Consider the following 56876-nt stretch of genomic DNA (forward strand, 5'->3'; position numbering starts at 1 on the left):
TACCGCGCCGACGCGGCGCCGGTGCGCAAGGGCGAGCTGGTGCTGATCGACGCGGGCTGCGAACTCGACGGCTACGCCAGCGACATCACGCGCACCTTTCCGGGCGACGGCAAGTTCAGCGGCCCGCAGCGCGCGCTGTACGACCTGGTGCTGGCCAGCCAGGACGCCGCGGCCGCCGCCACCAAGGCCGGCAACCGCTTCACCGACCCCCATGACGCCGCGGTGAAGGTGCTGGCGCAGGGCATGCTCGACTTCGGTCTGCTCGACGCCAACAAGGTCGGCAGCGTGCAGGACGTGATCGACTCGCGCGCCTACTTCCAGTTCTACATGCACCGCACCGGCCACTGGCTCGGCATGGACGTGCACGACTGCGGCAGCTACGTCGAGCCCACCCAGGTCGGCGAGGTGAGCGAGCGGAAAGATCCTCTATCCAACGAGGTCATCAAGAACCGGCCGAGCCGCATCCTGCATCCCGGCATGGTGCTGACGCTGGAACCCGGCATCTACGTGCGGCCCGCCGACGGCGTGCCGGAGCAGTTCCACAACATCGGCATCCGCATCGAGGACGACGCGATCGTCACGGCCACCGGCTGCGAGCTCATTTCGCGCGGCGTGCCCGTGAAGGCGGACGAGATCGAGGCGCTGATGCGGGCCTGACGCCCGGACGCCATGAACGTCCAGCCGCTGGCCGCCCGCTACGCCATCGAAACGACGCCTAGCGGCGGGCTTCGGGCCGTGGTGCCCGCGCGCAAGCACTGGCTGCTTCTGCTCTTCATGTGCGTGTGGCTGACTGGCTGGTGCTTCGGCGAGTTCACGGCCGTGAACCAGCTGCTGCACCCGACCCGCCACGACACCGACCGGTGGTTCCTCACACTCTGGCTCACGGGTTGGACCCTCGGTGGTGCGTGGGCATTCTTCTGCGTGCTGTGGCAGGTCTTCGGCCGCGAACTGATTTCGGTCGAAGAAGGGTCGCTGGTTCATCGCGTCGAAATCTGGGGCCTGGGGCGCACGCGCGCCTATGCGGTCCATGCGATTTCACGCCTGCGGGTCGTCGAGTTCTCGTTCGATGTCTTTCGCAATCAACGCGCCGCGATGCCGCCGCTGTTCGGCGCGGGCATGGGACCGATCGCGTTCGACTACGGACAGCGCACCTTCAGGATCGCGCCTTCGCTCGACGAGGCCGAAGCCCGTTCGCTGGTCACGATTTTGGCCGAGCGGTTGCCGCGCGCTGTGCGCGAGCTGTAGCGGGCCGGCGCGATCGCGGTGCCGACGCATTCTTGACGGCCCGCTGCGACACCGGCGGCGACGCATGCCGCGCCTGCAGGAAGTCGATGAACACCCGCAGCTTGCGCGGCATCTGCGCACGGCTGGGGTAGTACAGGTAGAAGCCCGGGAAGGTCGGCCACCAGGGCTCCAGCAGCGGCACCAGCTTGCCGCTTGCAAAGTCTTCGCGCACCGCGCCCTCGAAAGACGTTGCAATGCCCGCGCCCGAGCGTGCGGCGGCCAGCAGCAGGTCGCTGTCGTTGCTGACCAGCGGGCCGGCGAGTTCGACGTCCAGCACGCGCCCGTCCTGCGCGTATTCCCAGCGATAGATGCCGCCCGTGGTCAGGCGGTAGTTCAGGCACTGGTGCTCGCGCAGGTCTTCGGGTGTGCGTGGCAGCTTGCGTCCCTTCAGGTAGCTGGGCGCCGCGTAGGTCACCATGCGCACCGGGCCGCCCACCGGCACGGCGATCACGTCCTGCGCCAGGCTTTCGCCGAGGCGGATGCCGGCATCGAAGCCACCTTCCACGAGATCGACCATGCGGTTGTCGCAGACGAACTCGAGCGTGATGTCCGGGTAGGCGGCGGCGAACGCGCCGAAGTGCGGAAAGAAGAGCAGCTCGGCCGCCACGCGCGAGACATTCAGGCGCAGCAGGCCGGCCGGCTTGTCGCGCGCCTCGTCGATGCCTTCGACCGCCTGCGCGAGCGCGGCCAGCGCGGGCTGTGCACCTTCGAGAAACTGCTGGCCCAGCTCGGTCACGCCGACGCGGCGCGTGGTGCGGTCGAGCAGGCGCACGCCGAGCTTCTGTTCGAGCGTGCGCATGGTCTGCGAGAGGGCCGAGGGCGACACGCCCAGCTCCTGCGCGGCGCGCGTGAAGCTGGCGTGGTGCGCCACGCGGGCGAAGGCGGCAATGGCGGGCAGGAGCTCGGGGGACATGGCGGCCATTATGAAGACGGGCTTCACAAAGAAGCCATGGCCGCCGCGCTGCTAGCTCATGCGTCGAAGCGCACGACGAGCTGCGTTCCCGTATAGGTCGGCGTGACCTTGAAGCCCGGCGCGTTGATGGCTGAAAAGCGGCCGGTCAGCGCGCCGCTGCTGATGACCGTGAGCGTGTCGCCTGCGCTGGGCGCAAAGCCGGGCTTGAAGCTCAGGGTCAGCGTTCCGTCCAGCGCGGCCACGCCGGCCACGCTCAGGCGGCCGGCACCATTGCCGCCGAGATTCAGCTGCAGCGTCGTGCCTGCCAGCTGCGTGTAGGCGCCCGCCATCGTGACCGCCGAAGGCGCATTGCAGACCAGCGTGCCGCCACCGACGTAGACATTGCCCTTGCCGAAGGCCGCTGCGGCATCCGCCTGCAGCGTGCCTTCTGCGAGTTGCGTGCCGCCCGTGTAGCTGTTGCTGCCGCCGAGCGCGAGCGTGCCGCTGCCCTTCTTGGTGAGCTTGCCGGCGCCGGAGATGTTGTTGCGCCAGCTGTCCAGCGCATTGAAGCCGCCGAGGCTGGCGTCCATGGTCACGACCACGTCGCCGTTGAAGACGCCATAGCCGTCGGCTGCGTCGAACAGGTTGAGGCGGCCCCAGCCTTCGGGGTCGTCCATCACCGGGTAGCCCGAAGCCACCGCCGTGGTCTTGAGCACCACGCGGCGCTGGGTGGCGTCGAGGTAGGGCAGGCGCGTTTCGAGCAGCACTTCGGCGCCCTTGGGCACCACGGCCGGCTTGGTCGCATCGGCCACCTGCTTGAAACCGAAGGTCAGGCGGCGCAGGTAATCGGCCTTGCTCGCGGCATGGTCGGCAAAGCGATCGGCCGCGGTGCCTTGCGAATGGGCAAAGCTGTTGAAGGCGGTTGCATCGCTCGCGCCCACGGCGGCCATCAGCACGGACTGCGCCTGCGTGTAGGCCGCGCTCTTGCGCGCGGCGTTGGCGCCGGTGGAAAGACTCGCTGTCGCCACGGCCTGCCCGTGCAGTCGCCCACCGACCACGTCCAGCGGCGAATGCATGCCCGCAAGAATCCGGTTCTCTCCGAGTTCGAGGCCGCGCGCCACCATTTCCTGGAAGCGCTGCGGCACGACGTAGGCGGAGGCGACGGCATCGCGCACCGCCTCGGCCGTGTGGCCGCTCACGAAGCCGCCGTCGGTGGCGGGCGTGCCGCTCTTGGCGGGCTCCAGCGCGGGCACCACCTTCACGCTGCTGCTCCAGCGCCAGGGACGCGCGTATTTGTAGAAGCGCTTGGCAGGCTCGGTGGAGCCGTTCTCGCCGATGTTCTTGAGCAGGTCGACCACCGTGCCGAAGGCCGGGTTCGCGGCACCGGCCACGCCCACATCGTTGCCGCCGTCGTTATAGAGCACCGTGGTGGCGTCCGGTGCGATGCCGGTGATGGTGGTGACCTGCTGCGTGGCCGCGCGCCAGGCGTTCGTGAGCGGGCCCATGCCGTCACTGATGCTGTAGCCCTTGCCGCGGCGGTCGTCCAGGTAGGCGGCCAGCTCCTGCGCGCTGGTGCGCGCATTGGTGACGTCGACGACGTACTGGATATTGCTGTTCAGCACCCCGCTGTTGAGGATCTTGCCGTCGGTGGCGTCGCCCGGAATGCCGCTCCACGTGGATGCAACGACTGCCGGAAAGCTGCCCTGCGCAGGGGCCGACACGCCTGCATCGACCAGCAGTGTGCTGGGCTGCCAGAAGTCGAGGAAGCCGGCCACCACGCGCACGCCGGCATTGGTTTCCTTGGTCGCGTAGCGCGCATCGCCGCGCTGGTTGGTCGCGACGTTGTCGACGAAGGGCGGTATGGCGACCGCATCGGGCACGGGCGCGGTGTCGGTGAAGCCCAGGTCCTTTGGCGGGCCAGCCACCACGACGGCGGGCGGATTCGTGGTTGCCGGCGGTGTGCCGGTGATGGGGAACGAGGCGCCGCCGTCGCTGCCTCCTCCGCATGCCGAGAGGCACAGGGCCGCGACGAGGGTGATGGCGAAGGGCCGGCTGAAAGACGAAAGGGGCGACATGGCGAAATGGATGGAAAGATTGAAAACGCAAGCGAACCGGACCGGTCGTCCGATGCAGCCCGCGCAATCTATCCACGCAACAAGTCGTTTTTATTAATAATCATCTGGCCGAGGGCACAGGTAGGGTCCTGAGCCAGTTAACAAGAGCCCGCCCGGGTCATTTCCCAGCCCATGCCCACCATCCTGCTGATCGACGATCACGCCATGTTCCGCGAGGGCCTGCGCAACGCCGACATCGCGCAGCGGCTGAGCACCACCGAGCGAACCGCGAAGGCGCATATCTCGGCCATCTTCGCCGGGCTCGAGGTGAACAGCCGCACCCAGGCCGTGATCGTGGCCCGCCGTGCCGGGCTCCTGGGCCGCCCTCGCTAGTTTGTGTTATGGCGCTTGCCATTGGCCTTTGGTCCAATGCGCCGCACAAGAGCCCGGCCTAGCATCGAGGCCGATCGTTCCACCACCACAACACACACCCAGATTTCTACATGCTTGATATTCCGCAAACCAGATTCGATGAGCTCGGAAAGAGCCTCTCCGAGTACTACGAGAAAGAAATGTCGGCAGGTGTGCGCATGCTCCTTGACCGGATGCGCACCAAGGACTGGGGCGTGGTGAGCGCGGCCGTCGTCCAGAAGACCGACCTGGTCGAGCGGACCTGGGATGCCTTCCGCGCCAAGTCGAACGACAGCTTCAGCGTGCCGTTCAAGAAGAAGCTCACCATGCTGCTGGGCGAGTACTGCGGCAACACCGCCGACATGCAGAAGCTGGTGCTCAAGGGCGTTGCCGCCGTGGCCAAGGCGGGGCTGGGCGCCATTCCGGTGCCCGGCGCCAAGTACCTCAAGCAGGTGGTGACTGGCACCGTCAAGCTCGGTGGCCTGATCGTCGGCGAGGCCGAAGGCGGCCTCGACCGCTACCTGCACGGCAAGAGCATCCGTGAGGCCGACGGCGTGATCGCAAAGCGCGGCAATGAGGACGCCGCAGCGCTCTTTCGCGACGACCGTGATGCGATGGCCGCCGCGGAAGCGGCCATGTCGCAGTACAAGCACATCGCCAATCTGATCAATTCCATGCCGGACCAGATCACCGGCCTGAACGACGCCGTGCTCTATCCGGGCGTGGCGGCCAAGGTGCGCATGGCCGCGTCCGACCTGCGCCAGCAGCTCATCAAGATCAACGCCTACGTGGAAGGCATGCAGGTGCGTGCCGAGCGCGTTGCCGAGCTGATGCACAAGGACACCGACCAGATCTCGGAACGCATGGTCGATATCGCCAAGGACGTGGTGTTCAATGCGTATCACACGGCCCGCGCGGATGCGCGACAGGTGCTGACAGGCATGAACCCCAAGGGCAAGCCGTACCAGCCCGTCAGCAAGCCGGTGCTCAAGCCGCCGTCGGCGAACGAGGGCGGCGCCACGCAGCTGGCCAACCTGGTCGCCTATGCGCTGGCGCTGGGCAACTACGACGCCTTCGAAATCTCGACGCCCACGCTGGTGTCTTCTTCCAATCCCGCCGTGCCTGTCGGCCGTTCACTCGGCAATGCCGTGGCGCCCATCGGCGGGCAGCCGCCGCGCATCCCGCCACCTGTGCCACCGCGGCCCTGGGTCCGCTGATCAGGCCTCGGGAGGAATGCCGGGGCCGGTGTCCCACACCTCGACGCGAAGGGCATTGCCCGCGCGCCGGCAGCCGACCAGCACGCCACCGTGCTTCGTGTGACGGATGGCGTTGTCGACCAGGTTGCGCAGGATGCGGTCGAGCAGCGCCGTGCCTGCCAGCGTGCAGCGGCGCCAGCGATGCAGGGCCGCGCCGTCTTCTGCAACGCGGTAGCGCCACGCACCCCAGCCACGAGCGGCCGTCAGCACTGCGTTGGCTGCGGCCCAAGTGGCCAGCTGCGCATGCGGCACAACGCGGTACAGCGCTGCGATGACCAGCGCCACTGTGAGCATGACGCCGAGCAGGGCAAAGGGCAGATTGCGCCGCAGTGCGGCCATTCTTGAAGCGGCGCTTCATAAAGCTTGAAGGTGGCACGCCTTTGTTCCACGACGCCCGGCAGGTAACTTTGTCGCAGGCCAACGCTGCCATCTCACCTCGAAAGGACATTCGCCATGAAGCTCGACAACTACCTCACCCTCGGCCGCTCCGGCCTGCGCGTCAGCCCCGTGTCGCTGGGCACGATGACCTTCGGCCAGGAATGGGGCTGGGGGGCGGACGCGGGCGAATCGCGCCGCATGTTCGATGCGTACGTGGACCGCGGCGGCAACTTCATCGACACCGCCAACTTCTATACCAACGGCAGTTCTGAACGGCTGCTGGGCCAGTTCATCGCCGACAGGCGCGAGTCGGTGGTCGTGGCCACCAAATACTCGCTCAACATGCAGCCGGGCAACCCGAACGCGGGTGGCAACCATCGCCGCAACATGGTCCGCTCGGTGGAGGCCAGCCTGAAGCGCCTGGGCACCGACTACATCGACCTGCTGTACCTGCACATCTGGGACAACCTGACGCCCTTCGACGAAGTGATGCGCGCCTTCGACGACCTCGTGCGCTCGGGCAAGGTGCTGTACGCGGGCATCTCCGACACGCCGGCCTGGCAGGTCGCGCGCATGCAGACGCTGGCCGAGCTGCGCGGCTGGGCGCCGCTGGTGGCGCTGCAGATCGAGTACAGCCTGATCGAACGCACCGTGGAGCGCGAACTGCTGCCGATGGCACACGAACTCGGGCTGGGCGTGATGGCGTGGTCGCCGCTGGGCAGCGGTGTGCTGTCGGGCAAGTACACGCGCGCCGACCTGGACTATCGCAAGGACCCCGATTCGGGCGTGACGGGTTCGCGCAAGGACGTGGCCGCAGGCAACGGCGCGCTGACCGCCCGCTCGCTCGACATAGCCGGCGTGGTCGCGCAGGTTGCGAAGGAGCTGGGCCGCTCGCCCGCGCAGATCGCGCTGGCGTGGCTGCTGCACCGTAGTGCGCCGACGGTGATGCCGATCATCGGCGCGCGCACCTTCGCGCAGTTCGAGGACAACCTCGGCGCCCTCGATGTGGAGCTCGACGGCTCCGTGCTGCAGCGCCTCGATGCAGCCAGCGCCGTGGCGATGGGCTTCCCGCACGACTTCATGGCGTTGCCGATGACGCAGGGCGTGCTCTCGGGCGGCAGCTCGGTGCGGCGCGCAGCATGAAGCAGCGGCTGAAGGTCGCGGTGGTGGCGACGCTGGGAGATCGGCATGAGGTGATCCCGGCCTCGCGCCACGGCGCGCTGCGCATCATGTGACCGACGCCGCCAGCAGCAAGCTGCACAGCGTGACCGACACAGCGGCAAATGCGATCCAGTGAAAGCGCCGCGGCGCATAGCTGAGCAGCCCCACCGTGGCCAGCGCGGCTGCCGTGAGCGCGCCCAGCCAGAGCACCCAGCCGATCGTGCTGCCCGCCGCCCGCAGGCTTGCGACCAGCGACAGGCACAGCAGCGCGGCGCCACCCAGTTGCAGCCAGCGCCGCCACGGGCCCGGCGTGCTGCCGCGGCCGAAGACGTCTTCGCTGTGGCGGTCCATCGCGAGGCTCAGCGCGCAGAAGCCCGCGAGCGATGCGGCGAACACGAGGCCGAGGAGCAGCGAGTCCGTCGTCATGAACCCTGGCCCGAAGTGGCGAGCGTCGATGGTGGTGGTTGCGTCTTCGCTGCCGCCTGCTTCGCAATCGACTTGCGCCGCTTGCGCTCCACGATCCATGCCGCGCCCGCGAGCCCCAGGCCCAGCGCGATCACGACCAGGTCGAAGCCCGCCACCGAGGTCGGGCCGGTGCGCAGGCTCACGGTCAGCGGCGCGGGGCCGGTGAACGCATTGAGCACCGGCAGCCCCACGAACAGCAGCGCGCCCAGCGCAAGCTGCGCCTGCCACATGCGCAAGGTGGGACGCAACAGGCCCAGCACGGCAGTCGCGCCCCAGACGATGAAGAACCAACGGATCTCCGCCTCGCCACGCTCGGCCACGTCGACCGGCAGCAGGCGGTTGGCCCAGAAGAAGGCGGCCATCGCGACGGGCAGGCCGGCGATGGCGCCGAGATTCAGTCCGTCGACCAGCCGCAGCCCGAAGCTGACGCGCCCGCCCTGCTTGAGCGTCTTCGCGAACTTCTGCCGCTCCTTCACGGCCCACATCAGAAGCCCCGTCGCAACCATCAGGCAGCCCGCAAGCCCCGAGAGGAAGAACAGCGCGCGCAGCAGCGGATCGCCAAAGCGGCCGATGTGCAGGCCGTAGAGCACGCCGCGCGTCTCGGCCGCCGGCTTGGGCACGTCGCCGAACGCGCCGATCAGCGCGCCGGTCGCGCCGTTGAACTGCATCGACGGCTGGTCGTACGACAGCTGCGGCCCCTCGGCGCGCGTGAGCGAGACCACCGCGTTGGCGTCGTTGGGCTGATGCACCGTGACGCGGCCCACCGCCGCGCCGCCCCAGTGCGCGGAGGCCTGCGCCATCATCGGCGCGATGGGCGCGAGCGGCACCCTGTTGCCCGAGGCCTTGATCTGGTCGCGGCCACCGCCCGGGAAGGCCTCGGAGAAAAAGGCCTGCTCGCCGCCGCGGTCCTTGTAGGCCACCTGCGGGCCCCAAGGCATGTACATGAACATCAGTGTGACGAGGCCCGTGTACGTGATCATCAGGTGATAGGGCAGCGCGAGCACGGCCGTCACGTTGTGCGCATCGAGCCACGAGCGCTGGCCCTTCTTCGGGCGGAAGGTGAAGAAATCCTTGAAGATGCGCTTGTGCGTGACGATGCCGCTGAAGATCGCCACCAGCATGAACATCGCGCAGAAGCCGACGATCCAGCGTGCCCACAGCGCGGGCATGTAGTGCAGGTCGAAGTGCAGCCGGTAGAAGAATTCGCCGCCGCGCGTGACGCGCGGTGCGCTGACGGCTTCGCCGGTGGCGGGGTCGAGCGAGGCGCGGTCGAAGCGGCGGCGGGGTTTCTCGCCTGGCTTGGCACCAGTAGCTGCTGCTGCGCCGGCCGGTGCGGGCGGCGCGAGGTACAGCACGTCCGTCGACGGCTGGCGCTCATTCGGCAGGTTGATGAACCAGCGCGGGCTGTCCGCGGCGCGTTGCTGAAGATAGGCCATGGCACTCTCGACGGCCTTGACCGGCGGCACGGCGTTCTGCGCGACTGCATGCAGCTCCGGCTTCATCCAGAACGTGATCTCGTCCTTGAAATACGAAGCCGTGCCGGCCGCGAACACCATGAACAGCACCCAGCCGACCAGCAGGCCCGACCAGGTATGCAGCCATGCCATCGACTGGCGGAAGCCCTCCTTCATGCGGCGCCTCCGGTGGTGCGCATGAGCAGCAGCAACAGCGCGGCCAGCGGCGCCGCGACGATGACGAGGCCGGACCAGGCCCGCAGCGCGGTGCGCGCGGCAAAAACCCACATCACTGCGAACGCGAAGATGGCGAAGGAAGCGAGCGTGCCGGTCATCGCGGCTTCGCTGCGGGCCATGCCGAAGGCGGCGGGCAGGCAGAGCGCGAGCACGGCGGCGGACAGGGCGGCGATGCCATAGCCGCCGAAGATGGCTGCTACTGCGCGAGAGGCCACGCCTAGGCGATAACGAACGCCGATGGTCACGGCGCGCGCCGGACGGCGGGCGGGGTCGTTCGGAGATTCATGAAGAGGGAAAAGGACTGGCGAAGATGAGAATGATACTCATCTGAAGAAAACTTTCCCCTGCCACCCAACCTGCGAGCCGGGGCTTTCGCTCCGGCTATGGCAACTTACTTCGCCTGCAGCAATGCCCCAACTTCCAGCAGCACCAGCTCGTTGTCATCCGCCTTGTTCGGCTCGCGGCTGCTCGAGAAGGGCAGGTTGTTGTCGTTGCCGACCACGATGTGCGTGGCATCGACCACGTCGACGTTCTCGATCGTGAAGAACGGGAACTTGAGCACGCCGTCGTTCAGCGGCTTGCGCGCGAGCTTGTCGGGGTCGGCGATGTTCAGCAGGTCGATGTAGCCGATCTTGCGCACCGGGCCGCCCACGTTCGCGTCGTTCAGCTCGACCTTGTAGACGCGCTTGAACTTGGCGATGTCGTGGAAGCAGTCGGTGCGCTTCTGGCCTTCGGGGCAGGCCTTGTCGCTCGTGCCTTCGCCGTTGTCGCGCTCGATGATGAGGCCCGTGGTGCCGTCGATCATGTTGAAGTCGCCGATGGCGTTGCCATTGGCTTCGAGCACGTACTTCCAGTGACGGCCGGTCCACTTCTCGGTGGCCACGTCGAACTCCAGCACGCGCAGCGCTTCCTTGCCTTCGACCTTTTCGTAGTCCTTGGCCTCGGCGTTCCACACCGGGCCTTCGAGCAGCGCGTAGAGCTTGCTGCCGTCCTTCGACGAGGCCATGCCTTCGAAACCCTTGGAGCGCTTGATCTGGAAGTCGACCGCGCCACCCGGTGCGCCCGGCGTGGTCACGGCCGGATGGTCGGGCGAGCGCACGACCTTGCCGTCGACCTGCGTGTCGAACACCGCGAGCACCTTGCCCTTCAGGTCGGCCTTGATGAGGAAGGGGCCGAATTCTTCGCCGATCCACAGCGCGCCGCCGGCAAACTGAAAGCTCTCGGGGTCGAAGTCGGAACCGGTCAGGTAGCGCTGCTTGGTGCCTTCGTGGACGATTCGGAAGGGCACCTTCTTGTCGGGGTCGTGCAGGAAGATGGTGTTGATGCGATTGAGCTTGCCGCCCTTGAAGTCCACCTTGTAGTGGTTCAGGTAGAGCATGAAGTCGGGCGAGTTGGCCTTGGCGCCCGCACCGTTGTCAGTGAGGATCCAGAAGCTGCCGTCGTCCATCTTCTTGATGCCCGAGTGGCCCTGCAGGGGCTGGCCCTTGAAGGGCACCGACACACCCGTGCCGCGGCCACCCGACAGGCCTTCGACCGTGCCGACCGCCTCGACGCGCTTGCCGGTCGTGAACTTGCCGCTGACCTGCAGGTCGGCCGGCGCGTCCTTGGGCGCCGCCACAAAGCTTTGCGCAGGCAGCACGGCGTGGCCGGAGAGCGTGGCGGGGAAGGCGGTCTGTGCACCCGCGGCGCCGCATGCGAGTGCAGCGGCAAGGGCAACGAAGGAAAGGGAGGCAAGACGTGTCATGAGCAGGAAAGTGTTCAAGTCGAAAACGCGTGACCATGCCGAGGAGGCGTGACGCCGCCATGACATCCCTTCAAGGTGCGATGTCGACCGTCACTTCGCGCGACTCGGCGCGCCCCTGGTCGTCGACCGCGCGCAGTACATAACGCCGACCCGACGCCGCGAGGTCAGGCATCCACGTGATGCCTTCGCCGGGCGCGGCGCGGCCGATGAGCGCATCGTCGGCAAACCAGTAGATCGCCTGCGTGCCCGCAGCGGCTTCGGCGCGCAGCACCAGAGGTTCGGGCTTCTTCACGCGCAGTGTGTGGCGCACGCCGCGCAGGGGCGAGGTGATGAGTGGCGCGCTTTCAGGTGCGTCGCCGTCTTTCTCGCAGCCATCGGCCGGTGCGCTCGCGCGCGGCAGGCCGGCCTGGCGGAACAGGCGGCGCATGTCGCTGCCCCATTGCTCCACCACCTGCTGGCGCGCATTCGGTTGCGGGCCGCAGACCACCTTGCCGGTCGTCTCGTCGACCCACACCGCGCGGTGCAGGTTGCTGACCTGGATCGGCGACTTGCCGGCGATGAACCACGTCATGGTGCGCACCGGACACAGCGCATCGGGCAGGCCGCCCGTCGCAGCGCAGACTTCGACCTGCCGCAAGTCGGGCGGCTGGCGCGACGCGACCTCGCCGGGGTCGAGCCGCTCGGCGCGCAGCGCATCGACCATGCGCAGGAACAGCGGCGCGGCCGCATCGACGCCCACCAGCGCTGGGTTGCTGGTGCCGTCGAAGTTGCCCACCCACACCACCAGCACGTGCCGGCCGAACACGCCGGCCGTCCACGCATCGCGAAAGCCCCAGGACGTGCCCGTCTTCCATGCGATAGCGGGGCGCGCGGGCAGCGTGGTGTCGGGGCGCGGCGTGTGGCGCAGCATGTCGAGCGTGATGAAAGACGCCTCCTCGCTCAGCAGGCGCAGCGGCTGCACGGGTCGCTCGTCGGGCGCGGGCTGCGTGTAGCGAATGGGCTGCGAGATGCCGCCATTGGCCAGCGTCGCGTACATGCCCGCCAGCTCCTCGGGCGTGACCTCGCCACCACCCAGCACCAGCGCAAGGCCGTAGTGCGATTCGCTCTGCAGCTTCTGCACGCCCGCAAGCCGCATGAAGTCGTAGAGCCCCGGCTTCGAGAGCTTGGCTGCCACGGCGACCGCGGGCACATTGCGGCTGCGGATCAGCGCCTCCTGCGCGGGCAGCGGACCAGCAAATCGATGGTCGAAGTTCTCGGGCGTGTAGGGGCCGAAGGAGGTCGGCGCATCCTTCAGCATCGTCTTCGGATGCAGCAGCCCCTGGTCGAGCGCCAGCGCGTAGATGAAGGGCTTGAGCGTGGAGCCCGGCGAGCGCTTGGCCAGCACGCCGTTGACCTGTCCCGAGATGGCGTCGTTGCGAAAGTCGGCCGAGCCGATCATCGCGCGCACCTGCATGGTCGAAGCGTCGAGCAGCAGCGCGCTCGCGTTGGTCATGCCCACGTCGGCATGCGTGCGCAGGTACTGGCCCATCACGCGTTCGAGCGTGGCCTGCATGCGCAGGTCGATGGTGGTGCGCACCTCCTGCACGCCGCGCTCCTGCGCGAGCAGCATGTCGGTGGCGTGCGGAGCAAGAAAGGGCAGGCTGCCACGCGACTGCGCCGACAACGCGAGCTGCGCATCGGGCGCGTGCTGCTTCGCGGTCGGATCGCGTTCGGCCCACAGCGCCCACAGTCGTTCGCGCGCCGATTGCAGCTCGGCATTGCGGCCGCGCTCGGCGATGCGCTTGACGGGGTTCTGCGGAATCACTGCAAGCGTCAGCGCTTCGGGCAGGCTGAGCTTCGCGGCGTCCTTGCGGAAGTAGATGAGGCTCGCGGCCTGCACGCCTTCGATGTTGCCGCCGTAGGGCGCGGTGTTGAGATACGCCTCCAGGATGTCGTGCTTGCTGAAACGCGCCTCCAGCCACAGCGCCGCGAAGATCTGCGCGACCTTGCCGGTGGGCGTGCGGCTGTCGATGCCGTAGACACGGCGCGCGAGCTGCATCGTGAGCGTGGAGCCGCCCTGCCTGCGTTCGCCGCTGGCAATGCGCCAGGCGCTGCGCGCCAGCGCGGCAGGGTTGACGCCGGGGTGCGCGTAGAAGCGGCGGTCTTCGTACAGCAGCACCGCATCGACCAGCGTGGGCGAGATGCGATCGAGCGGCACCCAGAGCCGGTACTGCTCGTCACCCGCGAGCGTGAGGCGCAGCAGCTCGCCGCCCTGCGCATACACGGCGCGGGAGCTGCCGACGGTTTCGCTCAGCGCCGCATGCGGCCACAGACGCAGCAGCGCGAGCACGAAGACAGCCGCCAGCGCCCATAGCGCGGGCTTGCGCAGCCTTCTTCCTGCAGACGCGATGCCGATGCGCATGGCGAGCCTGCCTTGCCTCAGTTGCCGACGACCTGGAAGCGCGCACCCGCCGAGCGCGAGAACACGCGGCGGTCGTACATCGCCTCGCCGTACGCTGCCGGCACCACGTAGTCGCCCACGTTGGTGGCGCGTGCCTTGTAGGTCACTTCGAGCAGGTCTTTGTTGACGCTGCCGTAGAACACGACGCGGTCTTCGCGGATGTCGGCGTACTGCACCTTCCACGAGCCGCCGCCGCCCAGGCGCTTCTTCCAGATGGGCGCGTCGGCGTTGACATCGTCGTCATCGCCCACGGCCTGCAGCACCGGCTCGAGGCCACCGGGCAGCACGTCGACCAGTGCCACGTCGTTGAGCTGCGCGCGCTCCAGGCTGCGCACGCGCACCCGCACCGTGACCTCTTCGCCGAGTTTGGCCTTGGTGATCGGGTTGCCCTTGGCATCGAGCACTTCATGGAAGATTTCGAGGCCCTTGTTCACCGCCGTGGCGGGCACGTTGCGCTCGAAGCCCTGTTCGGCCCAGCTGTAGTACAGGTTGAAGTCGCTGTCGTTCGACAGCTTCAGCTTGGCCGTGCCGGTCGGCACCGCGGCTCGCGTGATCGGGTTCACCGCACCCAGCGCGAGCGCTGCGGCCTGGCCTTGCGCGTTGACGGCGCTCGCCGTGAGCTTGCCCTCGACGTTCTGTCCCACGGCCTCGAAGTACGAATCGACCGCGAGCAGCATCGAGGCCGACGACAGGCTGTTGTACCAGCCGTCGCGCACCATCGCCGCCATGCCTTCCCACACCGCGGGCTTCAGCGTCTTCAGGCGCGACGGGAAGTGGCGGCCCACCAGGTGCAGCGTCATGCTGTCGTGCACCAGCGGGTCGTAGTAGGCGCCCCAGACGTTGCGGCGCTGTTTCTTCTCGGTGCGCGCGAGCAGGTCGGACCACACCGGGTTCAGCAGCTCGTTGGCCACCTGCTCCTGCTTCACGAGCTGGTAGCTCGCGGCAAGGTAGACGGCACCGAGGTCGTCGCTCCAGCCCTGCGTCTGCTTGCTGCGCCATGCTTCGCGCAGGTTGGCCAGCGCGGCCGGCGCGATGATGCCCTGGCGGGTCAGCAGGTAGGCCGCCTGCGTGCGCTGGCGCCAGCCGTCGAGCGAAGCGTCGCCGCTGCCGAGCCAGCCCTGCAGGTAGGCGTTGGCCTTCTGCAGCAGGTCTTGAGGCACGGGCAGCTTGTGGTCCTTGGCTTCGACCAGCAGGTGCACTGCGTACAGCGTGGCAAAGGCGTCGGTGCCGGAACCGGGCCACAGCGAGAAGCCGCCGTCGGCCGTCTGCCGTGCGCGCAGCTGCACAAGATAGCGCTCGAAGGTCTTGCGTGCCTCGGGCATCGGGCCTTGCTCGGCCGTGCGACCGCGCGCCATTTCCTTTACCAGCTCGGGGCGGCCCGCGAGCAGCACGGCCGGAAAGGTCTGGCTCGTGATCTGCTCGGTGCAGCCGTGCGGATACACCTCCAGGTACTGCATGAGCCCGGTCGCGAAGGCCCACGGCGCGGCCGACACCGCCACATCGCTCTGGCGGAAGTTCGGGTACAGGTCGGCCTGGCTCGACAGCTCGCCCGCGCGCTGGAAGCTGCCGGCCTGCACCAGCGTGACGAAGGGCGATGCGGGCCGCACGCTCACTTCGGTGGACAGGCGCGCGCTGAAGGTCTTGTGCGTCGATGTGAACACCAGCGCGGAAGAACCCAGCACCGCCTGTTCGCCCGGCTTGGCGCGCACATTGAACCTGGTGCTGGCTTCGCCGCGCTCGTTGACCTTGAGCGTCTGCGTGGCGTCGCCCACCACTTCGAGCCCCCCGGAGGCGGTGAGCGTGAGCGCAATAGGCGCTTCCTTGCCCGAGCCCACGATGTTGTTCGCGAGGCCCACGCCTACCTCGACCGTATCGCCGGGCGCCATCGCGAGCGGTGCGTTCGGCAATATCACCATATCGCCGCGCACCACGGTGCGGGTGGTCTTGGCGGCTGTGGTCTCGTCGTTCACAGCCACGGCCATCACGCGCAGGCTGCCGTTGAAGCTCTCGGGCACGGTGTAGCTGAACTCGCGGCTGCCGTTCACGTCGACCAGGCCCGACCAGTACGCCACCGGCTTGTCGCGCTTGCGCTTGAACGGGTTCAGGTGCTTGCCGAGTTCGCCTTCGCCGTCGCCCCCGGGTGCGGCGCCCTGCATGAGCTTCTTGAACTCCGGCAGGATCAGGTCGAGCGTCTGCAGCGTGCCGACTTCGAGCGCGCGCTTCTGGAAGAAGTGCTTCAGCGGGTCGGGCGTCTTGTAGCGCGCCACCTGCAGAATGCCTTCGTCCACCGCGAACACCACGGCGCGCGTGGGCTTTTCGCTGGTGAGCTTCATCTTCACGGTCTGCCCCGGCTTCACCAGTTCGCTGCTGGTGAGCTGCAGGTTGGCGGTGCGCTTGGTCAGCGCGGTGGCGAAGGGCACGACGCCGTACGACAGCGGGCTCATGTAGACCTCGTCCGAGGCCGGGTCGCGCACGAAGTGCACGTTGATGTAGCCGGTGCCCTCGAAGTCCTTGGGCAGGGTGATCTTCTGCACCGAAGCGGTCTTGTCGGTCTTGAACCAAGCGTGCGCGTAAACCTTGTCGCGCTCGATGGTGATGAGGCCCGCGCCCACGTACGGCGCGCGGATGCTCACCGCAATCTCTTGCCCCGGCTCGTAGTCCTTGCGGTCGAGCGTGAGCTGCAGCTCCGCATTGCGGTCGAGCGAGCGCGACACGTTGGCATTGCCCGCCACGCTGTACTCCACGCGGTTGAGCTCCAACCCCTGCGCGTTGCGCACCACATAGGCGAAGTTGCCGGGCGCGCCTGTGTCCAGCGCCACGTTGTTGCCGGCCGCGGCGATGGCGAAGGGCTTCTCGTCGAGCACAACTTCCTTGCGGCGCGACTCGTAGCGGTACAGGCCGTTGTCCTGCTTGATGAGCACCGACAGCACCTTGCGCTCCACGCGCTCGATCTTCAGGTCGGCCACGGCCGTCTTCTTCGCCTGCGGGTCGATGGCGATCACGGTGGCGTTACGCGCGGCGCCCTTGCTCACATAGCCGACGTCGCCGTCGACCTTCACGCCGACGAGATAGGGCATGTCGCTCACCAGCGTCTGCGCTTCGGCCGACACGCTGCGCCCGCCCTCGGGCTCGAAGGCCTTGGCGAGCACGTGCACCTGGTAGGTGGCGGCGTCGAAGCGCGACAGGCGCAGGTCGAATTCGGCCTTGCCGTCGGCGCTGGTCTGCACGCTGCCCAGGTCGTCGACCTGTTTGTCGGCGGCGCGCTGCGGATCGAAGAAGGCGTAGTCGGTGAAGGCGCGGAACACCGGGAAGCCGGGGCTCAGCGTGAGCGTGCCTTCGACCTTGCGATCGGGCGCGGGCGTGCCGAAGAGGTTCTGCACGTCGATGAGCGCCTTCAGGTCCTTGGGCTTGACCCAGCCCTCCGCGATTTCGCTGCTGAGCTTGGCCGTGACCTTGGTGCGGTCGGGCAGGAACTCCTGCACCTTCACGGTGGTGCTGCCGATCAGCAGGCCTTCGACCTCGGGCGTGCCGGGCGACGATTCGCGCGGCAGGTAGAGATTGACGGTGTAGTTGCCGGTGGGCGATGTGTCTTGCGTGGTGTGGGCGATTTCCGCCGCGCCGCCGAGGCCGAGCTTGAGCTTTTCGCGGCGCACGCTGAGGCCGCGCGCATCGATGATCTCGGCTTCGAGCGGCAGGTCGCGCAGCGAGGTGCCCCAGTTGCCGGCCTTGACCATCATCGCGATGTGCATGGTGTCGCCGGGGCGGTAGATGCCGCGGTCGCTGAAGACGTAGGCCGTCATCTGGTTCGGCACGCCGGCCGCGCGCAGGCCGCCGACGTCGAAGCGAGAGATGTCCAGCGTGCGGTCGTTGCGGTTGAAGGGCAGGAAGCTCAGATCGCCGTCCTTGCGCACGACCAGCACCACGGGCGCTTTCTCACGCTGGTAGCCGGCGAGGTTGGGCAGCTTGGCAGCGCCCGTCGCATCCGTGGCCTGCGACGCGACGATCATGCCGTTGCGGCCCCACACCTCGACCAGCGCACCGGCCACGGGCTGGCCGTTGGCGATGCTCTGCACGAACACGTCGCGCGTGCCGTCGAGCGACTTCTTGGCGACGATGCCCAGGTCGGTGACGAGCACGAGGCGCTGGTCGAGCTGCTGCTCGGGGCTGCCGCCTTCCCCGTTGCCTTCTTCGTCGGACGACTGTTCTTCCTGCTGCTGTTCGTCTTCGGGCTGGGCTTGCTGCTCATCGCCCTCGGGCTTCTTCTTCGCCTTGGGGTCGTAGCCCTGCACCTTGAGCAGGAACACGCCGCGGCGGTCGGCCACGTCGTTGCGCAGGTACTCGGCGAAGTCGACGGTTTCGTAATGCGCCTTGCCGGCGGGAATGCTGAGCGGAATCTCCTTCTGGAAGCGGTCGACGAGGTTGTCCGACTGCAGGCCACCGTAGAACTGCGGATGCGAGAAGTCGCCGTTGGTCTGCGTCACCAGGTGCTGCAACTGCTGCGGCAACAGGCGGCCGATTTCGAGGCGGATGCCGGGCAGGTCGCGCACGAGAATCGGCAGCTTGCGCTCGCCCGAGAGTGCGAGCAGCGAGCCCTGGCTCATGATGGTGAGCTCGGGCGCGAAGGTCTTGAGCAGGCGCACGTCTTGCCGCGCGGCGCCGAGCTGGTAGCCGCCGGGCGTCTTCAGGCCCTTGGCCACGCGCACCAGCAGGTAGCGACCGCCCTCGGCCTGTGGCATGCGGAAGCTGACCATCTCGGTCACTTCGCGCTCGCTGGCGATGGGTTGGAGGTTTATCTTTTTGGCGCGGCGCAGCACGGCATCAGTGACCTTCGACGGATCGGCGGACCAGTCGAACTTCTCGTCGGGGTCGCCCTTGGCTTCTTCAGTCGCGGGCAGCAGCCAGGCTTGCACCACGCGCGCCATTTCGCGCTCGTGCACGGGCATGGAGGCGGTGACGTGCATCACGTGCTCGGGTTCGCCGTTCTCGCCGGTGACGATGGTGGGTTCGATGCTGGCGATGCTCAGGCTGAAGAGGCCGGGGATGTCGACCGCGCGGGACATGTCGGCACGCAGCGCCGGGCCGCCCTTCTGCGCGACCGTGCCGGAGGTGAGGCTGAGAATCGCCGGGCGAGTCTTCTCGGGAATCGGCAGCGGCTCTGATTGCAGGGTGGCGTTGAGGCGCAGCTTGTCGTAGCTGACCGTGAACTTCTCGCTCGCGCACTTGCCCACGCTGAAGAACGAGGAGCTGCAGGGCTGGTCGTAGGTCAGCACCAGGCGCTTTTCGAACTCAGCCGTGTTCACGGGGTGCGAGAAGTGCACCTGAAAGAGCGCGCGGCGCACGTTGGCCTGCACCGGGTCTTGATAGAACTCGGCGGCGTTGATCTGCGCGGTGAATTCGGGCGAGATGAACTCGTACTTGCGCAGGGCCATCTCGATGTGCGGTGCGAGTGCGCTGTCGGCGATCTGCACCTTGTACGGCTGGCCGATGGGCCAGTCTTGCGCGGGCAGGAATTCGAGCCGGTTCTGCTTGGTCCACGTCCAGCGGCCGGCGATGGCGGGCTCGATGGTGACGCCGGTGGCCTCCTGGCCGATGCGTGCAATGGGCGCCACCGAGGCCGAGAAATTGATGACGAAGGGGTTCGGGCCCCTGTCGAGCTCGATCTGCGTGCGCTGCGGCGGCTCGGTCTTCGCGGTGGCGACGACGGGTTCGACGCGATCGGGCGTGAGGCCGTGCCACCACTTGATCACATGGGGGCTGGCCATCCAGCCGGCCAGCACGAGCAGCAGGAGCAACACCAGCCAGGCCAGCCGCTGCTGCAGCCACTGCAGTCCGAAGAGCAGGAATGCGCCCGCGATGCGCAGCCAGCCCGGTGGTCGCCAGGAACCGATGAGCCCACGGGCCACCGGACGCAGAAAGCCGAGCGCACGGCCCAGTCCGGTGAAGAGCACGTCGCTGAACGACGCGAGTTTTCGATTGGCGACTTGAAGCATGGACGCTCCCACTGTGTTTTTGTTGGCGTCCGCGAGTTTGCGGACCATCTGTGAAGCAATGGCGCTGTGTGTGAAGTCTTGGTGAAAACTGCACAGGGCCGCGCGAGGCCTTTTTCAGTGATTCATGGTGCGGCGTTAGGGGCGCTCTTGTTCGGCGTGCGTGCGCTGCCACGCGACAACTTCATGCGCATGTGTGACCAGGAATGCGCGCATGCGCGCGAAGCGCCGCTGCGTCTGCCGTGCGAAAACCCACGCGACCACCGGCTCCAGCAGCCAGCGCAACGCCTTCGGCCCGGCCTCGATGGTGTAGACATAGATCAGTACCGAATGGCCGGGCTGCGTGTCGCGGTGCCGCATGGACGCAGCCCAGCGGTTGAAGGGGAAGGAGCGGCCGATCATCGAGGCGGCCGCCACGTGTGGTCGGTCGAAGCTCACGAAGCGCGTTCGCATCGACAAGCCGCGCAGCCAGCCGCCGCCCACGTTCTCGGTCTCGGCGCCGACGAACGGGCAGGGCGCACCGCCCACCGCGCGGGCGTTGCCGACCAGCGAGTCCCAGCGTGCGCGCCACACGTGGTAGTGGAAAGCGTCGAAGACAACGTCGGCCGGCGCCGGCATGTCGAACTCAAAGCGCTGGTGCGCCATGGCCTGCCACTGCGATTGCCGCTTCTTCGACCACGTCGGTCACCATGCCCCAGCGCGCGAACTCGGGCTCGAACCCGGACAGGGCGAGCAGGCCGGCACAGGCATGCGCGCCGATGGGCAGCGCATCGCCCCGCGCGAGACGCCGGGCCAGCAGGATGGCGGCCATGCAGGGGATCTCAGGGCCGTGGTTGTCGTCGGCTGCTACGTGCCACGCGCGGCGTGCTGGCGCGCCCTGCGCATCCGTGCCTTCCACGCGCACGACCATGCCACCCAGCGCGGTACCGAGCGCGTCGAACACGCCGCCGGCCGAATGCAGCAGCGGCGCCAGCTTCTGCGGCGTGGGCAGCAGGCCCATGCGATGCATGAACGCCATGAAGGCGAAGGCGTGCTGCGCCAGTCCGACTTCGAGCGCGGCGCGGAACATCACCGACTGCACGCCGGCATAGCGTGCGGGAAAGAGCTCGAGATCGGGAATGTCGCAGAGCGCACCGCGGCGCGGCTTCATGCGCGCGAACTCGACCTTCACGGGATCGGCCCAGCCAGGCTGCTCGACCCACTTGCCCCCTTGCCATACGCGGATGGGCTCGCCGCAGTAGGCGAGCACGCCGGCCAGCGTGGCCTCGCCGCGCGGCGCGCCTTGCGCGGGCGCGATGCAGATGTCGATGCTGCGGATGCCTTGCCAGCCTGCCGTGAGATGGTCGACCACCGCCGAGGAAAGCGCCGGCACTGTGCTGGCCCCGCTGACGGCTGTACGGCCCGCATCGCGAAAGGCAGCGTCTTGCGCCGACGGGAAGTCGCACACGAAGCGCCGGCCATCGGCCAGGTCGATGTAGTGCGCGCCTGCCGCGGCGACGGCCTGCGGCACGCGGTAGTCCTGGTTCTGGAAGGGGCCGGCCGTGTGGATCACCAACGCGATGCCAAGGTTGCGCAGCGCGTCCGCAAGATCGGGCGCCTGCACGTCGATGCGCACACCGCGCGCGCCACCGCCCAGCGACTCTGCGAACGCCGTGGCGCGCTGCGCATCGCGCCCCGCCACCAGCAGTTCAATGCCCGGGTCGCCGGCCAGCGCGCGGGAGACGCGCGCACCGAAGTTGCCGTAGCCACCGAGCACCAGCGTCTTCATGCCGCCGCCGCGTCGCTGCCCGCGACGTGCCCGCGCGTGAACGCCTCTTCGAAGATCGAGTAGCCCGACCAGTCGGCATGCGCGAACGACAGCCGGCCTGCAACGACGCTGCCGCGATGCGCGGTATCCGGCGCGGTGCGCTGCGGGCCGATCTGCGCCAGCAGGCCGGGCCGGGGGATCGACATGGCGTGCCCATAGCGGGTGATGTCGATGCGCGTGGCGAGCGATGGCAGGTCGGGATGCGGCGCCGACAGCTCGGCGAGCAGGTCGTCGCGCCAGCCGGTCCACGGGCGCTCCAGCAGCAGCTTGCGGCCGTCGGCGGTGTCGTAACTGCTCGGGCCCAGCGGCCGGTACCAGCTGAGCACCGTGCCGCGCGGCGTCGGGTCGAGCGACTGGTGGCGCGCGTCGACGTAGCCCAGGCCCTTGGTGCCGTAGATCACGTTGTCCCAGCTCGGCGCGGCGCCGGGCCTGTCGGCCAGCGGGCCACGCAGGTGCACGTTGGCCACGAGCCAGGGCGCGTAGCGCACGTGCGCGGCGGCGGTCTTCAGCACCTCGGGCGGGTTCTCGACCACGCGCGCGGCGATGAACACGGGCAGCGCGACGATGCAGCGCTCGGCCTGCCATCGCACGAGGGACTTGGTGGCCGCATCCCACGCATCGACCTCGACGCCACCGCGCACTTCGGCGATGCGCGTGACGACCTGGCCAGTGCGCAGGCGCTCACCAAGCGACCTGACCAGCTGCTTCGTGAGCCAGCCGTTGCCTTCGGGCCAGGTGAGGATGCCGTCGCGCTCGGGGCTCGAGTCGTTGACGCTGCCAGTCGGATCGCCGGGCGCATGAAAGCCGTGCCGGCTCGCGAAGTAGTGGATGCCGGCCCAGGCCGACACCTGCCCGATGCCTGCGCCGTAGTCGTCGCGGCAGCAGTAGTCGAGGTACCAGCGCAGTTGCGCATCGCTGAAGCCTTCGCCGTCGAGCCAAGTGGCGAAGGTGATGGCGTCGAGCGCCAGCAACTCGGGCGTGACGGCGACCTTCAGCGTGGGAATGGCGAAGTGCGCGGCGTGCTGCAGCGCGTCGATGCGCTGCGCGAACTTGCGGTACTGCGCGAGCGTGCCTTCGCCCACGCCATGCATGGGCAGCAAGCCGTCCTGCCACTCGCCGTGGATGAACAGGCGCTCCTGCGGGCTGTGGCAGAGGGTGACCTCGTCGTATTCCCATCGGCCCGCCACGCGGCGGCGCAGACCGAGTTCTTCGAGCAGGTCCTGCACCTCGCGTGCGTCGTCGCCGGGCACGGGCAGGTAATGCGCGCCGAGCGGGCAGGCGATGCCGTTGACGATGCCGCCGCGTGCGTTGCCGCCGGCGGTGTCTTCGAGTTCGAGCAGCGCGAAGTCGTCGATGCCTGAAAGCCGCAGGGCGCGTGCGGCAGCGAGGCCCGCGACGCCGCCGCCGGCTATCACTACGCGCGTGCGCTTCACGACGGCGGGTGCGGCGCTCTTGAGCGCGCCGTCGCGCATCGCGTGGCCGCGCGTGACATCGATGCCGGTGAAGCCGCCTTCGATGGGCGGTGGCGGCGCCTCGCAGCCGGCGAGCGCCAGGACGCCCGCCGCACCTGCCGCCACGCCGAGGAATTCGCGCCGCTGCATGGCGTGGCTAGTGCGCCATGACCTTGCCCCACTCCTGCTCATAGGTGGTGACGAGGATCTGGTTCGACAGCCGGTTCACTTCGGTCGGCACGCGCGCCATGTCGAGCGGAAAGTCGAACATCAGCGGCAGCGTGGAAGGCGACAGGAAGCGCAGGCCGGCAGGCAAGGCATCGGGCATGCGGTACGGCCGGCGGCTCGCGATGATGTAGCCCCATTCGCCGAAGCTCGGCACGTGCGCGTGGTACGGCGTGGCGCGAAGGCCTACCGATTCGATGGTGGTCGCCACTGTCCAGTAGCTCTTGCGCGCGACCAGCGGCGAAGTCGTCTGGATCACCGCGTAACCACTGGCCGACAGGCGCTTTTCGAGCAGCGCATAGAAGCTGTTGGTGTAGAGCTTGCCGATGGCGAAGTTGGTCGGATCCGGAAAGTCGACCACGATCACGTCGAACATGTCGCCCGGCTGCTGCAGCCACTGGAAGGCGTCGGTGTTGACGATCTTCACCTTGGGCGACGAAAGCGAATGGCCGTTGAGCGCAGCCAGCGTCTCGTGATCGGTGAAGAGTTTCGTCATGTTCGGATCGAGTTCCACGAGCGTGACCGACTCGACCGAGGGGTACTTCAGGATCTCGCGCACCGCCATGCCGTCGCCGCCGCCGAGCACGGCGACCTTCTTCGGCGCGCCTTGCGCGGCCATCACCGGGTGCACCAGCGCTTCGTGATAGCGATACTCGTCGCGCTCTGCAAACTGCAGGTTGCCGTTGAGGAACAGGCGGTGCCCCAGCAACCCGCGCGTGACCACGATGCGCTGGTAGGGCGAGGTGGCGCTGAAGACGATACGGTCCTGGTAGAACTTGTCTTCTGCCAGCGTGGTGATGTGGTCGGCCCAGACGAAAGCCGCCACCAGCGCGGCCAGTGCGAGAAAGCAGGCCAGCGCATGCGCGCCGACGCGGCGCAACTCATGACGGAACAACCACAGCGCCCACACCGCCACGGCCGCGTTCATGAAGCCGAACAGCAGGCCGGTGCGGATCATTCCGAGCTGCGGCACGAGGATGAGCGGAAACGCCACCGACACGGCCAGCGCGCCAAGGTAGTCGAAGGTGAGAACCTGCGACACCAGGTTCTTGAGCACGATGTTGCGCTTCAGGATGCGCATCACCAGCGGAATCTCGAGCCCCACCAGCGTGCCGACAACCATCACCAGGCCGTACAGCAGCAGCCGGAAGGCGCTCGGCACGTAGGCGTTGGCAAGAAACAGGATCGCCGGCAGCGCGCCGCCGATCAGCGCCACCATCAACTCGATGCGAAGGAAATGCGCCGGCAGTTGCCGGTCGAAATAGCGCGAGAGCCAGGAGCCCACGCCCATGGCAAACAGATAGGTGCCGATGATGGTGCTGAACTGCAGCACCGAGTCGCCGAGCAGGTAGGAGCTGAGCGCGGCCGCGCTCAGTTCGTAGACCAGGCCGCAGGCAGCGACCACGAACACGCTGGCGAGCAGCGCGATCTCTATGGGTTGCGGCCCCCGCGCATCCGGGGTGCGCGCGGGCAGGGCCGCGTCGTTCAATGGATTGCTGCGGCGACGATGATGCTGATGCCCAGGCTCATCGCGGCAACCACCAGCCCCAGCGCCACGTTCTGCTTCTCGACGATCTCGCCCCACAGGTCATAGGGCGTGATCTTGTCGATGATCAAAAAGCAGAGCCAGAAGATCACGACGCCGATCAGCGCGTACACGAGCGATCCGAGGACCACGCCCGGTTTCAACCATTCAAATCCCATGGGGACCTCCAGTCGTAGTAGTGAGGTGAGAGTCAGACATCGCGTGCATCTTCGCCGTCATTTGTGGCCGCCGCCACTCGAATAGCCGCCATACGAGCCGCCCGAGCTGCGCGACGAACAATTCTCGACGCGGGGATCGCAGCGGGACGAGCAGGTGCTCAGGATGATCAGCATGATGATGATCACGACGATGATGAGGATGATGGTGCCGCAGCCCAGCCCGGAGGCCGCGCTCACGGGCAGCGCGTCGGCGCGCTTGAACATGTCCTTCTTGGTGTCGAGCTTGAAGGCGGTGGCCACCGCGCCGCTGTCGATCTTGCTGCCCGACGACCACGTCAGCTCGTTGGCCGAGCGCTCCATCGACAGCAGTGCGCCGCCGTTGGCGAAGTCTCGGTTGAAGGTTTTCTGCCCGCGCTCGACCTGCCAGTAGAACTCGCCCGCCACGTAGGTCGTTTCGGCGTTGTAGGCGTACTGCTGCTGGTAGCGCTTGCTGAGGTAGGTGGCCGTGCTGCCGTTCTCGGCCATCACCGGCGCGCCGGTCGTCGGCTTGACCATGCTCCAGCCGTCTTCCGCATCGACCAGGAAGCTGAAGCCGCGCTTCTTGTTGTAGAGCAGGTATTCGTCCCAGCCGAACTGCTCGTCGTCGCCGGGCTCGCTGCCCATGCGGTGCTGGAAGCCGACCACCTGCCATTGCGCACCCTGCAGCTGGCCCATGCTGCCGAGCGCGATGAGCGGGCGCACGGGCTCATCCTGCGTGGCGTGCCTGAGCTCGCCGCCGATGCCCTGCGACAGGTCGATGATGCTGCTGCACGAACGGCAGGTGATGCTCTTGCTGTCGGCCAGGTTGACGGTGACGGGCGAGCCGCAGTTGGGGCAGTTGAAGCTGCGACCCTTCTCGTCCTTGGCGGATTCCTCGCGCAGGCCGGTGAGCTGCAGGTCTTCGAGCTGCACCGAGCGGCCGAGGTAGGCGCTGGGCGTCGCGGTGCCGTAATCGATGCTGAGCACCAGCCCCTTGTCGCTGCGCAACTCGACCATCGCGAAGGGGCGGCCGAGCTCGGGCAGGTGCGGCAGTTCGCCTTGTGCGGAAGTCAGCGCCACCTGCTCGTTCGAGGTGACGGTGTAGCTCTGGCCGGCGAAGGCGGTGGTCGCGCTCACGCGCAGTTCGTTCCATGGCGGCGCGGCGCGCTGCAGGTCGAAGGGCAACGCAAAGACGTAGGCGCCGTTGTCCTCGCTGAGGATCGCGGTGCGGTCGCCGTCGAGCGCGGCGATCCATTCGGTCCAGCGGCCGCCGGGGTAGGTGTACTGCAGCCGGCCGATCAGCGTGAAGGGCTTGTCCTGGATGCGGCCGGCGGCAAACAGCTGCAGCGGGCTGAAGTCGTCGAACAGCTCGGCCATCTTGCCGGTGCGCGCGAGCGTGTCGCCCTGGCGCACGACAGTGCTCTGGCAGTAGGGGCAGACCGCGTGCGTCGATTGCGCCGAGCGGAATTCGACCGGCGCGCCGCAGCCGGGGCAGGGCGCGCGGTAGTAGCGTTGGTTGCCGGTTTCCTCAGCCATGGCGCATCAGCCATGGCGTGGACGGCCACGAGTTTTTCAAGCCAATGAGGCTTCCGACGCCCGTCGAACGGGCGTCAGGCGCTATCGGGAACATAGCGCCGGGTCAGACGAGCTTCTTGAGTAGTTCGACCTTCTTGGCGTCGAACTCTTCCTGGGTGAGGATGCCCTTGGTCTTGAGTTCGCCGAGCTTCTCGAGCGTGGTCATCACGTCGGTGGGGCTCACCACGGCCACGGCGGGTTGCTGCTGCGTTGCCGCGGCCTGCGCGGCCGCATTGGGGCTCAGGCCCTGCGCGAGGTTCTGCGCGAGCACCTGGCCGAGCGCCACGCCAGCGCCCAGGCCCATCGCGTCGCCGGCAATGCCGCCGCCGTTGGCAGCGCCCTCGGCGAATTTGGGGATGGCCTGCGCCGTCTGGTACTGCATGAACTTGCCCATGTCGTTGCCGACCATGCCCATGCCGATCTTCTGGTCGAGGATCTTCTGCAGCTCTTCGGGCAGCGAGACGTTCTGGACCGTGATGTTCTCGAGCTTGATGCCGATCTTCTCGAACTCGGGCACGAGCTGCGCGGCAAGCGCCTGCGCGAACTGGATCTGGTTGGCCGCAAGGTCGAGGAAGGGCACGCCGCTGGAGGCGATGGCGTTGCTGATGTTCTGCAGCACCAAGCCGCGCAGCTGGCCGTCGAGGTCGGCCACGGAATAGATGTCGCGCGTGCCGGAGATTTCGGTGTGGAAGGCCTTGGCGTCACCGATGCGGAAGGAGTAGTTGCCGAAGGCGCGCAGGCGCACGGCACCGAAGTCCTTGTCGCGGATGGTGATCGGCTGGGGCGTGCCCCACTTCTGGTCGACCTGCTGGCGGGTGCTGAAGAAATAGACGTCGCTCTTGAAGGGGGACTCGAAGAGCTTGTCCCAGTTCTTCAGGTACGTGAGCACGGGCAGCGTCTGCGTCGTGAGCTTGTACATGCCGGGGCCGAACACGTCGGCCACCTTGCCTTCATTGACGAAGACGGCAACCTGCGACTCGCGAACGGTGAGCGAGGCGCCGTTCTGGATTTCCATCTCCGCCATCGGGAAGCGCCAGGCCAGCGTGCCATCGCCGGTCTCGGTCCACTGGATGATGTCGATGAACTGTTTCTTGATGAAATCCATCAGGGCCATGGTTGCTCCTCTTCAGGTTTTTTCAGGTTTTATCCGAACTGTGCATATTGCCACAGCGACTTGACAGCGCACCCGTGCTTTTGGTCATGGTTGGCACCGGCCATGCGGTGTATGGCTTTACGAACCGAGGTCTACAATCGGCGCCCCCAGAAGAAGCGCCACCAGGAGCTACGGCACATGTCAGATTCGACCCCCTCGACCTCATCGACTCCCACGCCCGAAGACAAACGCGCCGAGTTGCGACGTGCCGCCCTCGAGTACCACGAGTTTCCCGTTCCCGGCAAGATCGCCATCGCGGCGACCAAGCAGATGGTCAACCAGCGCGACCTGTCGCTGGCCTACTCGCCCGGCGTGGCCGCGCCCTGCGAGGAAATCGTCAAGGATCCGGCCAACGCCTTCAAGTACACCTCGCGCGGCAACCTCGTGGCCGTCATCAGCAACGGCACCGCGGTGCTGGGACTGGGCGACATCGGCCCGCTGGCGTCCAAGCCGGTGATGGAAGGCAAGGGCGTTCTCTTCAAGAAATTTGCCGGCGTCGACGTGTTCGACATCGAAATCGACGAGAAAGACCCGGCCAAGCTGGTCGACATCATCGCGTCGCTGGAGCCGACCTTCGGCGCCATCAATCTGGAAGACATCAAGGCCCCCGACTGCTTCTATGTCGAGCGCGAGCTGCGCAAGCGCATGAAGATCCCGGTGTTCCACGACGACCAGCACGGCACTGCCATCACTGTGGCGGCGGCCATGGTCAACGGCCTGAAGGTGGCGGGCAAGGACATCACCGAAGTCAAGCTGGTGGCCTCGGGCGCCGGTGCCGCGGCGCTGGCCTGCCTGAACCTGCTGCTCAAGGTCGGCCTGAAGCGCGAGAACGTGTTCGTGACCGATCTGGCCGGCGTGGTCTACGAAGGCCGCACCGAACTGATGGACGACGACAAGCGCCAATACATGCAGAAGACCGACGCGCGCACGCTCGCCGAGGTCATCGAGGGCGCCGACGTGTTCCTGGGCCTGTCGGCCGGCGGCGTGCTGAAGCCGGCAATGGTGGCCAAGATGGCCAAGCGCCCGGTGATCTTCGCGCTGGCCAACCCGAACCCCGAGATCTCGCCCGAAGACGCCCATGCGGTGCGCGACGACGTGATCATGGCTACCGGCCGCACCGACTACCCGAACCAGGTCAACAACGTCCTGTGTTTCCCGTACATCTTCCGCGGCGCGCTCGATTCGGGCGCGACCACGATCACCGACGAGATGGAAATCGCCGCGGTGCACGCAATTGCCGATCTGGCGCAGGCCGAGCAGAGCGAGCGCGTTGCTGCTGCCTACGTCGGTGAAAAGCTGTCATTCGGCCCCGAATACCTGATTCCGAAGCCCTTCGACCCGCGCCTGATGATGAAGATCGCGCCGGCCGTGGCCAAGGCGGCAGAGGAAAGCGGCGTTGCGACCCGTCCGATCAAGGACATGGACGCCTACCGCGACAAGCTGCAAAGCTTCGTCTATGCCTCGGGCACCACGATGAAGCCGATCTTCGAAACCGCCCGTCGCGCGGCGAAGAAGCGCGTGGCGTACTGCGAAGGCGAGGAAGAACGCGTGCTGCGCGCCGCCCAGATCGTGGTCGACGAAGGCCTTGCCCGCCCGACGCTGATCGGCCGCCCGGCCATCATCGCCCAGCGCATCGAGAAGTTCGGCCTGCGGCTGAAGGAAGAGCTCGACTACGACATCGTCAACGTCGAGCAGGACCGCCGCTACCGCGACTTCTGGCAGACCTACCACCGCATGACCGAGCGCAAGGGCATCACCGCCCAGGTCGCCAAGATCGAGATGCGCCGCCGCCTCACGCTGATCGGCGCGATGCTGCTGCACAAGGACGAGGTGGACGGCATGATCTGCGGCACCTGGGGCACCACGCTGATCCACCTGCACTACATCGACCAGGTGATCGGCAAGCGCCCCGGCGGCTGCGAGAGCACGCCGCAGGACGTGCCGGTGTACGCCTGCATGAACGGCCTGCTGCTGCCCGACCGCCAGGTGTTCCTGGTCGACACGCACGTCAACTACGACCCCTCGCCCGAGGAACTGGCCGAAATCACGACCATGGCGGCCGAGGAAATGATGCGCTTCGGCCTGAAGCCGAAGGCGGCGCTGCTGTCGCATTCCAACTTCGGCACCAGCAACGAGCCCAGCGCCATCAAGATGCGCAAGACGCTCGACCTGCTGCGCGTGCAGGCGCCCTGGCTGGAAGTGGACGGCGAAATGCACGGCGACGTGGCACTGGACAGTAAGCAGCGCGCGGTGGTCATGCCGCACAGCGCGCTGGCGGGTGACGCCAACCTGTTGGTTTTCCCGAACATCGACGCGGCCAATATTTCCTACAACCTGCTCAAGACAGCGGCAGGCGGCAATATCGCGATCGGCCCGGTTCTGCTTGGCGCGGCCAAACCTGTGCACATTCTCACGGCAAGTGCGACTGTTCGGCGCATCGTGAACATGACAGCCTTGACAGTGGCTGACGCAAACGCCGAGAGATAAGCCATTTGGCGAGAGTGGCCGCCAACTTAAAGCGCCACTCGATCCCCTCGCGACTGCTCAAACTTTGAGCAGTCGCTTGCTATTTTCGCCAGCGTGGTGCACACTCGCGGGCTTGAATTTGCGGGTTAACCCGACGTTGATCGCCGATTCGAACCCCCCGCTCTTTTCTTGTGGTGCCCCATGGCGGCTTACGCCTCGATCACGTCCTCTGTCACAAAGTTTGCGCTCACCAGTCTGATGCTGGTGGCGTTGACGACGGGGGCCGAGGCCCGCGGATGGTTCGGCGCCGGAAAAACGTCCACCGAGGAAACGATCGCTCTGTCCGAATTGCCGGCACAGGGCCAACGAACCTACCAGGCCATCCTGAGTGGCGGTCCCTTCCGGTATGACAAGGACGGCACGGTGTTCGGCAATCGCGAGCGTCTTTTGCCACCCGCACGCCGCGGCCACTACCGCGAGTACACGGTTACGACGCCCGGTTCGCGCAACCGTGGTGCACAACGAATCGTCTGCGGCGGTGAACAACGCACGACGCCCGAGGCCTGTTGGTACACCGCAGACCACTATGCGAGTTTCAGACGGATTGCGCCATGAGCGATGAAAACGACCTGAGCGGCGCCCCGAAGCGCCCCGAAGAAATGATGATGACTATGGAAAGACCAGCGGAGATGACCTTATCCCTTCGTGCCGTACGCCCGAACATCGTGCAATCGATCCGCGCGTTCCGCGTGAACGACCTGCAGGACGCGGCCAACGCGGCCGGCCAGCACTTCCTGTACGCCAACCTGGGCAACGCCCAGACCAAGCAGGACGTGCTCGACCTGATCGCGCAGCAGTTCACGTTCCCGGCCCACTTCGGGAAGAACTTCGACGCGCTGTACGACTGCATGACCGACCCGTTGCATAAATCGGGCCCGCAGCCAGGTTTCGTCATCGTGCTGGAGCAGATCCCGGCCAACGCCAAGTTCGACAAGGAAGCGCGCGAGCAGCTGCTCGACATCTTCCGCGACGCCTCGGACTACTGGGGCGACCGCAAGGTCCCGTTCCGGTGCTTCTATTCTTTTCTGTAGCCCGTTCTGCATCTACCAGCCAAGCAGAACGGGCGAACGAGGCTCAGCCGAACGCTGAAACCCTCGATGGCATCGAAGTGAACACCACCGCAACCGCAGCGGCCGCCTCCACCGAACCGGCCGGCGAAAAAATGCCGACCGACAAACTGGTCGACGTGTCGCCCCTGGCGCTGCGCATGAGCAGCCCCTTCAATGCGGGTTATTGGCTCGCCGCCGCATAAGCAAGCAGGCTTAGGCGTTTGCAGCCTCCGTTAAAAAGCCCGTCGCAGACGGGCTTTTTTTCATGGGTTTCGCGGGATGATGGCCTGGGCCAGAGCGACGTATTCGTCGACGGGCACTTCTTCGGCCCGCCGCTGGACATCGAATTCACCGGCAAAGCCGTGCTCCTGCAGCCATTTGCCCAGCGTGTGCCGCAGCAGCTTGCGGCGCTGGCTGAAGGCGACCTGCACGATCTCCCCCAGACGGGCCGCATCGACCGCCGGCGGCGTCGCCAGCGGCACCATCCGCACCACGGCACTGTCCACGCGCGGCGGCGGGTCGAAGCTCTCGGGCGGCACGAACAGCACGTTCTGCATCTCGTAGCGCCACTGCAGCATCACGCTCAGGCGGCTGTAGTCCGAGGTGGCGGGCCTGGCCACCATGCGGTCGATCACTTCTTTCTGCAGCATGAAGTGCTGGTCGGCGACCAGATGGGCACTACCCAGCAGGTGAAACAGGATAGGCGTGGAGATGTTGTAGGGCAGGTTGCCCACCACGCGCAGCGGCTTGGCCGGGAACCTGGCGGCCAGTTCCGCGAAGTCGACCTTCAGCACATCGGACTCGATCACGTCGAGCTGCGCATGCTCGCGCAGGCGCTTGGCGAGGTCGCGGTCGAGCTCGATCACGGTGAGGCGGCCCAGCCGCTCGACCAGCGGCTGCGTCAGCGCCGCGAGCCCCGGCCCGATTTCGACCATGGCGTCGCCAGGCTGCGGCGCGATCTCGCGCACGATCGCATCGATGATCCCCCCGTCGGACAGAAAGTGCTGCCCGAACCGCTTCCTGGCGATGTGTGCCATCGAATCAGGATTGCGGTGGGTCGCGGTATTCGACGTAGGCGCGTGCACGCACTTCCTGCACCCAGGTGGTGAAAGCCTCCTCTACGCGCTGTTCGCGCAGCGCGGTGCGCGCAGCTTCGCGCTGCTCCGACTGGCTGAGCTTGGAATCGCGGCGGCCGACCACCTGGATCAGGTGCACGCCGAAGCGCGACACCACGGGGTCGCTGATCTGGCCCGGCGCAAGCCGGTCCATGGCTTCCTCGAATTCGGGCACGAACTGGCCCGGGCGCGACCAGCCGAGGTCGCCGCCGTCCTTGGCGCTGCCGTCCTGCGAGTTGTCGCGGGCAAGGCCGGCGAAGTCGGCAGTGCCGGCCTGCACGCGGCGCTTGAATTCGGCCAATTGCGCAACCGCCTGCGCCGTGGTGCGCTTGGGGTCGTTGAGCAGCAGGATGTGGCGCACTTGGGTCTGCGTGACCGTGGCGTCGCCCGACCCGATCTGGGCCTTGGCGATGACCTTGAGCACGTGGAAGCCGGCGCTGGAACGCACGGGCCCGGCGATGCCGTTCACCGCGGTCGATTGCGTGGCCTCGACGAACAGCGACGGATAACGGTCGGCGCTGCGCATGCCGATGGCGCCGCCGTTGGCGCGGTCCGGCGAATCGGAGTTCTCGCGCACCAGCTTGGCGAAATCTTCGCCGGCGCGGGCGCGCTGGGCGAGGTCCTGTGCCTTCTTCTGTGCCGCGGCCACCTGGGCGTCGGTGGCGTTCTCGGGAACGGCCACCAGCACCTGCGCGAGGTTGAGGTTTTCCAGCGCCGCGTTCTTGACGGATTGATTGCGCTGGTCGCGCAGGTATTCGTCGGCCTCGGCGTCGCTGATCTTGACCTTCGACTCGACCTCGCGGTCACGCAGGCGCGTGAGCAGCAGTTGGTCGCGCAGGTCGTTGCGGAAGTCCTGCTGCGCGATGCCTTCGGCGGCCACGCGGCGGCGCAGCTCGATCAGGCTGATCTCGTTCTGACGCGCCACGGTCTGCTCGGCCTGGTCGATGGCTACGTCGTCGACCTTGATGCCGTTTTCCTTCGCGAGCTGAAGCTGGGCACGCTCCGTGATCAGCCGCTCCAGCACGAGCCGGGTGAGCTCGCCGCGGGGAACGCGCTCTGCGTCCGGGTTCTCCTTGATCAGCCGCGACACGCGCGTCTGCACGTCGGTGTTGGTGATGGGTTCCGAGTTGACCAGCGCGACGATGAATTCAGCCGAGCGCTGCACGGGCGCCGCGGCAGGCGCCGTCGACGGCCGCGCGGCCGGCGGGCCCAGGCGCGGCCCGGCGCGCATGATGTCCGTGATGCCGGTGCCGGAGCGGAAGCCCTGCGCACCCGACGTTGCAGCCACTGCCGCGAGGCAGCCCAGGGTGATGATGGAACGGATGTATTTCATGGCGTCGCTCAGTCAGTCGTCTCAGTCGTAATTGGTGAAGCGGCTCGGCGCTTCGCCCGGTTGGCGCAGGGGTTCGTAGCGCTGGATGTTCTGCCGCAGGGCCTGCATGGGGCTGGAGCCGATGCTGGAGAAGCCGACGAATTCGAGCTGGAACATGATGCGGGTGTTCGCCGTCACCTGGCCCGTGGTGATGCGCTGCAGCACCACGCGCCCGATCCAGCAGCAGCCGTCGTACTCGAAGCCGAGCACGCCGTCCGTGAGTTTCTTGTCCTGCAAGCTGTAGTTGAGCCGGCCGACCGCATACCAGCGTCCGCCGCCCTGGCCCTTGCCGGGGCCGAGGTTCTTGCCCTTGTCGCCCCACAGGTCGTTGATGGGCCATTGCCAGCCCACGTCGATCGACTTGCTGCCGTCGGTCGCGGTCGGGGTGCTGGGCGCCTGGTAGCGGAAGGCCGCGCTCAGGTTGTGATACGGCTCGGGGTTGTAGCGCGCGCTGATGGCCGAGCGCTCCGACTTGCGCGTGTCGGGGTTGTACTGCACGAGGGTGTCCAGGCTCCACTTGGGCGTCCAGTTGATCTGGGCGCCCACGAGCAGGTCGCTCGCGCGGTCGGTCACCGGCGTGCCGCCGGGCAGCGTGACCTTCTGGTCGCTGAAGCGCAGCCGCTGCGCGATGCCGAAGCGCGCGGCCTCGACGCCGGTGGCCGGATCGATCAGGCGCGAGGTCACGCCGAGCGTGAGGGCATTGGTGTCCGAGACGCGGTCGCCGCCCGAGAACGCGTTCTCGGTGTAGATGGTCGCGAAGCTGAAGTCGTTGGCCGCCGAATCGTAGTTCGGCAGCATGCTCTGGTTGCGATACGGCGTGTAGACGTAGTAGGCACGCGGCTCCAGCGTCTGGCGGAAGGCGCGTCCGAAGTAGTTGGCGTCGCGCTCGAAAGTCAGGCCGCTGTCGAGGCTGAAGGTCGGCACCGCCCGGTTGCTGGAGGTCGGGAAGAAATACAGCGAACTCGGGTTGTAGACCTGGCCGTTGACGTACTGGGTACCGTTGACCGTGACCGTCGGAATGGACGACTGCGGCAGGTAGTAGTTGTACGAGGCCGCGTTCAGCATCAGCTTGGGGATGACGAACGAGCTCGGCGTGATGAACGGGCGGCTGATCGAGGCGACGGCCATGGCACGGTCGCCGTCGGGCTGCGATTGCTGGGTGGCGTCGTAGCCGAGCTGCGACGGCAGGATCGTGTTCACGCGGAAGTGCGTGTAGTCCAGGTTCAGCGAAACGTCGAAGCCGTGCCAGTCGTACTTGTTGTAGTTGGCCGTGATCTGCGGCATCTTGTCGTACGCCGGCACGATCGGCGACAAGTCGTACTGCAGGTTCTGGTACTTCAGCGTGCGGACGATGCCGCTCCAGTCGCCCTTGCTCCAGTTGAGCGATGCATCGTTGGGCAGCTGGCGCTGCGCGAGCGACGGCGTGCGCGTGAAGTCGCGCCAGTAGTCGTTGTCGCTGACCCGGTTGATGCTGATGTTGGCCGACAGCGAGTCGAGGCCCAGCGCCTTGGCATCGAAGTCCTGGTGATGCGTGCCCCACACGCCCCAGCGCTTGGTGCTGCCGAGATCGGGGTAACGCTGGCCCATCAGGCGGTCGCTTCCCATCAGGTCGAAGCGGATCGTTCCGTTGTACCCCTTCTCGAGGTAGCGGAACTCGTTGCTGAAATTGATGCCGCGCTTGCTCATGATCGTCGGAGTGATCGTGGCGTCGCGGTTGGGCGCGATGTTCCAGTAGTACGGCTGCGCGATCTCGATGCCGTTGGTGTTGTCGATGCCGATGGTGGGCGGCAGCAGGCCGCTCTTGCGCTCGTTCGACAGCGGGAAGCTCACGCTAGGAATGGGCGGCGTGGTGATGCCCATGAAGCTCAGCCGCGCATTCTTGGCCACGCCCTCGTTTTCCTCGGTGTCCGTGGTCATCGTGGTCGCGGTCAGCAACCAGGCCGGCATCCAGCCCGGGAAGTCTTCGCGGCGGCAGGTGGTGTAGGTGGCTTCGCGGGCGATCGACACGTTGGCGTCGACGAAGTCGATGCGCTTGGCCTCGCCGTGCGCTTCGTTCACGAGAAACTGGTAGCGCACGTTGTTGAAGAAGCCCTCGAAGGTCTCCAGCTTGAGCTGCAGCTCGGGGCCTTCGTACACGTTGCCGGCCTGGTTGACGCGCACGTTGCCGGTGGCCTTGGCACGGTCGTCGGGCTGGTAGTACTCGAGCCGGTCGGCGGTGATGGACACGGCGCCGCGCCGCAGCGTGGCGTTGCCCTCGACCACGGTTTCCAGGTCGGGCCGGCCGGAGATGCGGTCGCCGGTGACGATGCTGGGCATCTGGCCGCGGTCCGCGGGCGTCAGGGTTTCGGTCAGCAGCGGCGTGCGCTTCAGGGTGAGCGGAGCGTCGAAGTTGCCGGCCGTCTGCGCGGAGGCGCCATGTGCGTGCATCAGGGCCAGCGACAAAACAGCCAGCGGTAGCGGCGGGCGCGAGCGCCGCGGGGCGACACGACGTCGGTTCATCAGGCCTCCCGCCCAGCCGTTCCGAGGAAAGCAGTCGACTCGCCCGGGAAGGGCAGCGAGCGCACAAGGTGCCAAGCGTGAGGGCTTTGGGTCGTAGGCATCGGTTCGGAACGAAAGATCGTCGGGGGACGGCGCGGCAGGCCGGCGGGTTGCAGGGGCCGGCAGCAACCCGCATCGGCCGGAAGCCGGCCAAGGGGGATTGCCGCGCCAGGCGGATTTGTAGAATCGATTATCCATGACAGCATCCCCGCCTCCGGCCTCATTAGCCCCAAGCCCCGCCGAGACCATCCTCTGGACTGATCCGCAGCGGGCCGAAGTGTTCCGGGGCTGGCTGGCCGCCATCGCGCCTGCCCACCGGTTGTTGCCCGACACCGTGCGGCTCGCCTCGGTCGACGCGAGCTTCCGCCGCTACTTCCGCCTCGACACCGCCGACACCGCCGCCCCCACGCGCATCGTGATGGACGCGCCGCCGGACAAGGAGAACAGCGCCCCCTTCGTCCAGGTGGCGCAGCTGATGGCCGGCGCCGGCGTGCTCGCCCCCACGGTGCTCGAATGGGACAAGCCGAACGGCTTTCTCCTGCTCGACGACCTGGGCCGCCAGACCATGCTGGACGTGATCGATCCGGCGAAGCCCGACGCGAGCCGCCCGCTCTACGACCAGGCCATCGACGCGCTGATCCGCTGGCAGTTGGCCTCCAAGCCCGGCGTGCTGCCCCCCTACGACCGGGCGCTGCTCGAGCGCGAACTGTCGCTGTTCCCCGAGTGGTACATCGGCCGCCACCGCGGCATCGCCGTCGAAGGCAAGCTGAAGGAGCGGCTCGATCGCAGCTTCAAGCTGATCGTCGACAGCAACCTCGCTTCGCCCGCCGTCTACGTGCACCGCGACTTCATGCCGCGCAACCTGATGATCGGCAACGGAGCAGCGCTCGGCGTGCTCGACTTCCAGGACGCCGTGTACGGCCCCGTCACCTACGACATCGCCAGCCTGATGCGCGATGCCTTCCTGAGCTGGGACGAGGAGTTCGTGCTCGACATCACCATCCGCTACTGGACGGCTGCGCGCAAGGCCGGCCTGCCTGTCGACGAAGACTTCGGCGCCTTCTACCGCGCGGTCGAGTGGATGGGCCTGCAGCGCCACCTGAAGGTGGCCGGCATCTTCGCGCGCCTCACGCTGCGCGACGGCAAGCCCAAGTACCTGGCCGACACGCCGCGCTTCATTGCCTACATCCGCGCCACCGCCAGCCGCTACATGGAGCTGACGCCGCTGCTGCGCGTGATCGACGAAATCGAGGGCACTTCGGCCATCACGGGCTTCGCCTACGGCCGTGTCTGAAGGAAAACTGAAAAAGCACCACCCTGTGACGGCCGTACAACGGTCGCTCGCAGCTATCGATTTCATAGCATGCCGCGTTTTCACTGTTCCGTGCCGCTGAGCGCCGGCGTCAGCCTGGCGTTGCCGCCCGGCGCCGCGCGCCACGTGCAGGTGCTGCGGATGCAGCCCGGCGATGCGATCACGCTGTTCGACGGCGCGGGCGGCGAATATGCAGCCACGGTCGAGCACATGGGCCGCAGCGACGTCGCTGTGGCCGTCGGCGCCCACCTGCCGGTGGAGCGGGAAGCGCCCCGCGCCGTGCACCTTGCGGTCGGCATGCCGGCCAACGAGCGCATGGACTGGCTGGTCGAGAAAGCCACCGAGCTCGGCGTTGCGAGCATCCAGCCGCTGGCCACTGCCCACGGCGTGCTGCGCCTGTCGGGCGAGCGCGCCGAGAAGAAGCGGGCGCACTGGGAGGCGATCGCGGTCGCGGCCTGCGAGCAGTGCGGGCGCAACCGCGTGCCGGTGATCCATCCGGTGCAGTCCTTCACGGGCTGGCTCGAAACCAATGAAGCCTCGGCCGTGCGCCTCGTGCTGAGCCTTGCCGAGGGCACACGCAGCCTCGCCGACACACTTCAAGCCCCGAACGACCAAGGCGTGACTGTATTGAGCGGCCCCGAAGGCGGCCTGAGCAGCACCGAAGAACAGCAGGCCATCGCCCGCGGCTTCGCTCCCATCACCCTCGGCGCGCGCGTGTTGCGCGCTGAAACGGCGGCGCTGGCCGCGCTGGTGTCCCTGGCCGGACTCTAGGCAGGGCCGCGAGGTGGGTGTTTTCCGCGACGCGCGCGCGGAAAGCTTGGGAAACAATCGTTACTTCATTAAGACAAAAGAAGGACTTTTGCCGATGTCCCGCCTGCCAAGCGTTCTGCGCCTTGCACCTCTCGTTATTGCCGCGCTGCTGTGCGCCACACAGGGCGCGCTCGCCCAGAGCCAGGCCGTCGCCCCCACGCCCACGCAAGTCAGCCCCGAGGTCGACAAGGCCTACACCCAGCTGATGGCCTCGCCCGCCATCCAGAAGCTGCTCGACGCGGTCAAGGCCGACCATGAACACTCGGTCGAAGACCTGAAGATGCTGACCGAGATCGAGGCGCCGCCCTTCAAGGAGCACAAGCGCGCCGAGGCGTTTCTCGCGCGCATGAAGGCGCTGGGACTGACGCACGCGAAGATCGACGCCGAAGGCAACGTGGTCGGCCTGCGCAAGGGCATCGGCGGCGGCCCGAAGCTGCTGATCTCGGCCCACCTCGACACCGTGTTCCCCGCCGGCACCGACGTGAAGGTGAAGGAGCACGACGGCCGGCTGCACGCGCCCGGCATCGCGGACGACACGCGCGGCCTGTCGGTGCTTCTGTCGTGGCTCAAGGTGCTGAACGAAAACAAGATCCAGACCGTGGGCGACCTGATGATCGTCGCCAACGTCGGCGAGGAAGAACTCGGCAACCTGCGCGGCATGAAGGCCATCTTTCGCGACAACCTCGATATCGACGGCATGGTGGGACTGGAGCCGTCGTCGCCGGGCGCGGTGCTGGTGCTCGGCACCGCGAGCCACCGCTACGAAGTCACGTTCCAGGGCCCGGGCGGCCACAGCTTCGGCGCGTTCGGCCAGGTGCCCAGCGCCATCCACGGCATGGGCCGCGCCATCGCGAAGATCGCCGATATCCGCACGCCGAGTTTCCCGAAGACAACGTTCACTGTCGGCACGGTCGGCGGCGGCACTTCGGTCAACACCATCGCGCCAGATGCGCGCATGGCCATCGACATCCGCTCCGACGACATGGCCTCGCTTCTCGAAACGGAGAAGAAGATTCTGGCCGCCATCGACGAAGCAGTGGTCGAGGAAAACAAGCGCTGGAACGTGAGCACGCTGAGCGTTAGCACCAAGCTCATCGGCGACCGCCCCGGCGGCCGCACGCCGCCCGATTCGGTGATCGTCGAGGCCGCGATCCGCTCGAACGCCGCCTTCGGCAACAAGACGCTGCTGCGCGGCGGCAGCACCGACGCCAACGTGCCGATCGCGCTGGGCATTCCCGCGATCATCGTCGGCGGTGGCGGCAAGGCCTCCGGATTCCATTCGTTGAGCGAGTCCATTGACGTGACAGATGCATGGAAAGGCGCGCAGAATTCGCTGGTTACCGTGCTGGGCCTGGTGGGCGTGCAGGGGATCAGCCCCGCATTGCTCCCCAAACGGACAGCGCGTACCAAGTAATTTGTCACGTTGCCAGTTCGAAAGTGGACGTGCCACTTTCTGCTTACGGTCCGCGGCATTTAACAATGCAGACGGTTCTGTCACACACCAAGGAAACAGCCATGGGATTGCTCGATTCGGTACTCGGTCAAGTGCTCGGAGGCGCTGCGCAACAGCAGCAACCGCAAGGCGGCGGATTGGGCGATCTGGGAGGCCTGGCCGGCGCGCTGGGCGGCCTGCTCGCCAACAACGGCGGGCAGGGCGGCCTGGGCGGTCTGGTCTCGAAGTTCGAGCAGGCCGGCATGGGCGACGTCATCGGCTCGTGGATCGGCAAGGGAGAAAACCAGCCGGTCTCGGGCGACCAGCTGCAGAACGCGCTGGGCAGCGACACCATCGCCAGCATCGCGTCCAAGCTCGGCATCAATGCGCAAACGCTGCTGCCGATGCTCGCCACCATGCTGCCGGCGCTCATCGACCAGCTCACGCCGCACGGCAAGGTCCCCGACCAGGGGCTGGGCAACCACGACGACCTGCTGGGTTCGCTCAGCGGTCTGCTGCAAGGCAAGCAGTCCTGAACTGACGGACTGCGTTCTCCAGGATTCCGGCGCCCGCGAGGGCGCTTTTTTTTGGTCCGTGCGTGTTGGCCGACAATCCCGCTGGCATCAATGGAGAGCAATGGCATGGCGGGCAGTCGCAAGTCGAAAGAAGAAGGTCTGGACGCGCAGCCCGATGGCACCGTGCGGTGGTCCAAGGGCATGCGCGAAGCGCTCGCACAGTTCAACGACCGGCCCTGCGGCCAGTGCGGCGGCTCGCTGTTGGACGAACGCAGCCTGGCCGACAGCCTCGACTTCTTTCGCCGCCACCGTTCCAGCTTCTATCCGCCGCGCGCCGCACGGCTGCGCATGCTCGACATGCACGGCGCCGCGGCAGCCGAGCTGTTCTTCGAGCCGTCCCCGCACAAGGAAGCCGTCACCGACCTGCTGGCCATCCACGACGCGGCCGTGGTGCGTTTCTTCGTGGCCCAGGTCAAGCAGATCGACTGCAAGAACGCCCTCGTCAAGCAGGCTGGCCGCTGGCCGCTGTTCGTGCTGCGCGAGCTGCTGTCGGCGAACCCGGCGCGACACCAGGCCGGCGCCGCGTTGATCCTGGAGTTGCTGGCCGCGAACCCCGAGTGGCAGCAACCGCTGGAGGCCTCCTGCGACGACAGCCAGCGCAAGACGCTCGCGCGCCTGCAGGAAGACAGCTCCGCCGGCGTGACCGATGCCACCCCCGACGCCTGGCCCGCGCTGCTGCGGCGCCCGCCCTGGAAGAACCGGCAGGCGCTGCCCGTCATCCCGACGCTGGCGCTGCAGCCACTGCCGCCGACGGCGCTGCTGCACTGGAGCAATCTGCCGCCGCCGCAGTACTTGCAGGCCACGGGCGAATCGTCCGACTGGCTGACCCGCGAGCTCCGCGTCTCGCGCGAACGCGCCGACCAGTGGATGGACGAATTCGCGCGCAACCAGCCCAACGCACCCGCGGAGATCCGCGAGGGCGGCAAGGTGCACAAGGCCCTGTGGATGCTGGGCCTGCGCCCCGAGTTCATCGAGGCTGTCGCGGCAAACGGCCGCGAGATCGGGCCGGAAGACTTCGGCGAACCTCCGGCCACCCACTGGAGCGTCGCCGAATACATCTGGCACCTGCCCGAGCCGCTGGCCATCGCAGTGTTCACGCTTGGGCCCGCGCCAGAGCTCTACATGGGCGATGTCTCGCGCATGCGCCCCATCCTCCATGCATTCGGCGCGGCCGCGCTGCCGGGACTGCCGCGCTTCCTCAAGCAGGGCTCGCGCGCGATGTTCGAGCTGGCATCGGTCATCGAATGGGACCCGCTCGCCGGCTGGATCGCCAAGGGCTTCCACACCAACCGCTGGGTCCGGCGCGAAGCGGGCGAGTGGCTTGCGCGCTACCCGGATGCGGCCGCGCGCGGCCTCGTTCCCATCGCGCTGGGCGAACCCGGCCCTGCGCACGAGGCGGCGCAAGCCGCGCTGCGCTGGCTGCACGATGCCGGCCACGCTGACGCGGTACGCCGGCAGGCGCTCGCCTATGGCGCCGAAGCCGCCGACGCGGTGGCGCAGCTGCTGGCCATCGCCCCCGAAGAGTTGCTGCCCGACAGCCTGCCCGCGGTGCCGAAGACCCTGCCGCTGGCGACGCTGCCCCGCCTGCTCCTCAAGCAAGGCGGCCTAGCGCTGCCGCAAGACGTGGTGCCCGACGTGCTGATGGCGATGATGCTCGGCAAGCCCGACGCACCCTATCCGGGGCTCGCTCCGCTGCTGGACGCGCTCACGCCCGATTCCCTCGCGCGCTTCGGCCGCGCGCTGCTGGCCTGGTGGATCGGCAATGGCCGCCCAGCCAAGGAGCGCTGGATGTTCGCTTTGCAGGGCCGCCTCGGCGACGGCGAAACCGCACGCCAGCTCTACGGCCTGCTGCGCCAGTGGCGCGCCGCGCTCGACCGCGTGCGGGCCTACGACGCGATGGTGATGCTCGGCGAGATCGGCAGCGACGCCGCCCTGATGCACCTGGCCGAACTCGCGCGCCAGACCCGCCACGACGACCTGCGCACCCGCGCCGACCGCATGCTCGGCGAAGTGGCCGAGCAGCGCGGCCTCAGCCTCGACCAGCTGGCCGACCGCACCGTGCCTGACCTCGGCCTCGACACCCGCGCGCGCCTGACGCTCGACTTCGGCCCGCGCAGCTTCGAGGTGCGCATGGACGACAACTTCCAGCCCGTGGTGCACGACGCCAGGGGCAAGGCCCTCAAGACGCTGCCCAAGCCGGGCGCGAACGACGACGCCGGCAAGGCCGCCGCCTCGACCACGCAGCTGAAGGAGCTGCGCAAGCTGGCAAAGACCGTCGCCACCACGCAGATCAAGCGACTGGAAGCCGCGATGTGCACGCAGCGCCGATGGGGCCCCGACGAGTTCATGCCCTTCTTCGCCAACCACCCCGTGCTGCGGGTCTTCAGCCGGCCGCTGGTCTGGGGCTTGTTCGACGCATCGGACAAGCTCGAAGGCACCTTCCGCGTCAGCGCCGAAGGCGAACTGGCCAACCTGCAGGACGACGCGGTGAAGCTGCCCGAGTCCGCGCGCATCGGCCTGCCGCATCCGCTGGAAATCACGGCACTCGACCCGTCGCTGGCGACCGCATGGGCCGCCGTGCTGGCCGACTACGAAATCGTGCAGCCCTTCGAGCAGCTGATGCGCCCGGCCTTCGTGCTCGACGAGGCGCTGCGCACCCGCCGCGAACTCCCGCACTGGAGCGGCCGCGCCGTGTCGAACGCCGCCCTCATGGGCCTGGAGACGCGCGGCTGGCAGCGCGAGGTGGGCGACGGCGGCATGGTCAACAGCTTCAACAAGGCCGTGCGCGGCGGGCGCCGCATCTGCCTGCAGCTGGAGGAAGGCTGGTTCGTGCAGGACAGCCCCGACGGCAAGGAGCTGCAGACCGTGCGCGCGGTGGCACTCGATGGCACCGAAGGCACGCTGGGCGAGCTGCCGCCGATCGTCTTCAGCGAAATCGAGCGCGACCTGCAGCGCGCGATCCGGGAGACGGCGCCATGAACCGCAACCTCTGGCTGCTCGCCATCTGCCAGGGCCTGCTCCTGACGAACAACGTGACCTTCATCGCCATCAACGGACTGGTTGGGCTGGCCATCGCGCCGCACGGCTGGATGGCGACGCTGCCGGTGATGAGCTACGTGGTGGGCGGCGCGCTCAGCACCGGGCTGGTGGCGCGCACGCAGCAGCGCTTCGGCCGGCGCGGCTCGTTCCAGATCGGGCTGGCGGTGGCGGTGGCATCGTCGCTGCTGTGCTGCTTCGCGGCGGTCACGAAGAACTTCTGGCTGCTGTGCTTCGCCACGGTGATCGCGGGCTACTACAACGCCAACGCGGGGCTCTACCGCTTCGCCGCTGCCGAGCTGGCGGCGCCGGCCTGGCGCGAGAAGGCGGTGTCGATGGTGATGGCGGGCGGGCTGATCGGCGCTGTCGCCGGGCCGAACCTCGCCACCGCCACGCGCGAAGCCTTTGCGGTGCCGTTCGCCGGCGCCTACGTTGCGCTGGCCCTGGTGGCGCTGCTGTCGATGGCAGTGATGCACTTCATCGAATTCCCGGCCGCGCCCACGCGCAAGGAGGCCGCAGGCGGGCGCCCGCTGGCCGAGATCATGCGGCAGCCGGTGTTCATCGTGGCCGCCGCCGCGGGCGCGCTTGGCTACGGCGTGATGAACCTGCTGATGGCCGCGACGCCCATCGCGATGCAGATCTGCAGCCTGCCGTTTTCCGATGCCGCGCTGGTGCTCGAATGGCACGTGATCGGCATGTTCGCGCCGGGCTTCTTCACCGGGCACCTGATCCGCCGCTTCGGGGCGCTGCCAGTGATGGGCGTGGGGCTGGTGCTCAACCTCGGCTGCATCGCCATCGCGCTCTCGGGCGTGGAGCTGCATCACTTCATCGTCGCGCTGTTCCTGCTGGGCGTGGGCTGGAATTTCCTGTTCACCGGTAGCACGACACTCTCGCTCACGGCCTATACCGCCGAGGAGCGCGACCGCGCGCAGGGTGCGCTCAACTTCTGCGTGTTCGCCACGCTGGCGCTGACCTCGTTCGCCTCGGGCGTGCTGGTGACCACGCAGGGCTGGCGGCTGCTGAACTTCGGTTCGCTGGTGCCGGTGGTGCTGACTGGCGCGGCGCTGATCTGGCTGGCGCGCGTGCGCGCCGTCAGGCCAGCGGCGGAAAGCGCCGGTTGAGCCAGCTTTGCAGGGCCGCGAAGACCGCGTCGGCTTCGAGTTCGTTGAAGATCTCGTGGTACAGCGTGTCGAAGCAGTGCGCCTCGACCATGCCGCTTGATGCCGTCGCCGCAGCGAATGCGCGGCTGGCAGCGGGCACCACGAGGCGATCGTCGCCCGCGTAGAGAAGCAGCGTCGGCACGGGCCAGTTCGCAGCCCGCTGCTGCACCGTCTCGCCTTCGTACGCGAGAAAGCGCGCAAGGCGGCTGCCGATGCGGTCGTGCGTGAGCGGATCGTCGCGGTAGGCCTGCACCACCGCCGGGTCATGCGAGAGGTAGTTGTCGTCGAGGCCGTTGCCCACGCGCAGGTTCGGCGCAATGCGCGGCAGCACCGCGAGCAGCGCCTTCTGGAAACCGCTCAGGCCCGGATCGAGCCCTGGCGAGGAAAGCACCAGCCCATCGACCTGCCGCACGCCACGCGCCACCAGGCTCGCGGCGACCAGTCCGCCGAGGCTGTGCCCCAGCAGCACCAGCGGCAGGCCGGGGTTCTCGCGGCGTGCATCGTCGATGACCAGCGCGAGGTCGTCGACCAGCCGCAGTTCGCTCGGCAGGCCGCCGCGCGCACCGGTCGATTCGCCGTGCCCGAAGTGGTCGTGCGCCCACACGGCGAAGTTCCATTCGTGCAGGCATTCCGCGAGTGCGTGATAGCGGCCCGCATGCTCGCCGAGCCCATGGACCACCACGATCACGGCGCGCGCCGGGCCGGGCGCCGGCAGCCGGCGCAGGGCGAGCGTCTCGCCGTCCGGGGTCGACAGCGAAACGCGCTGCGGCAAAGGCAGCGCCTCGCTCAAGCGGCCACCGGCTCCGATGTGGCCGCGCGATGCGCTGCTGGCAATGCTGCGATCACTTCGGCCACGGCCGCGGTGAGCTTCTTGGCGTAGGGCACGTGCAGGAACTCATTGGGGCCGTGCGCGTTGCTCTTCGGGCCGAGCACGCCGCAGACCATCATCTGCGCCTTCGGGAAACCGGCGCTGAGCATGTTCATCAGCGGAATGGTGCCGCCCTGGCCGATGTAGCCGCACGATGCGCCGAAGTGCGCCTGCGAGGCCTTGTTGAGCGCGTCCTCGAACCACGGCGTGATGGTGGGTGCGTTCCAGCCCGTGGCGCCGCCGTTGCTCTCGAAGGTCACGCGGGCCTGGTAGGGCGCGTTGTCTTCGAGCAGCGTCTTGAGGTTCTGCACCGCCTCGGCCGCATCGATCAGCGGGGGCAGGCGCAGCGACAGCTTGAAGGCGGTGTACGGGCGCAGCACGTTGCCCGCATCCTTCAGTGCCGGAAAGCCTTCGGCGCCGGTCACCGACAGCGTGGGCTTCCAGGTGCGGTTGAGCAGGGCCTCGACTGGATCGGTGGTGGTCGGCAGCGCGAACATGGTCGAGCCGCCGCAGTCGTAGTGCGCCCACGGAAAGCGCTTGTAGACCTCTTCGCCGAGGATCGCGGCGGTGGCCCTGGCCTGCGCGAGCCGGTCGGCCGGCACTTCGCAGTGGAAGCTCGCGGGCAGCAGGCGGCCGGTGGCGCTGTCTTCGAGGCGATCGAGCACCTGCCGCATGATGCGGAAGCTCGAGGGCACGAGGCCCGATGCGTCGCCGGAGTGGATGCCTTCGGTCAGCACTTCCACTTTGAGCGTGCCGCTGGCCATGCCGCGCAGCGAGGTGGTGAGCCACAGCTGGTCGTAATTGCCGGCGCCGGAGTCGAGGCAGATCACCAGTTCGACATTGCCCAGGCGCGGACGCAGCGCGTCGACGTAGGGCAGCAGGTCGTAGGAGCCGCTTTCCTCGCAGGTCTCGATCAGGCCGACGATGCGCGGGTGCGCTGCGCCCTGGCTCTTGAGCGCCTGCAGCGCGGCGATGCTGGCGTACACCGCGTAGCCGTCATCGGCACCGCCGCGGCCGTAGAGCAGGCCGTTCTCGTACTTGGGCGTCCACGGGCCGAGGTCGTTGCGCCAGCCGGTGAATTCGGGTTGCTTGTCGAGGTGGCCGTACATCAGCACGGTCTCGCCCATGTCGGTGCCGGTGGCCGGCACTTCGAAGAACAGCACCGGCGTGCGGCCTTCGAGGCGCACGATCTCCAGCTTCAGGCCCTCGACCTTCTGTGCCTCGACCCAGGCGGCGGCGTTGCGCAGCACGGTCTCGAGGTAGCCGTTGGCCGACCAGTCCTTGTCGAAGCCGGGCGACTTGGCCGGGATGCCGATGTAGTTGGTGAGTTGCTTGAGGATGTCGCCGTCCCATTGGGCGGTGACGTCGGACAGGGCGCGCTCGGCGTCGAGCGTGCCGGCGGGCATTTCGCGGTGCAGGGGGGCGTTCATCGGTGGGTTCTCCGCGGGTGACGAAAAGGCGCATTTTGCGCCTTGAGGCGACCGCGCGTAGAGTGCGGGCGATCTCAACCCGGAGGGCCATGTGAGCAAGGCAAACATCAAGGTGGGCATAGGCGGCTGGACCTACGAACCCTGGCGCGACAACTTCTATCCCAAGGGGCTCGCGCACGCGAAGGAGTTGAACTACGCGAGCCGCAAGGTCAGCGCCATCGAGATCAACGGCACCTACTACAGCACCTTCAAGCCCGAGACCTTCAGGAAGTGGCACGACGACACGCCGGCCGACTTCATGTTCTCGCTCAAGGCCTCGCGCTTCGCGACCAACCGCAAGCTGCTGTCGGGCGCGGGCGATTCGATCAAGCGCTTCATCGACAGCGGCGTGGCCGAGCTCGGCGACAAGCTCGGGCCGATCGTGTGGCAGTTCATGCCGACCAAGCAGTTCGATGCGGAAGACTTCGAGGCTTTTCTCGCGCTGCTGCCGAAGAAGGAGGGCAGCCGCGCGCTGCGGCACGTGATGGACGTGCGGCATGAGAGCTTCATGGTGCCCGCCTACAAGGCACTCGCGAAGAAGCACAAGGTGTCGACGGTGTTCACCGACGCCGACAAGTTTCCGTCCTTCGAGGAGCCCGAAGGCGATTTCGCCTATGCGCGGCTCATGATGGCCGACGCAAAGCTCAAGACCGGCTACGCGCCGAAGGCGCTGGACACCTGGGCCGAGCGCGCGCAGGGCTGGGCCGTGTCGCCGAAGAAGCGCGACGTGTTTGTCTACTTCATCAATGGCGCCAAAGAAAAGGCACCGGCCGCGGCCGGTGCCTTGCTGGAGCGCTTTGGGTGGACCCCGCCGAAAGCTTGACGGGCTTCAGGCTGCGGAGTGCAGGGACGGCTTGGCGCCGAAGCTGATTTCGCCGGAAAGCTGGCCGCCTTCCTCGATCACGATCTTGCCGTAGCGGATCTTGCCGGTGACCTTGCCGGTCGAGTGGATCACGAGCTTTTCGCGCACCGTGAGGCTGCCGTCGAACACGCCGCGGATTTCGGCGATGTCGATTTCGGCCGAGCCCTTGAACTCGCCCTGTTCGGCGATCTGCATCAGGCGCGAGTCCATGGTGGCCTCGACGAGGCCTTCGACCACGAGCGTGTCGCAGTCGGTGATCTCCACGCCCTTGAGCTTGATGTTCGGGCCGACGGTGAGCTTGCTGCCGCCTTCCTTGGCGGCGGCAGATGCTGTAGCAGCAGCGGCGTTCAGTCCGCCTTGCTGTGCGGTCAGCGACGAGGGATTGACGGGGGTTCCGGAGAGATTGGTGCCCGAACCGACGAGCGGCGCGGGGCGGGATGTCAACGAGTCGGTGTCACGATCACGCTTGCCGAAGAAGGGGGACTGTGTAGCCAAAGGGGAGCTCCTCAAGAAAGGGACTATCGTAAGAACGCACTCATGGCCTGCGGCACTTCATTGCGCAAGAAGCGTAACTGAATAAATCGACTGTGGACATGACAATGCGGCGTCATGAGCCTTCCGAACTCCGAAACTCCTTCCACCGCGCAGGCCGCGCACCCCTCGCGCGCCATTTCGTCGGCCACCGACTCGCGCTTCGACAAGCCAGCGCACGGCTGGCGACGCACGCTGTTCACGGTGATCTTCGAGGCCGACACGCGCGCGGGCCTGATGTTCGACCTGGCGCTGATCGCGGTGATCGTGACCAGCGTGCTGGTGGTGATCCTCGACAGCGTGCAGTCGATCCGCGAGCAGTGGCGGCCGCTGTTCAATGCGCTCGAATGGGTGTTCACCATTCTCTTCACGCTGGAGTACATCGCGCGGCTGTGCTGCGTGAACAAGCCGCTGCGCTATGCGCTGAGCTTCTATGGCGTGATCGACCTGCTTGCGCTGCTGCCGACCTTTCTGGTGGCCTTTGCGCCCGAGATGGCGTACCTGATCGACGTGCGGGTGCTGCGCCTGTTGCGCGTGTTTCGTATCTTCAAACTATCGCGCTACTCGGTGGAGTACCGCGCGCTGGTGTCTGCCGTGGCATCGAGCCGGCGCAAGATCACGGTGTTCGTCGGCTTCGTGATGCTGGTGGTGCTGGTGATGGGCACGCTGATGTACGTGGTCGAGGGGCCGGTGCATGGCTTCACGAGCATTCCGGTGGCAATTTACTGGGCCATCTCGACGATGGCCACGGTGGGCTTCGGCGACCTCGTGCCAAAGACCGACCTGGGCCGCGCGATCGCCTCGGTGATGATGCTGCTGGGCTGGGGCGTGCTCGCCGTGCCGACCGGCATCGTGACCGCGGAGATGGCGCGGCGCGGGCCCGACGACGAGCCGGTGCCGGTGGCACCGCGCGGCATTCTCGCGATGACTGCGCCCGCGCCTGCGGTGCCTTCGAAGCGCGTTACGCCTTCGGCCAGACGACGCGCCCTTGCGCAGCATCGTCGAGACGGGCGATGAAAGCGTCGGCATCGGGCTCGGGGAGCGAGAAGGCGAAGACCACGTCGTCGCCGTGCTGCACATCGTCAAGCACCGCGCCCGCAGCGACGAGTTCGCGCCGCACGAGTCCTTCGAGCGCATAGGGCACCGAGCAACCGAGGCTGCGCTGGCGCACCAGCGGCACGAGCTCGGCGCCGAGCAGGGCCTGTGCAACCGCGTCGGTGTAAGCCCGCACGAGGCCGCCCGCGCCCAGCTTCACGCCGCCGAAGTAGCGCACCACGGTCGCGAGCGCGCCCTCGACCTGCTGGTGGCGCAGCACCTCCAGCATCGGACGGCCGGCCGTGCCGCCGGGTTCGCCGTCATCGTTCGCCGCCGACTGGCCGCCGGCCATCAAGGCCCAGCAGACATGCGCGGCCGCGGGGTGTTCGGCGCGCAGCGAGGCGACCACGGCCAGCGCGGCCGCGCGGTCAGCCACCGGCTGCACGCAGCCGATGAAGCGGCTCTTCTTGATGAGCAGCTCGCTGTGGACCGGCTGTGCAAGCGTGAAGCTCATCCGGTGGTGCGCTCCAAAGGGTTCAGCCGCCGCCGCGCTCGAACTTGAAGACCGCCGTGCTGGCGCGCGCGTTGGGCAGCCAGCGCACGTCGCGCCCGTCCTGCAGGCCGAAGGCGTCGAGCACGCGCAGGTTGTTCTTGCCGGCCAGCACCTCGAAGTCCTTGAAGGTGCCGACGCGGATGTTGGGCGTGTCGTACCACTGGTAGGGCAGGCGGCGCGTCACCGGCATGCGGCCGCGCGCCACGCTCAGGCGGTTGGGCCAGTGCGCGAAATTGGGAAAGGCGACGACGCCGATGCGGCCGACGCGCGCGGTCTCGCGCAACATCACTTCGGCATTGCGCAGGTGCTGCAGCGTGTCGATCTGCAGCACCACGTCGAAGGAGGCGTCGTCGAACATCGCCAGGCCCTCGTCGAGGTTGAGCTGGATCACGTCGACACCGCGGCGGATGCACTGCAGCACGTTGCCGTCGGCAATTTCCACGCCGTAGCCGGTGCAGCCGCGCTCGCGCTGCAGCAGGTCGAGCAGGGCGCCGTCGCCGCAGCCGAGGTCGAGCACGCGCGAGCCTTGGGGCACGAGCTCTGCGATCAATCTTTGGTGTTCGAGGTCGCTCATTGGAACTCCTTCGCGACGCGCTCGAAGTACGAGCGCACCACGCCCATGTAGCGCACGTCGTCGAGCAGGAAGGCGTCGTGGCCGTGCGGCGCGTCGATCTCGGCGTAGCTCACGTTGCGGCGGTTGTCGAGCAGCGCCTTCACGAGTTCGCGGCTGCGCGCGGGCGAGAAGCGCCAGTCGGTCTTGAAGCTCACGAGCAGGAACTTGGCGGTGGCCTGGGCCAGCGCGGTGCTGAGCTTACCGCCGTGGCTGCGCGCGGGGTCGAAGTAGTCGAGCGCGCGGGTGATCAGCAGATAGGTGTTGGCGTCGAAGTATTCGCTGAACTTGTCGCCCTGGTAGCGCAGGTAGCTTTCGATCTGGAACTCGACGTCCTGCGTGGAGTAGCGGTAGTCGAGCCCCGCCACCTCGCCCTCGACGGCGCTGCGCAGGATGCGGCCGAACTTTTCGTTCATCACGTCGTCGCTGAGGTAGGTGATGTGGCCGATCATTCGCGCGATGCGCAGGCCGCGCTTCGGGATCACGCCGTGTTCGTAGAAGTGGCCGCCGTGGAAGTCGGGGTCGGTCACGATGGCGCGGCGCGCGACTTCGTTGAAGGCGATGTTCTCGGCCGTGAGGTTGGGCGCGCTGGCCACGACCACGGCGTGGCGCACGCGGCTGGGGTACTGCAGCGTCCACGACAGTGCCTGCATGCCGCCGAGGCTGCCGCCCATGACGGCCGCGAGCGTCTCGATGCCGAGCGCATTTAGCAGCGCGGCCTGCGCGTCGACCCAGTCTTCGACCGTGACCACCGGGAAGTCGGCGCCATAGACGCGGCCGGTGGCGGGATTGACGTGCATCGGGCCCGTCGAGCCGAAGCAGGAGCCGAGGTTGTTGACGCCGATCACGAAGAAGCGGTCGGTGTCGACCGGCTTGCCGGGGCCCACCATGTTGTCCCACCAGCCCTCGGAGCGGGCCTGGCCCTGGTAGACGCCCGCCACGTGGTGCGAGGCATTAAGTGCATGGCACACCAGCACGGCGTTGCTGCGCTCGGCGTTCAGGGTGCCGTAGGTTTCGTAGGCGAGCGTGTAGTCGCTGATCGACGCGCCGCTGCGCAGGGCCAGCGGGCCTGCGAACTGCATCGACTGCGAGGTGACGACCAAAGGTGGTGACGACGACATGAATGAAAAAACCCGGCCTCGCCAAAAACGAGCCGGGTCTGCCGCGCCTGTCTTTAGCTGAATTTATAAAGCGCCCGCAAGCTGAAGCAAATCGGCGCTGGACAAGTATATCCCCCAGGCTGCGCGCACTGCGTGTCGCTCCGCCAACCCCCTTCGGGGGCAACACCTGCGGCCCGGCGAAGCCGGTTCCGCGGTGTTTCTGGAAGGGCCCCCTGCCTTTTTCTTACCAGCCGACGATCATGATGATGCCCAACACCAGGAAGATCGCGGCCGAGACGCCGTGCACTAGCTTGATCGGCACGCGCCGCACGATCTTCTCGCCGAGCCACACCACCGGCGCGTTGGCCAGCATCATGCCCAGCGTGGTGCCTGCGACCACCCAGAAGTAGTCGTGCGTGAAGCGGGCGGCAAGCATGACGGTGGCGATCTGGGTCTTGTCGCCCATCTCGGCGAGGAAGAACGCGATCACCGTGGTGCCGAAGACGCCGAACTTCGACGCGCCCGGGGCATCGTCGTCGTCGAGCTTGTCTGGAATCAGCATCCAGACGGCCATCGCGATGAACGAGCCGCCCAGGATCCAGCGCAGCACCTCCGGTCCGAGCCAGCGCGTGATGTAGTTGCCGACGGCACCCGCCAGCGCGTGGTTGATGATGGTGGCGGCGAAGATGCCCAGGACGATGGGCCACGGTTTCCTGAAACGGGCGGCGAGCAAGAGGGCCAGGAGTTGGGTCTTGTCGCCCATTTCGGCGAGCGCAACTACGCCGGTTGCAACGAGAAAAGCTTCCATGATGGATGTGGGGTTCCTTGGGCCGAAGGACGCAATTGACCGTGCAACACCTTCGGCCATATTCCCGAAGTTGCACGGTCAAAGGTCTCGCCAGGTGTGTTAACTGCACGCGCCATGTCCTGTGTGGGGCAGGACAAGTCTGTTGACGCGGGCCCTTCTCGCAAATCGGAAGGCGGCTACTCCCCAATGACGGGGCGAATTCTACATGTAGCGCCAAGGACCTCGCCCAAAAATGCAAGTAGGCACTAGCTTTCCAATAGTTTTGACAGGTGCTACCTCAAGACGCAAATTCCCGCTTGCAATTCGGATATTTCACCCATAATGCACGAGCCTCCCTCTTCATTTTGGTCGGGGGGCAGTTCGGTGATCGGTCAGTTTCGCGCGACTCGACGGCTCTCGTTTGAGTGATGCTTTCGGGACTCCATCGCTTTTCTTGATGTGTTTATAGGAGTCCCTTGATGGGCAACAAACTGTACGTCGGCAACCTGCCTTACTCGGTGCGCGACGGAGATCTCGAACAGGCCTTCGGGCAGTTCGGCGCAGTGACCAGCGCCAAGGTCATGATGGAACGTGACACCGGCCGCTCGAAGGGCTTCGGCTTCGTCGAGATGGGCAGTGACGCGGAAGCACAAGCAGCAATCAACGGCATGAACGGCCAGCCCCTTGGTGGCCGCAGCGTCGTCGTCAACGAAGCACGTCCGATGGAAGCTCGTCCCCCGCGCAGCGGTGGTGGCGGCTACGGCGGCGGCGGTGGTGGTTATGGCGGCGGTGGTGGCGGAGGCTACGGCGGCGGTGGTGGCGGCTACGGTGGTGGTGGCGGTGGCCGCTCCGGCGGTGGCGGCGGCTACGGCGGTGGCGGTGGTGGCCGCAGCGGTGGCGGCGGTGGTGGCGGCGACGGCGGTTTCCGCAGCCCCTACGGCGCCGGCCCCCGTGGCGGTGGCGGCGGTGGCCGCTCCGGCGGTGGTGGTGGCGGCGGCTACGGTGGTGGCGGCAACAGCGGCTACTAAGCCCTGCGCTCCCAGGCACACAGACAAAAGGCTCCCTCGGGAGCCTTTTTCAATGGGCGATCGCCCGGCGCTTGTTGCTCAGGCTTCGCCGCTTCGCTTCTTGCGTTCACGCCCTTGCACCGCCCGGTCGAGCACGGCGTTGGGCAGCATGCGCATGATCTTGGCGATCACGCCCATCTGCCAGGGAATCACGCGGTAGCTCGTGCCTGCCTCGATGGCGCGCAGTGCCTGGGCCGCAAAATCTTCCGCCTTCATGAGAAAAGGCATGCCGTACCGGTTGCCCTGCGTGAGCGGCGTGTCGATGTAGCCCGGGCAGAGGGTGACGACCTTGACGCCGCTGTTGAACAGTTCGCCGCGCAGGCTCTCGCAATACGCCACCACGCCGGCCTTGCTGGCGCAGTACGCGCCATGCCCCGGCAATCCGCGGATGGACGCCACGCTGCCGATGCCAACCAGCCGCCCACTGCCGCGCTGCACCATCGCCCGCACGAACGGATGAAAAGTGGCGGCGAGACCGACGTTGTTGGTGGCAAAGGTCTGCGCCAGCACATCGAGGTCGGAGCGCTCGGCCGTGTCGATGCCGACGCTGATGCCGGCATTGGCGATCACCACGTCTGGCAGCCCCTGCTGTGCGATGCAGGCGTTGCCGGCGGCGACGATGCTGTCGGTCTGCGCCACGTCGGCGCTGTAGATCCGGTAGCGGTCTGCGCTCAGTTGCCGGGCATTCGCCCACGCTTCGATTTCCCCCGTGCGCCGGGCGACCAGCGCCAGGCGGTAGCCCGCGTCGTAGAAGCTCGCGGCCAGCGCCTGGCCGATGCCGCTCGATGCGCCGGTGATGAAGACAAGCGGGGACGTGGTCATGCAGGAGATGTCTTCTTCAGCGCTTCTTGGCGGGAGCAGGAGCGGCCGGAGCCGCCGACGGAATCAGCACGCCGCGCACCCGGCCGTTCAGGTTGGCCACGCCGCTCAGGTTGTCGTAGTCGAGCGTGTCGCCGGTGAACTGGTCGGTGCCGCGAATGAGCGTGACCGGCTTGTTCGACGTGACGCGCTCAGTGTCGACATAAGCGTGCAGGAACTCGCCGCGGAACTCGAGGCGCGGCGCAGGCTTGCCGTTCGGCCCCACCGAAGGATCGCGAATGACGATCGCATTGCCGAACAGCTGGACCTCGCTGCCATCGGAGTTCGACAGGCCGCGGTCGGCTGACCCGCGCGTCACCAGCCCCTCGGGCGACACGGTGCGCATGCGCACCTTGTCGATCTCGATGGTGTCGGTGTCGGGATAGTGCCGGCCCTCGACCCCGTGCAATTCGCTGCGCAGGTCGCCATTAGGCAGGAAGTTCTTGATGACGAACTCACGCATGAAGTAGTCGGGCTCATGCGTGGGTGCGACCTTGGCCGTGGGCTCCAGCAGCTTGGGCGCGTTGCGCACCAGCCAGTAGGTGCCGAGCGCGACGGCGGCCGTGAGGATGATCGGCAGGTAGATCGTGGCGCGGTCGAGGACTTCGCGCACCATGCCCCATGCGCGTTTCACGTCGTTCATGTGGTCGGGCCCCGGGCAGCGTCGAGCATCGCGCGGTATTGGCCGCAGGCCGTGAGCAGCAGGTCGCAGAACTCGCGCGCCGCGCCTTCGCCGCCGCGCGCCTGGGTGACGTAGCGCGCGATGCCGCGCACTTCCGCATGGGCATTGGCCGGTGCCGCCGCGAAGCCGACGCGCGTGAGCACCGGCAGGTCGGGCCAGTCGTCGCCGATGGCGGCGGCCTGCGCCCACGCAAAGCCGAGCTGGTCGAGCATGGCCTGCGCTGCGGGCAGCTTGTCTTCGGTGCCGTAGCGCACGTGCTCGATGCCCAGCGCTTCGAGCCGCACGCGCAGCGGCTTGGAGTCGCGCCCGGTGATCACGGCCGGCACGATGCCGGCCTTGCGCAGCAGCTTCAGGCCGTAGCCGTCGAGGATGCTGAAGCGCTTGAGCGTTTCGCCGTGCTCGGTGAAGTACACGCCGCCATCGGTCAGCACGCCGTCGATGTCGAAGAAAACAATGCGCACGTCCTGCGCGGCGAGCAAGGTCTCGGCCTGGAACTCGAGCGGCATCAGATGACCTTCGCGCGCATCAGGTCGTTGGTGTTGATCGCGCCGACGATCACCCCCGCGCCGTCGATCACGAACAGGCGGGTGATGCCGCATTGCTCCATCAGCTCGGCGGCTTCCACCGCCAGCGCGTCGACGCGGATGGTGCGAGGGTCGCGGTGCATCACGTCGACCGCCTTGGGGCTGCGCAAGTCGGCCCCCGCCTCGATCAGCCGGCGCAGGTCGCCGTCGGTGAAGATGCCCGAGGCGCGGCCGTCGGGCTCGATCACCGCGGCGGCGCCAAAGCCCTTGATGCTCATCGCGCGCATCAGCTCGCTGATGTTGGCCGACGGCGGCACGCGCGGCACTTCGTCGCCCGAGCGCATGACGTCGCTCACGTGGGTGAGCAGCTTGCGCCCGAGCGCGCCGCCCGGATGCGAGCGCGCGAAGTCTTCCGAGCCGAAGCCGCGCGCGTCGAGCAGCGCCACGGCCAGCGCGTCGCCCATCGCCATCTGGGCGGTGGTGCTGGCGGTGGGGGCGAGGTTGAGCGGGCAGGCTTCCTTGGACACGCCCGCGTCGATCACGATGTCGGCATGGCGGGCGAGGGTGGATTCGGGGCGGCCGGTCATGGCGATCAGGGGCACGCCCTGGCGCTTGACGACCGGCAGGATGACGGTGAGTTCGTCGACCTCGCCGCTGTTGGAAATGGCCAGCACCAGGTCGACCGCCTTGATCATGCCGAGGTCGCCGTGGCTGGCCTCGGCCGGGTGCACGAACATCGCGGGCGTGCCGGTGGAGGCGAGGGTGGCGGCGATCTTGCGGCCGACGTGGCCGCTCTTGCCCATGCCCATCACGACCACCCGGCCACGCACTTCGAGGATCTTGCGCACCGCATCGACGAAGCTCGGGCCGACGCGGTCTTTCAGACCGGTGACGGCTTCGGCTTCGATGTCGAAGGTGAGGCGTGCCCGAGCGAGGATGGCTTCGGGGTCGACCACTGGGGCCGGGACGGGGCGGGAGCTCATCTGCGGATTTTACGGGCCGGCCGGCACCCGGGATCACATGGCCCGGGGAAGCCCGGGGCACGGACATTGCTCTAGCATCGGCGCCTATGTCTTCGTTCGATCTCACGCTCTTGTATCTCCTGGCCGCGGTGATCGGCGTGGTGGCGTGCCGCTCCCTCAAGCTGCCGCCGATGCTGGGCTATCTGTCGGCTGGCGTGTTGATCGGGCCGCACGCCTTCGCCCTGGCGCAGAACACCGAAGGCATCCAGCACCTGGGCGAATTCGGCGTGGTGTTCCTCATGTTCGTGATCGGGCTGGAGTTCAGCCTGCCGAAGCTGCGCGCAATG

49 protein-coding genes and 1 riboswitch (2 of these 50 cut by a window edge) are annotated in these 56876 nt (G+C 67.4%); of the genes, 19 read left to right on the forward strand and 30 right to left on the reverse strand.

All coding sequences use genetic code 11. The features are described 5' to 3' along the window. On the forward strand, positions 1–657 hold the end of the coding sequence (locus ACZYSP_RS20050; protein ID WP_489016118.1) for an aminopeptidase P N-terminal domain-containing protein. The gene continues 747 nt to the left of window position 1, outside the view; only the last 657 of its 1404 coding nucleotides appear in the window; its start codon lies off the left edge, out of view; it ends in the stop codon at positions 655–657. Between the two features lie 12 nt (positions 658–669). Further along, entirely contained in the window at positions 670–1245 is a 576-nt protein-coding gene (locus ACZYSP_RS20055; RefSeq protein ID WP_489016120.1) for a hypothetical protein, read from the forward strand. On the opposite strand, the gene ACZYSP_RS20060 is transcribed toward ACZYSP_RS20055, so the two are convergent. Next, entirely contained in the window at positions 1199–2197 is a 999-nt protein-coding gene (locus ACZYSP_RS20060; protein WP_489016122.1) for a LysR family transcriptional regulator, read from the reverse strand. The genes ACZYSP_RS20055 and ACZYSP_RS20060 overlap by 47 nt on opposite strands. Positions 2198–2253: 56 nt before the next feature. Then, positions 2254–4251, reverse strand: coding sequence for a phosphatase PAP2 family protein (locus ACZYSP_RS20065; protein WP_093076395.1), 1998 nt, complete (start codon positions 4249–4251; stop codon positions 2254–2256). A gap of 171 nt (positions 4252–4422) precedes the next feature. On the opposite strand from ACZYSP_RS20065, the gene ACZYSP_RS20070 reads away from it, so the two are divergent. Continuing rightward, on the forward strand, positions 4423–4623 hold the full coding sequence (locus ACZYSP_RS20070) for a response regulator transcription factor (protein ID WP_093076397.1): 201 nt from the start codon (positions 4423–4425) through the stop codon (positions 4621–4623). A gap of 197 nt (positions 4624–4820) precedes the next feature. Beyond that, the gene (locus tag ACZYSP_RS20075) at positions 4821–5858 is read left to right on the forward strand and encodes a hypothetical protein (RefSeq protein ID WP_143062575.1); all 1038 of its coding nucleotides are present in this window, start codon (positions 4821–4823) and stop codon (positions 5856–5858) included. On the opposite strand, the gene ACZYSP_RS20080 is transcribed toward ACZYSP_RS20075, so the two are convergent. Beyond that, positions 5859–6236 (reverse strand): ATP-binding protein, encoded by a 378-nt coding sequence (locus ACZYSP_RS20080; protein ID WP_354336502.1) that lies wholly within the window; start codon positions 6234–6236, stop codon positions 5859–5861. Between the two features lie 114 nt (positions 6237–6350). Between ACZYSP_RS20080 and ACZYSP_RS20085 the strand changes: the two genes are divergently transcribed. Then, positions 6351–7418, forward strand: a complete 1068-nt coding sequence (locus tag ACZYSP_RS20085) for an aldo/keto reductase (RefSeq protein ID WP_354336501.1) — start codon at positions 6351–6353, stop codon at positions 7416–7418. A gap of 84 nt (positions 7419–7502) precedes the next feature. Here ACZYSP_RS20085 and ACZYSP_RS20090 read toward each other — a convergent pair whose 3' ends face one another. The 13 genes from ACZYSP_RS20090 to ACZYSP_RS20150 form a co-directional block, all read right to left on the reverse strand. Then, complete coding sequence (locus tag ACZYSP_RS20090) at positions 7503–7862, reverse strand: DUF3325 domain-containing protein (RefSeq protein ID WP_354336499.1); 360 nt, start codon at positions 7860–7862, stop codon at positions 7503–7505. Further along, positions 7859–9532, reverse strand: coding sequence for a PepSY-associated TM helix domain-containing protein (locus ACZYSP_RS20095; protein WP_354336498.1), 1674 nt, complete (start codon positions 9530–9532; stop codon positions 7859–7861). Before ACZYSP_RS20095 ends, ACZYSP_RS20090 begins: the two co-directional genes overlap by 4 nt. Continuing rightward, positions 9529–9837 carry a DUF3649 domain-containing protein gene (locus ACZYSP_RS20100; protein ID WP_093076406.1) on the reverse strand — a complete coding sequence of 103 codons (309 nt, stop codon included), beginning with the start codon at positions 9835–9837 and terminating at the stop codon, positions 9529–9531. Before ACZYSP_RS20100 ends, ACZYSP_RS20095 begins: the two co-directional genes overlap by 4 nt. Before the next feature lie 146 nt (positions 9838–9983). Further along, a complete protein-coding gene (locus ACZYSP_RS20105) occupies positions 9984–11336 on the reverse strand; it encodes an esterase-like activity of phytase family protein (protein WP_426390921.1) in 1353 nt (450 codons plus the stop codon). 70 nt (positions 11337–11406) lie between these two features. Beyond that, positions 11407–13737, reverse strand: a complete 2331-nt coding sequence (gene pbpC, locus ACZYSP_RS20110; protein ID WP_354336494.1) for a penicillin-binding protein 1C — start codon at positions 13735–13737, stop codon at positions 11407–11409. A gap of 17 nt (positions 13738–13754) precedes the next feature. Beyond that, positions 13755–19766, reverse strand: a complete 6012-nt coding sequence (locus ACZYSP_RS20115; RefSeq protein WP_489016128.1) for an alpha-2-macroglobulin family protein — start codon at positions 19764–19766, stop codon at positions 13755–13757. Between the two features lie 135 nt (positions 19767–19901). Beyond that, entirely contained in the window at positions 19902–20408 is a 507-nt protein-coding gene (locus tag ACZYSP_RS20120) for an SRPBCC family protein (RefSeq protein ID WP_354336492.1), read from the reverse strand. Continuing rightward, positions 20389–21531, reverse strand: a complete 1143-nt coding sequence (locus ACZYSP_RS20125) for a saccharopine dehydrogenase family protein (RefSeq protein WP_354336489.1) — start codon at positions 21529–21531, stop codon at positions 20389–20391. The genes ACZYSP_RS20120 and ACZYSP_RS20125 overlap by 20 nt, the downstream gene beginning before the upstream one ends. Further along, positions 21528–23171: an FAD-dependent oxidoreductase gene (locus ACZYSP_RS20130; protein ID WP_354336487.1), complete on the reverse strand. Its 1644-nt coding sequence runs from the start codon at positions 23169–23171 to the stop codon at positions 21528–21530. Before ACZYSP_RS20130 ends, ACZYSP_RS20125 begins: the two co-directional genes overlap by 4 nt. A gap of 7 nt (positions 23172–23178) precedes the next feature. Continuing rightward, positions 23179–24735 (reverse strand): polyamine aminopropyltransferase, encoded by a 1557-nt coding sequence (locus ACZYSP_RS20135; protein ID WP_307614778.1) that lies wholly within the window; start codon positions 24733–24735, stop codon positions 23179–23181. Beyond that, positions 24732–24950 (reverse strand): DUF350 domain-containing protein, encoded by a 219-nt coding sequence (locus tag ACZYSP_RS20140; RefSeq protein ID WP_019653703.1) that lies wholly within the window; start codon positions 24948–24950, stop codon positions 24732–24734. The genes ACZYSP_RS20135 and ACZYSP_RS20140 overlap by 4 nt, the downstream gene beginning before the upstream one ends. Positions 24951–25007: 57 nt before the next feature. Then, positions 25008–26504: a DUF4178 domain-containing protein gene (locus ACZYSP_RS20145; protein WP_093076413.1), complete on the reverse strand. Its 1497-nt coding sequence runs from the start codon at positions 26502–26504 to the stop codon at positions 25008–25010. A 103-nt stretch (positions 26505–26607) separates the two neighbouring features. Beyond that, positions 26608–27657, reverse strand: coding sequence for an SPFH domain-containing protein (locus ACZYSP_RS20150; RefSeq protein WP_093055034.1), 1050 nt, complete (start codon positions 27655–27657; stop codon positions 26608–26610). 177 nt (positions 27658–27834) lie between these two features. Between ACZYSP_RS20150 and ACZYSP_RS20155 the strand changes: the two genes are divergently transcribed. From ACZYSP_RS20155 to ACZYSP_RS20170, 4 genes are all read left to right on the forward strand, one after another. Further along, a complete protein-coding gene (locus ACZYSP_RS20155; protein WP_093055032.1) occupies positions 27835–30183 on the forward strand; it encodes an NADP-dependent malic enzyme in 2349 nt (782 codons plus the stop codon). A gap of 180 nt (positions 30184–30363) precedes the next feature. Continuing rightward, on the forward strand, positions 30364–30777 hold the full coding sequence (locus ACZYSP_RS20160; protein WP_093055030.1) for a guanyl-specific ribonuclease: 414 nt from the start codon (positions 30364–30366) through the stop codon (positions 30775–30777). A gap of 50 nt (positions 30778–30827) precedes the next feature. Beyond that, positions 30828–31253, forward strand: a complete 426-nt coding sequence (locus ACZYSP_RS20165) for a barstar family protein (protein ID WP_086011111.1) — start codon at positions 30828–30830, stop codon at positions 31251–31253. A gap of 77 nt (positions 31254–31330) precedes the next feature. After that, the gene (locus ACZYSP_RS20170) at positions 31331–31474 is read left to right on the forward strand and encodes a hypothetical protein (protein ID WP_176928788.1); all 144 of its coding nucleotides are present in this window, start codon (positions 31331–31333) and stop codon (positions 31472–31474) included. Positions 31475–31534: 60 nt separating this feature from the next. Here the strand turns inward: ACZYSP_RS20170 and rsmA are convergent, their stop codons facing one another. From rsmA to ACZYSP_RS20185, 3 genes are read right to left on the reverse strand one after another with little or no spacing between them, the layout of a single operon-like run. Next, positions 31535–32308 carry a 16S rRNA (adenine(1518)-N(6)/adenine(1519)-N(6))-dimethyltransferase RsmA gene (gene rsmA, locus ACZYSP_RS20175; RefSeq protein ID WP_093076415.1) on the reverse strand — a complete coding sequence of 258 codons (774 nt, stop codon included), beginning with the start codon at positions 32306–32308 and terminating at the stop codon, positions 31535–31537. 4 nt (positions 32309–32312) lie between these two features. Continuing rightward, positions 32313–33719 (reverse strand): peptidylprolyl isomerase, encoded by a 1407-nt coding sequence (locus ACZYSP_RS20180; RefSeq protein WP_354336482.1) that lies wholly within the window; start codon positions 33717–33719, stop codon positions 32313–32315. Between the two features lie 21 nt (positions 33720–33740). Next, positions 33741–36257, reverse strand: coding sequence for an LPS-assembly protein LptD (locus ACZYSP_RS20185; protein ID WP_093055024.1), 2517 nt, complete (start codon positions 36255–36257; stop codon positions 33741–33743). Positions 36258–36492: 235 nt separating this feature from the next. Between ACZYSP_RS20185 and ACZYSP_RS20190 the strand changes: the two genes are divergently transcribed. The 6 genes from ACZYSP_RS20190 to ACZYSP_RS20215 all read left to right on the forward strand — a co-directional run bounded on the left by ACZYSP_RS20190 (position 36493) and on the right by ACZYSP_RS20215 (position 44582). After that, on the forward strand, positions 36493–37590 hold the full coding sequence (locus ACZYSP_RS20190) for an aminoglycoside phosphotransferase family protein (RefSeq protein WP_489016136.1): 1098 nt from the start codon (positions 36493–36495) through the stop codon (positions 37588–37590). Between the two features lie 69 nt (positions 37591–37659). Then, positions 37660–38379, forward strand: coding sequence for a 16S rRNA (uracil(1498)-N(3))-methyltransferase (locus ACZYSP_RS20195; RefSeq protein WP_489016138.1), 720 nt, complete (start codon positions 37660–37662; stop codon positions 38377–38379). A gap of 94 nt (positions 38380–38473) precedes the next feature. Further along, positions 38474–39832 (forward strand): M20/M25/M40 family metallo-hydrolase, encoded by a 1359-nt coding sequence (locus ACZYSP_RS20200; RefSeq protein WP_489016140.1) that lies wholly within the window; start codon positions 38474–38476, stop codon positions 39830–39832. A 101-nt stretch (positions 39833–39933) separates the two neighbouring features. Continuing rightward, positions 39934–40386, forward strand: a complete 453-nt coding sequence (locus ACZYSP_RS20205; RefSeq protein WP_218132223.1) for a YidB family protein — start codon at positions 39934–39936, stop codon at positions 40384–40386. 105 nt (positions 40387–40491) lie between these two features. Then, positions 40492–43404 carry a DUF4132 domain-containing protein gene (locus ACZYSP_RS20210; protein WP_093076420.1) on the forward strand — a complete coding sequence of 971 codons (2913 nt, stop codon included), beginning with the start codon at positions 40492–40494 and terminating at the stop codon, positions 43402–43404. Beyond that, positions 43401–44582: an MFS transporter gene (locus tag ACZYSP_RS20215; RefSeq protein ID WP_093076421.1), complete on the forward strand. Its 1182-nt coding sequence runs from the start codon at positions 43401–43403 to the stop codon at positions 44580–44582. The genes ACZYSP_RS20210 and ACZYSP_RS20215 overlap by 4 nt, the downstream gene beginning before the upstream one ends. On the opposite strand, the gene ACZYSP_RS20220 is transcribed toward ACZYSP_RS20215, so the two are convergent. Then, positions 44554–45411, reverse strand: coding sequence for an alpha/beta hydrolase (locus tag ACZYSP_RS20220; protein WP_093076423.1), 858 nt, complete (start codon positions 45409–45411; stop codon positions 44554–44556). The two genes, ACZYSP_RS20215 and ACZYSP_RS20220, sit on opposite strands and share 29 nt — an antisense overlap. Next, a complete protein-coding gene (locus ACZYSP_RS20225; RefSeq protein WP_354336475.1) occupies positions 45408–46919 on the reverse strand; it encodes a M20 family metallopeptidase in 1512 nt (503 codons plus the stop codon). The genes ACZYSP_RS20220 and ACZYSP_RS20225 overlap by 4 nt, the downstream gene beginning before the upstream one ends. A 91-nt stretch (positions 46920–47010) precedes the next feature. Between ACZYSP_RS20225 and ACZYSP_RS20230 the strand changes: the two genes are divergently transcribed. Next, positions 47011–47781, forward strand: a complete 771-nt coding sequence (locus ACZYSP_RS20230) for a DUF72 domain-containing protein (protein WP_093076426.1) — start codon at positions 47011–47013, stop codon at positions 47779–47781. A 6-nt stretch (positions 47782–47787) separates the two neighbouring features. On the opposite strand, the gene ACZYSP_RS20235 is transcribed toward ACZYSP_RS20230, so the two are convergent. Then, a complete protein-coding gene (locus tag ACZYSP_RS20235) occupies positions 47788–48315 on the reverse strand; it encodes a bactofilin family protein (protein WP_093055006.1) in 528 nt (175 codons plus the stop codon). A gap of 114 nt (positions 48316–48429) precedes the next feature. On the opposite strand from ACZYSP_RS20235, the gene ACZYSP_RS20240 reads away from it, so the two are divergent. Further along, positions 48430–49368: an ion transporter gene (locus ACZYSP_RS20240; protein ID WP_093076427.1), complete on the forward strand. Its 939-nt coding sequence runs from the start codon at positions 48430–48432 to the stop codon at positions 49366–49368. On the opposite strand, the gene ACZYSP_RS20245 is transcribed toward ACZYSP_RS20240, so the two are convergent. From ACZYSP_RS20245 to ACZYSP_RS20260, 4 genes are all read right to left on the reverse strand, one after another. Continuing rightward, positions 49313–49900 carry an IMPACT family protein gene (locus ACZYSP_RS20245; protein WP_093076429.1) on the reverse strand — a complete coding sequence of 196 codons (588 nt, stop codon included), beginning with the start codon at positions 49898–49900 and terminating at the stop codon, positions 49313–49315. The two genes, ACZYSP_RS20240 and ACZYSP_RS20245, sit on opposite strands and share 56 nt — an antisense overlap. Before the next feature lie 22 nt (positions 49901–49922). After that, complete coding sequence (gene metW, locus ACZYSP_RS20250) at positions 49923–50513, reverse strand: methionine biosynthesis protein MetW (protein ID WP_093055000.1); 591 nt, start codon at positions 50511–50513, stop codon at positions 49923–49925. Continuing rightward, positions 50510–51670 (reverse strand): homoserine O-succinyltransferase MetX, encoded by a 1161-nt coding sequence (gene metX, locus ACZYSP_RS20255; protein WP_093076430.1) that lies wholly within the window; start codon positions 51668–51670, stop codon positions 50510–50512. Before metX ends, metW begins: the two co-directional genes overlap by 4 nt. A 223-nt stretch (positions 51671–51893) precedes the next feature. After that, on the reverse strand, positions 51894–52457 hold the full coding sequence (locus ACZYSP_RS20260) for a TMEM165/GDT1 family protein (protein ID WP_093076432.1): 564 nt from the start codon (positions 52455–52457) through the stop codon (positions 51894–51896). An 11-nt stretch (positions 52458–52468) separates the two neighbouring features. After that, positions 52469–52654: riboswitch (yybP-ykoY riboswitch) on the reverse strand. 261 nt (positions 52655–52915) lie between these two features. On the opposite strand from ACZYSP_RS20260, the gene rbp reads away from it, so the two are divergent. After that, entirely contained in the window at positions 52916–53464 is a 549-nt protein-coding gene (gene rbp, locus ACZYSP_RS20265; protein WP_093054994.1) for an RNA-binding regulator, read from the forward strand. A gap of 78 nt (positions 53465–53542) precedes the next feature. Here the strand turns inward: rbp and ACZYSP_RS20270 are convergent, their stop codons facing one another. The 4 genes from ACZYSP_RS20270 to ACZYSP_RS20285 are packed head-to-tail and all read right to left on the reverse strand — an operon-like array spanning position 53543 to position 56550. Beyond that, positions 53543–54325, reverse strand: a complete 783-nt coding sequence (locus ACZYSP_RS20270; protein ID WP_093076435.1) for an SDR family oxidoreductase — start codon at positions 54323–54325, stop codon at positions 53543–53545. A 16-nt stretch (positions 54326–54341) separates the two neighbouring features. Continuing rightward, positions 54342–55004: an LPS export ABC transporter periplasmic protein LptC gene (gene lptC / locus ACZYSP_RS20275; RefSeq protein ID WP_177192761.1), complete on the reverse strand. Its 663-nt coding sequence runs from the start codon at positions 55002–55004 to the stop codon at positions 54342–54344. Next, positions 55001–55549, reverse strand: coding sequence for a KdsC family phosphatase (locus ACZYSP_RS20280; protein ID WP_093076437.1), 549 nt, complete (start codon positions 55547–55549; stop codon positions 55001–55003). The genes lptC and ACZYSP_RS20280 overlap by 4 nt, the downstream gene beginning before the upstream one ends. Next, on the reverse strand, positions 55549–56550 hold the full coding sequence (locus ACZYSP_RS20285) for a KpsF/GutQ family sugar-phosphate isomerase (protein ID WP_093054988.1): 1002 nt from the start codon (positions 56548–56550) through the stop codon (positions 55549–55551). Before ACZYSP_RS20285 ends, ACZYSP_RS20280 begins: the two co-directional genes overlap by 1 nt. Positions 56551–56636: 86 nt before the next feature. On the opposite strand from ACZYSP_RS20285, the gene ACZYSP_RS20290 reads away from it, so the two are divergent. After that, on the forward strand, positions 56637–56876 hold the 5' portion of the coding sequence (locus ACZYSP_RS20290) for a monovalent cation:proton antiporter family protein (protein ID WP_093076438.1). The gene runs 1749 nt beyond the window's last position; only the first 240 of its 1989 coding nucleotides appear in the window; the start codon lies at positions 56637–56639; its stop codon lies beyond the right edge, outside the window.

The sequence above is a fragment of the Variovorax sp. F042 genome (assembly GCF_057814215.1).

Coding starts and splice junctions, on each gene's coding strand:
- lptC (WP_177192761.1), bottom strand. CDS start 55,004: ATGAACGACGTGAAACGCGCATGGGGCATGGTGCGCGAAGTCCTCGAC.
- ACZYSP_RS20095 (WP_354336498.1), bottom strand. CDS start 9,532: ATGAAGGAGGGCTTCCGCCAGTCGATGGCATGGCTGCATACCTGGTCG.
- ACZYSP_RS20160 (WP_093055030.1), top strand. CDS start 30,364: ATGGCGGCTTACGCCTCGATCACGTCCTCTGTCACAAAGTTTGCGCTC.
- ACZYSP_RS20090 (WP_354336499.1), bottom strand. CDS start 7,862: ATGACGACGGACTCGCTGCTCCTCGGCCTCGTGTTCGCCGCATCGCTC.
- ACZYSP_RS20260 (WP_093076432.1), bottom strand. CDS start 52,457: ATGGAAGCTTTTCTCGTTGCAACCGGCGTAGTTGCGCTCGCCGAAATG.
- metX (WP_093076430.1), bottom strand. CDS start 51,670: ATGTCGTCGTCACCACCTTTGGTCGTCACCTCGCAGTCGATGCAGTTC.
- ACZYSP_RS20270 (WP_093076435.1), bottom strand. CDS start 54,325: ATGACCACGTCCCCGCTTGTCTTCATCACCGGCGCATCGAGCGGCATC.
- rsmA (WP_093076415.1), bottom strand. CDS start 32,308: ATGGCACACATCGCCAGGAAGCGGTTCGGGCAGCACTTTCTGTCCGAC.
- ACZYSP_RS20210 (WP_093076420.1), top strand. CDS start 40,492: ATGGCGGGCAGTCGCAAGTCGAAAGAAGAAGGTCTGGACGCGCAGCCC.
- ACZYSP_RS20155 (WP_093055032.1), top strand. CDS start 27,835: ATGTCAGATTCGACCCCCTCGACCTCATCGACTCCCACGCCCGAAGAC.
- ACZYSP_RS20195 (WP_489016138.1), top strand. CDS start 37,660: ATGCCGCGTTTTCACTGTTCCGTGCCGCTGAGCGCCGGCGTCAGCCTG.
- ACZYSP_RS20190 (WP_489016136.1), top strand. CDS start 36,493: ATGACAGCATCCCCGCCTCCGGCCTCATTAGCCCCAAGCCCCGCCGAG.
- rbp (WP_093054994.1), top strand. CDS start 52,916: ATGGGCAACAAACTGTACGTCGGCAACCTGCCTTACTCGGTGCGCGAC.
- ACZYSP_RS20140 (WP_019653703.1), bottom strand. CDS start 24,950: ATGGGATTTGAATGGTTGAAACCGGGCGTGGTCCTCGGATCGCTCGTG.
- ACZYSP_RS20185 (WP_093055024.1), bottom strand. CDS start 36,257: ATGAACCGACGTCGTGTCGCCCCGCGGCGCTCGCGCCCGCCGCTACCG.
- ACZYSP_RS20165 (WP_086011111.1), top strand. CDS start 30,828: ATGACTATGGAAAGACCAGCGGAGATGACCTTATCCCTTCGTGCCGTA.
- ACZYSP_RS20145 (WP_093076413.1), bottom strand. CDS start 26,504: ATGGCTGAGGAAACCGGCAACCAACGCTACTACCGCGCGCCCTGCCCC.
- ACZYSP_RS20180 (WP_354336482.1), bottom strand. CDS start 33,719: ATGAAATACATCCGTTCCATCATCACCCTGGGCTGCCTCGCGGCAGTG.
- ACZYSP_RS20125 (WP_354336489.1), bottom strand. CDS start 21,531: ATGAAGACGCTGGTGCTCGGTGGCTACGGCAACTTCGGTGCGCGCGTC.
- ACZYSP_RS20120 (WP_354336492.1), bottom strand. CDS start 20,408: ATGGCGCACCAGCGCTTTGAGTTCGACATGCCGGCGCCGGCCGACGTT.
- ACZYSP_RS20085 (WP_354336501.1), top strand. CDS start 6,351: ATGAAGCTCGACAACTACCTCACCCTCGGCCGCTCCGGCCTGCGCGTC.
- ACZYSP_RS20215 (WP_093076421.1), top strand. CDS start 43,401: ATGAACCGCAACCTCTGGCTGCTCGCCATCTGCCAGGGCCTGCTCCTG.
- ACZYSP_RS20280 (WP_093076437.1), bottom strand. CDS start 55,549: ATGCCGCTCGAGTTCCAGGCCGAGACCTTGCTCGCCGCGCAGGACGTG.
- ACZYSP_RS20240 (WP_093076427.1), top strand. CDS start 48,430: ATGAGCCTTCCGAACTCCGAAACTCCTTCCACCGCGCAGGCCGCGCAC.
- ACZYSP_RS20065 (WP_093076395.1), bottom strand. CDS start 4,251: ATGTCGCCCCTTTCGTCTTTCAGCCGGCCCTTCGCCATCACCCTCGTC.
- metW (WP_093055000.1), bottom strand. CDS start 50,513: ATGAGCGACCTCGAACACCAAAGATTGATCGCAGAGCTCGTGCCCCAA.
- ACZYSP_RS20060 (WP_489016122.1), bottom strand. CDS start 2,197: ATGTCCCCCGAGCTCCTGCCCGCCATTGCCGCCTTCGCCCGCGTGGCG.
- ACZYSP_RS20205 (WP_218132223.1), top strand. CDS start 39,934: ATGGGATTGCTCGATTCGGTACTCGGTCAAGTGCTCGGAGGCGCTGCG.
- ACZYSP_RS20105 (WP_426390921.1), bottom strand. CDS start 11,336: ATGACACGTCTTGCCTCCCTTTCCTTCGTTGCCCTTGCCGCTGCACTC.
- ACZYSP_RS20115 (WP_489016128.1), bottom strand. CDS start 19,766: ATGCTTCAAGTCGCCAATCGAAAACTCGCGTCGTTCAGCGACGTGCTC.
- ACZYSP_RS20245 (WP_093076429.1), bottom strand. CDS start 49,900: ATGAGCTTCACGCTTGCACAGCCGGTCCACAGCGAGCTGCTCATCAAG.
- pbpC (WP_354336494.1), bottom strand. CDS start 13,737: ATGCGCATCGGCATCGCGTCTGCAGGAAGAAGGCTGCGCAAGCCCGCG.
- ACZYSP_RS20055 (WP_489016120.1), top strand. CDS start 670: ATGAACGTCCAGCCGCTGGCCGCCCGCTACGCCATCGAAACGACGCCT.
- ACZYSP_RS20080 (WP_354336502.1), bottom strand. CDS start 6,236: ATGGCCGCACTGCGGCGCAATCTGCCCTTTGCCCTGCTCGGCGTCATG.
- ACZYSP_RS20285 (WP_093054988.1), bottom strand. CDS start 56,550: ATGAGCTCCCGCCCCGTCCCGGCCCCAGTGGTCGACCCCGAAGCCATC.
- ACZYSP_RS20070 (WP_093076397.1), top strand. CDS start 4,423: ATGCCCACCATCCTGCTGATCGACGATCACGCCATGTTCCGCGAGGGC.
- ACZYSP_RS20225 (WP_354336475.1), bottom strand. CDS start 46,919: ATGAACGCCCCCCTGCACCGCGAAATGCCCGCCGGCACGCTCGACGCC.
- ACZYSP_RS20130 (WP_354336487.1), bottom strand. CDS start 23,171: ATGCAGCGGCGCGAATTCCTCGGCGTGGCGGCAGGTGCGGCGGGCGTC.
- ACZYSP_RS20075 (WP_143062575.1), top strand. CDS start 4,821: ATGCTCCTTGACCGGATGCGCACCAAGGACTGGGGCGTGGTGAGCGCG.
- ACZYSP_RS20150 (WP_093055034.1), bottom strand. CDS start 27,657: ATGGCCCTGATGGATTTCATCAAGAAACAGTTCATCGACATCATCCAG.
- ACZYSP_RS20200 (WP_489016140.1), top strand. CDS start 38,474: ATGTCCCGCCTGCCAAGCGTTCTGCGCCTTGCACCTCTCGTTATTGCC.